Genomic DNA, 48,943 nt, shown 5'->3' with positions numbered 1-48,943 from the left:
AGGCGCGCGAGCCGCTCGCGGGCGCGGGCCAGGCGGTGCTTCAGCCCCTGCTGAAGCTCGCGCTCCCGCTGGCTGATCAGCGCCCGCAGCTCTGCCGCATGCGGCACCGCAAGCTCAGCGGCGGCCGTTGGCGTTGCGGCCCGAAGATCCGCCACAAAATCGGCAATCGTAAAATCCGTCTCGTGCCCGACGGCCGAGATGACCGGAATCGCCGATTCGTATATGGCGCGGGCCACCATTTCTTCATTGAAGGCCCACAGCTCCTCAAGTGAGCCGCCGCCCCGGCCGACAATGATGACGTCGGCCTCCCCCATGGCATTCAGCGTCCGGAGAGCCTTTACAATGGATGGGGCCGCCTGTTTGCCCTGCACGAGCACAGGGTGCAGTATAACCGGGACCTGCGGATAACGCCGCTGCAGCGTGATAATGATGTCCCGTACAGCCGCGCCCGTAGGAGATGTGATGACCCCGATCGTTTTGGGATAACGGGGCAGGGCTCTTTTGCGGGACGGGTCGAACAGCCCCTCCTCTTCCAGCTTCTTCTTAAGCTGCTCATAAGCCAAATACAAGCTGCCTATGCCATCCGGCTGCATATGTGTTGCATAGAACTGATATTGGCCATCCCGTTCGTATACAGACACATTACCTCTGGCGATGACCCGCGAACCTTCCTTCGGAATAAAAGGAAGGCGCTGGTTGTGAGAGGCGAACATGATACTCTTAATCCGGCTGTCCGCATCCTTCAGGGTAAAATACATGTGGCCGCTGGAGTGGTGGGTGAAATTCGAGATTTCTCCCCGAATCCATACCTCGGACAGCAGCGTGTCCGACTCCAGCTTCATCCGGATATACCGGTTCAATTCCTTTATGGAAAATACACGTTGGTTCACGGGGAGACCCCCTTAGAATTAGAAAAATTAATTAGGCGAGACCACTTAACCGCTTGGCCGCGATCATGGTGTTATTCATAAGCATTGTAATCGTCATCGGACCTACTCCGCCAGGTACCGGTGTAATCGGTCCGGAAACTTCCTTCGCGCTTTCAAAATCAACATCTCCAGCAAGCTTGCCGTTCTCCAGCCGGTTTACGCCCACATCAATCACAACCGCACCCGGCTTGATATAGGATGCGTCGATGAAGTTCGCCTTGCCGACGGCAACAACCAGAATATCCGCTTGAAGAGCCAGCTCTTTCATATTCGCCGTACGGGAATGGCACATCGTCACGGTCGCATTCTCCCGTTGAAGAAGAAGAGACACCGGCTTCCCGACAATGTTGCTTCGTCCGATAACGACCGCATGTTTGCCGGAGATTTCGACTCCTGTCCGTTTAATCAGCTCAATGACTCCGGCAGGAGTGCAAGGAAGCAGGCTGTCATCCCCGATAACCAGATTCCCGACATTCACCGGATGGAACCCGTCCACATCCTTGGCAACCGAGATGGCGTCGATCACAGCTTTCTCATCTATATGCTTAGGGAGAGGAAGCTGAACGAGAATGCCGTGGATATTGTCCTGATGGTTCAGCTTGTCAACAAGAGCAAGAAGCTCCTCCTGTGAAGTCGATTCCTCCAGTTTATGAACCTCCGAGTAGTATCCGAGTTCATGGCAAGCCTTATCCTTGGAGCGAACATATACATGAGAAGCCGGGTCCTCCCCAACGATCACGACCGCGAGCCCGGGTCTGAAGCCCGTAGGGGACAATCTGTCCATCTCCTCGCGCAGTCCTTGGCGAATCTCTTCAGCTATCTGTTTACCGCTAATGATTGTTGCTGTCATTATTCTCTCTCCCTCATCTATTGATTTTAGATTTGTTTGTTTTTCAACTGTTCAGTATCCTGAATCATTTTACCAAGTACCCCGTTTACGAACTTGCCCGATTCCGAGGTACCAAAGTGTTTGGCAAGCTCAATCGCTTCATTCACAACAACCTTAGCTGGTGTATCTTCACGATAAATCATTTCAAAAGCGGCAAGACGCAGGATTTGCCGGTCCACCCTGGACAGGCGGCTGATCTGCCATCCCTTAAGATATTCGCTCAAAAGGTTATCGATCTCGCTTTTTCTTGACCATACCCCGTTTACCAGCTCCAGGACAAACTCTGGAGTTCCCATGTCCTTAAGTTCCACTTCACTTTCATTCTCTCCGCCCGCTTCGGCCAGCAGCATGGTGACTGCCTCCTGAGCCTCTACTTCATTCATTTCCATCTGGTACAAGCTCTGTACCGCAATTTCTCTGGCCAGTCGTCTTTTCATGAACTTCCTCCTTGAGGTTAACCCCTCTGAACATCCCTATGCCTTTGGCAAAGGACGGAAATAATAATTAAGCGTATAGGTTTTCAAACACTAGTCTAATTAGGTAAATCTTAAGCTTAAAGCGCACAAGATTTAATACTGTCTCTTCCTATTGTGCATGACAATCGACAGAAAAAAACCCGTGAAATGCTCTCCACAACAAAAAAATGTGCAGAATTATACAGAATGAAATCTCCATTCCATATGAACAGCAGTTTTTTCGGAGCAGCATATCACAGGATTTATTTAAAAGGACGCCAGCGCGAACTCAGCCATTCACGAATTTGAACCCAAGGAATCAAAGGACCCTGTTCAAGGTCTTTGTATTTGCCAACGGTATACCCGATGTACAGCAAAAGCGCGCAAAAAAGCATGTTCCAAAACCCGAAAAACAGATAAATCGGACATAGTAACAGGGCTGTCGCAAGACCCAGCAAGCGTCCTCTGTGACTCTCCCATAATTGTTTCCAGAGCACCCTGAAATCCACCCCTATTCAACCCGGCTTTTGATCGTGGACGACTGAACAAGATTCGCAATATACACAGAGACATAAGCTACCGGGATGCCGGTAGTCTCTTCGACGTGATCATGCACCTGCTTTTGGACTTCCTCAGTCAGAGCGGGTATTGAGCTCTCCCCGTCAACGAGTGCCCGGATCATAATGTTCAGACCCGACTCGGAAATTTTAATTCTGGTCTTCACATCCTTGATTCCTCTAACTCTGGAAGCTGCTTTGAGGGACAGATTCTCGATCGTTTCTACGGAAATTTGAATGTCTCCAAATTCGGTGCGCTGATCAATGGACGGCAGCGATGCCCGATCGCGACGAATGGAAATATAAAAGAACCGGATGCTGAGCAGAAACAGCACAGCCGCCACCCCAATCAGAACATTCAACAGGATTTTCTCCTGACTGCTGTAAATTTCAAAAGTGACCGTTCCGGTGAAGAGAAGAATTGCAATAACGGATAGAATGCCAATGCTGAGACTGTAGATAAACAGCAGAAGTCTGTCCAAGATTTTTGCCACTGAACGTGCACCCACCTTAAATTATAGTAAACCCCTGACGCTGATCGTCAGGGGTTAATCGCTCATTCTTTATTTCACCCTGTGGTTCAGTTCCGACTCCTCGATCTTCTCAGCCGTCTTGAAGATAACGTCATGGATATGCACGTTGACCTCAACAACGTTAAGTCCGGTCATTGTCTCAATCGAGCGCTTCACGTTACGTTGAATTTCGGTCGCTACTTCAGGGAGACGATTACCGTATTCCACGATGACCGACACGTCTACTGCAGCTTCCAGCTGACCCACTTCAACCTTCACACCCTTGGACAGGTTCTTGCGTCCCAGAAGCTCGGCAATACCGCCGGCGAACCCGCCGCTCATGCCAGCAACCCCTTTGACTTCAACAGCCGCAAGGCCTGCGATCACTTCAATAACCTCAGGAGCAATCTGAATTTCACCAATCTCGGTTTTCTCATATTCTGTAGGAACTGTACTCATTGTCGTCTTCATCCACCTCTCAATAAGTTTGCGGATGTCTAAATTGTAGGCAAGCGCACTTATTATACATACTATATCATTTTGGGGTCATTATGACAAACAGAGTCCAAGTTATTAAATCTCATTTTCTTCCAGAAATTTAATATCAAAATCCCCGCGCACAAACGTTGGATGATCCAAAAGCTTCTGATGGAACGGGATCGTGGTATGGATCCCCTCAATAGCAAACTCCGACAAAGCCCGCTTCATCTTCGCAATCGCTTCATCCCGCGTTGGCGCCCAGACGATGAGCTTGGCAATCATCGAATCATAGAACGGCGTAATTGTATAACCCGGATAAGCGCCGCTGTCCACACGGACTCCAGGGCCGCCCGGGGCCAGATAAAAGCCGATCTTTCCTGCAGCCGGCATAAAGTTACGGGAAGGATCCTCCGCATTGATACGGCATTCAATAGACCAGCCGTTAATCACAACATCCTCTTGGGAGAACGACAATGGATTTCCTTCCGCAACGGAGATCATTTCCTTGATCAGATCGATTCCAGTAACCATTTCAGTGACTGGATGTTCAACCTGAATCCGGGTATTCATCTCCATGAAGTAGAACTGCCCATCCGGACCTAAGAGGAACTCGAGTGTTCCTGCTCCAGAGTAGTTCACAGCCAGGGCGGCACGAACCGCAGCTTCACCCATCTCCTGGCGCTTCTCCGGACTTAAGATCGGACAAGGCGCTTCTTCAACAAGTTTCTGGCGGCGGCGCTGCACGGAGCAGTCACGCTCACCCAAGTAGGCGACATTACCATGCTTATCGGCAATGATCTGGATTTCAACGTGTTTCATTCCCGTTAGAAACTTCTCAAGATAGACCCCGGCATTACCAAAAGCTTTCTGGGCCTCCTGCTGGGCAGTGGTAATCTGCTGGATCAAGGACTCCTCATCCTCGGCAATCCGGATTCCTTTACCTCCGCCGCCTGCAGTGGCTTTGATAATAACCGGATATCCGATATCGCGGGCGACCATAACGGCCTGGTCCATGTTCTCAATCAGACCGTCCGATCCCGGAATTACCGGAACGTTCGCATCCTTCATCGTTTGTTTGGCGACAGCCTTGTCCCCCATTCGGACAATCGCATCCGGGGAAGGACCGATGAAGGTGATATTGCATGAGTCGCAGATCTCCGCAAAGTCCGCATTCTCAGCCAGGAACCCGTAGCCTGGATGAATTGCATCACATTCCGTCAGGGTAGCCACACTCATCAAGTTGGTAAAATTCAAATAGCTGTCTTTGGACAACGTGGGTCCAATACAGTAGGCTTCATCGGCCAGACGTACATGAAGCGAGTCTTTATCCGCTTCGGAATATACGGCTACGGTCTGAATGCCAAGCTCGCGGCACGCGCGAATAATACGAACCGCAATTTCTCCGCGGTTAGCAATTAGTATTTTATGAAAGTTCATGTCTGCATCCTCCTTGGTAACCAAGATAGCGGCCATAAAGGCCGCCTTCTTACGCTAATCACTCCGGCTTCACCAGAAAGAGGGGCTGTCCATATTCAACCAGTTGGCCATTCTCAGCCAAAATCTCAACAATTTCCCCTTTGACCTCGGCTTCGAGTTCATTCATCAGCTTCATGGCTTCAATAATGCAGACGATTGATTTGTCTCCAACCTTGTCACCCACGTTGACATAAGGCCCCTTCTCCGGCGATGGAGAGCGGTAGAATGTGCCTACCATTGGGGAAGCAATCGTATGTAAATTAGCCTGATTCTCCTGTGCGCGGGATGTGGCATCCTGGGCAGCGGCAGGGGCAGAGGTCTCCACGGAAGACTGAATATGTACCTGAGCCGGCTGTACCGCTGCTTGCGGAACAGAAACGGCTGCAGACTGCACCTGTACAAGTTCCGTTTTACCCGGCTTGCGGATTGCCAGTCTTGTCCCCTCATTCTCAATTTCAAGTTCGTGGACCGAAGTCTGATCCACCAATTTAATCAGCTCTTTAATTTCGTTTAATTTGAACATTCGCAATTTCACTCCTTCAGCTTTGTAACACACAAGCCTTGGCCATCTTAGAACATAGCATTATGTATTATATCACAAAGGCGCGAAATAGAAAGAGCCCAAGATGTATTGGACTCTTCCTCCTTCACCAGCCTTCAAAATGCCCGAAAACCCGCGATATTTCTAGTTTTTTTTCAGCTTACTGCTTAATGTACTGCACCTTTACCTTATCTTGGCTAACGCCAAGTTCCTTGATGACCATATCCACAATACCTACCGCCTGTTTCGGCTCCAGCTTGTCGCTCAGCACGACAACCGTATACTGGCTGTCCTTCTCCGTGACAACCGCATTAGCGTACTGCTGCTGCAGCTTGGTCTCGATATCCGTAATCTTGGATTCTTTATCCTGCAGAGCCGCCAGCTCTTTCTGAGCTTTGGCGCTTTCATCAGCCGGCTTGCTCTGGTCTGCGATAATCTTCGTCAGCTTATCCGACAGCTTGGCATTCTCAGTAACCCGTTCATATTGATAATTCGTGATCGCATCATTACCGGAAGTGCCCTGGGCTTCAATCTTCTTGATGACCTCTTCATCCTTTTTAGCAGAATCATCGGCTGCGTTAGTCTTGCCAGTGGCGTCTGTTCCCCCGCTCTTCGGTTTGGTGTCCTCCCCGGCCGATTTTCCCGTATCGGCTCCTTCTTTGATTTTGTCTGATGGAGATGGAGTTGAAGCTGGCTCCTGCTTCGCAGAGCCCGTGTCGCCTGCCGGAGCTGCTGCATCCGTGTTTCCAGTTACTTCTGTGACTACCACATCATCCTTCGCCTGTGTGACCGGAGTATCCTTGGTGCCTGATTTATCCTTTGCGGTCACCTGCTGCCCTTCAGCGACTTTTGGAGTTTTGGTACCTGAATCCTCGGTGAACAGATAATACGCAGAGAGAATCACCATCAAGCTGAGCATAGATACAAGCCAAATTGTTTGTCTGTTGGTTTTCATTACATATTCCTCCTGATAATAATGATATAGACCTGCCTACTGAGACCCCTTTCGCGGCACAACCGAAATCTGGTAGGCCGCCACATTCAGCCCTTTTTCAACCGCATCCACAATCAGTTGTTTCACAACCTTGTTCTCGGCTCCCCGGGCAACCACAAGCACCCCCCGGATCTTCGGTTTGATCTTCTTGGAAATCAGCGGCTGTTTATCTCCAGAAGATTCATAGGTGACAATCTGGCCATCCCGGGTAATCTGGGTAACATGTCTCTTGCCGCCCCCGGCATCTGTCTCATCTGTCTGCTCCTGGGAGTCTTTCATATTACGCTGGACCACAACCTCCTCGGTGGAATCCACGGTAACCATCACGTCCACCGTGCCCACACCTACAATTTTCTCCAAAATCTCCTTGGTCCGGTTCTCCAGATTCCCCTCAATGCTGTCAAAGACGTTCCCGCTCTCCTCCTGCCCCGATGCAGTGGCAGCGGACTGGGTCTGGGGCTGAACCGGAGGCTCACGTACCGCTCCCCCAGTATCGATCTTTTTTATGTTGACAAAAGAACTAAACAGCATAATCGCCACACCGATGAGTCCTAGAATAATCAGCAATCTGAACGTGTTGATTCGCTTGCTGCCATCCTGCCCCCCGCCGATCCACTGCTCCAGTTTTTTGATCCACTTGGCCATGAGCTTCACCTCCTTGATCTATTTCTTGGTCTCCTCATGGATCTTCACCATGGTTCTTGATATGCCCCACTCCTTGGTTAGCTGTTCCATGATTAAGCCTGCTCGGTTACCCTGTTCCCCTTGAGCAGAAGCTGCAGCCGGAGATTCAGACGATGTGCCCTGATCTTCCCGGTTGGTCTTGGCTTCTCCGATCCGGACCTCAACTTTCTCCACTTGACTGATGGCCGGGACACTGACCGCTTTGCCTTTCTTCTCCTGCTGATCAGCCGAATTAGATGAGGATTTCTGTTCAGCACTCACATAGACATGCACCTCTTTGATCTCTGGTTTGGCCGCAACAGGCTCCCCGGTTGTCTCCTCCTGCTTGGTACCCTGGCTGTCCACTGCCAAAGCTACCTCGACCCTCTGGATCTGAATGCCTGTCTTGCTCTCAATCTGCTGTTTCATCTCTCTGCCTACTTCCTCGCCAGCCCGCTGGAGTGTCTCGGCTTCCTGCTTCTTGCGCAGTGCCAGCCCCTGCTGAATGATCTGCTGGGTTCCAGCCTGATTCATCTTGTCCGGGTCCAGCTCATCCAGGCTCTGCCCAAGCGCGGTCTGCAATTTGAGCACAGGATTGCCTCCAATCAGCTTAACCAGCGGAGACATCAGAGTCAGCAGGATCAGCAGACTGACCACCAGCTTGACGTATCGCTCAAAGGAACGGTTCGGCAGCAGCAGATCAATAAAGCCTGCCAGAAGCACCACAAATATAATTTCTTTAAGCCACGCGCCCAGCCAGCTCATCTGCTTCCTCCTCAGGTCATAAAAATCAGCGCATCATCACTGTAATATTTCCGGCGGTCAGCATAATGGTAATGGCCAGAAAGAACATCAATCCGACCGCGGCCATAGCAGCGAACACATAGATCATGCTTTTGCCAATCGTCTCCAGACACACCACAATGGGTGAGTCCCCCAGCGGCTGCATAACCGCGGCCGAGAGGTTGTAGATCAGGGCTAGGGTCAGAATCTTGATCGCAGGGAAAGCACACAGGAACAGAATGATGATGACGCCTACCAGACCTACGGCATTCTTGACCAGCAGCGAGGCGGATATCACGGTATCTGTGGCATCAGCGAACACTTTGCCTACGACGGGAACGAAATTTCCCGTCACATATTTCGCAGCCCGGAGTGTGACGCCGTCCGCGACCGATCCAGTGATGCCTTTTACCGAGATGATTCCAAGAAAGACGGTAAGCATAACCCCCAGCAGGCTCATGCTGATCGTCCGCAGCAGATTGGCGAGCTGGGTCAGCTTGTACTTGTCGGACAGAGAGCTGACGATATGCAGCAGCGCCGAGAAGAACAGAAGCGGAAACACCACTGTGCGGACCAGCGTGCCCACGGTATGAACCATGAACACCACAAGCGGATGTGTCACGGTTACCGTTACCACATTTCCCATGGAGGCCAGCATCGTGAACAGCAGCGGCACCATGGCCATCATAAAATCAATCATGTCTCTGATCGCATCGGACGCATAACCAATGGCCACATTAAAGCTGTTGATGGCCAGAATTAGGATGACCATATAACAAATGGAATAGGCCACTTTACTGACATTGCCCCGTTCAAAGGCGGTTTGGAGCGTCTCAAGAATCATGCTGAATACCGTAAGAATAACGATGGTAACCAGAATCTTGCCGTTGTAGAGCACTTCATGCCACATATATTTCAGCAGGGCTGACAAACCTGCCTTCATGTTGAACTCCTGCCCGCCGGGGAGAAGCATGTCCATGAAGGAAGGCACTTTCTCATCTGGAAAAAAACCGCCATAATCCTTCATCAGATGTTTCCAATAGGCTTCGACCTGGTCTGTCGGCAGCTCGGACGCCTGCTGTTTCATCCGTCCTTCGTCCTGTGACTCGGCGAACAACCGGGCCGGCCAGAAGATCAGAAATCCCAGGATGAAGAGGATCAGCGTTTTCTTTTGCCAATTCAGGTCGTATAGCTTCATGGTCTTGTCCCCGTTTCTTCTATACCGGCAGCAGCTTCATAACCGTTTCGATAATGATGCCTATAATCGGCAGGGCGAGCACCATAATCAAGACTTTGCCGGCGAGTTCAATTTTTGAGGCAATCCCGTCCTGGCCCGCGTCCCGGACAATTTGAGCGCCAAATTCGGCAATATAAGCAATCCCGATAATCTTCAAAATCGTTTTGAGATAGATGGTCTCAACTCCGGAGGCTTCAGCCAGATTTTCCAGCACACTGATGATTGAACTGATCTTACCGATAAGCAGAAGGAAAATGGTGATGCCTGTGCAAGCGGCAATCAAAAACGCAAATACAGGTTTTTGTTCCTTAAGAACCAGAATGAGTATGGCCGCCAGCAGACCCAGCCCAACGATCTGGATAATTTCCATTCCCGGGCCTCCCTACTGAAAGAGGAAGATCGATTTGATTTCCTGAAATAGGCTGTCCAGCATACGAATAACCATGAATAAAACAACAACGAACCCGATCAGGGTAACCCAATGTGCCATATCTTCCTTGCCCATCTGCTTCAGCACCGTATGGATCATGGCGATAATAATTCCGATGCCCGCGATCTGGAATATTGCATTGACTTCTAAGTTCATGAAAGGCACCTCACTATCAGGTTTAGCGGGAGGCTGCTGCGGTTCGGGAACGTGCTAATAGATCAGAATCACAATAAGTGCTGAGGTTAGCAGCCCGAGACTGCGGAACATCTTCTCATACCGGGATTGCTCTTCCCTCGCGACAGATTCTTCTGCTTCCAGCTGCCGTACCGCAGTTTCAATATGTTTCAGCTGATCCCTGCGGTCGCTTGTCCCAAGCGAATAGGCCAACTGATGCAGCACATCTCTCTCGGCGGGCCTCATCGCGGTGTGTTTCCACTCTTCCCGGATTGCCTGATGGACGCTTTCCTGGGCGCTCAGCGACTGGCTGCCATCCATACCGTCAGCTGCCCTTAGCAGAACAGCCTTGACCGGATGGCCACTCTGGCTTCCAATCCGGCGAAGTGCGTCCGGCAATGGGGTAAAGCCATAGCTGATCTCTGTCTCCAGTCTCTTGAGCGCCTGGATCAACCGTCTAATCTGTTCCGGTCTGTTGGCGAACTGCCTGGCCTTGAGCCAGCCTGCCAGCGTGCCTGCCGCAATGATCAGCACCGCCCCAAGCATCTTCAACATGAGAATCACCCCGCTTAAGCTTGATTAGGCCAGCAAGGACCGCTGTTTGTTATCCATCAGCTTGAAGGAGACTCCCTTGTCGGTCCTGGTAAGAACTACATACATTTGGAAAAAAGGCGGATCAACCAGCTTCGATAAGGAGGGACGATGCATCAGCTCGCCGACCTCGCTTCCGTGAGCTGTCGCAATCACCCTGACACCTGCATGAAGGGCCTCAGCGAGCGCCTCCACATCTTCCTGACGTCCAATCTCGTCCACAATGAGCACATCCGGAGACATGGACCGGATCATCATCATGATGCCTTCAGCCTTCGGGCAGGCGTCCATCACATCGGTACGTGGACCTACATCGAAGCTGGGTACTCCACGCTTGCTTCCGGCAATCTCTGACCGTTCATCGATAATGCCCACCTTGAGCCCAGGCCATTTGGCTTCCGGGTTTCCCCAGCTTCCGAGACTGATTTGTCTAGCCAGATCGCGAAGCAGGGTTGTCTTGCCCTGCTGGGGAGGAGACAGGATCAGGGTATGCTTTACACTGCGATGCTTGAAGTCAAGCAGCTGCGGGAGAACCGCATCACCAATTCCTCTTACCTCGCGGGCAATTCTCATGTTAAAGCCGCTGATATCCCGGATATGCTCTACTCTGCCGCCACTCAGCACCGTCCTGCCGGCAAGGCCGATTCTGTGACCACCCGAGACAGTGATGAATCCTCGTCGCAGCTCCTCTTCCATCGTATACAAGGAGTGGTTGGTAATTTGATCCAGGAGACGGTGAGTATCTTCCCGTCCGGGCTTGTAAGCCGTCCCCGGGTCCCGGCTCAGCTCGCCGCTCTCGGTGACGAAGTAGTAACGTCCCGATGCATTAACTTCAAGCGCCCGTCCTTCCCGGATACGGATTTCTTCAAGCTGGGAGAGAAGCTCGGCGGGAAGAAGCCGAAGCATCCGGGCAAGCTGCTCCGGGAATACAGATAACCAGGATAGATGCATACATACCCCCACAATGAACAGGTTTAGGTGTGTTAACTCTTTTCTTAAGACAAGTCTATGCCTGAGAAATTCCAGGTATGACGGGAATCTATCATTTTTTTAAAATACCTATTAAGAGACAGATCACACCGCAGGCTACCCATCCTATCTTTCCCCAAGAGAGTTTGTCCGCCATGCCTATTAGACCGATTGAAGTAGTTACAATCAGCACGGTAGGGCCTACGAAAGCCAGGGCTGAATTGACAGCTAGAGCTTTATCCACCCGTCCTAGCTTGATCATAAGAATGGCCGCAATAATCTCCAGCGTTCCGGAAATCACCCGAAGTGTTGCCATGCTGGCTACAAATTTATCAAGCATAAGCGCCTCCTTACTGAAATCCCTCTCTCTATCGTTATGCGCGCCTGTCCATTTTTAGAAAGAAAAATGATCCTCCTGTAAAACTAACCAAACAAAAAAAGACCCGCATCATCATGCGGATCTTCGTTAAAGCTATGATATTATCTACAATTTCCAGCAGCTTATCTGCGGTCCTGAGGGCCTCCAACAAAGACTTGCTCCTCGGTATCCAGCTTGTAAGCGGTGTGAAGTGCTTTGATAACCTCCTGCAGCTTGGCTCCGTCAATAACGCAAGAAACCTTGATTTCAGAGGTACTTACCATCTTGATGTTCACGCCCTGCTTGGAGATGACATCGAACATTTGAGCCGCAACCCCTGGATGGCTGACCATTCCAGCTCCAACAATCGAGATTTTAACCAGATTGTCTTCTGAGGTGACATCGCGGAAAGGCAGGCTTTCGCGGATATTTTCAATAACACCAAGCGCTCTCTCTCTATCAGAGAGGGCCACGGTAAATGAGAAGTCTGCTTTTCCTTCCAATACCCCGCTTTGAACAATAATATCAACGTCAATTTGTGCGGCTGCAAGAGAACCGAATACTTTAGCCAGAACACCAGGCTCATGGGATACTCCAAGAATACTAATCCGTGCCACATTCTTATCATAAGCGATACCGCTAACTACTACTCCCTGCTCCATGCTGACTTCCTCCTTCACAACTGTACCTTCGTTATGGTTAAAGCTAGAGCGCACGACCAGACATACATTATGGTGCTTCGCGTATTCCACCGCACGCGGATGCAGTACGGCTGCTCCCAGATTAGCCAGCTCCAGCATCTCGTCATAAGAAATTTCATTCAGCTTGCGCGCGCATTTCACGATTCGCGGGTCGGTTGAATAAATGCCGTCCACATCCGTATAAATTTCACACACATCCGCTTCAATCGCTGCGGCAAGCGCTACCGCCGTCGTATCGGAGCCTCCGCGGCCAAACGTTGTAATCTCGCCGTCTTCGGTCATGCCTTGGAAGCCGGCAACGACCACGATAGCCCCCTCTTCAAGCGACTTCCTTACCTTCTCAGGACGGATATCTGTAATCCGGGCCTTCCCAAAAACAGCCTCCGTCCGGAAGCCTGCCTGCCAACCTGTATAGGAGACAGCCTTTCGTCCAATTGCATGCAGTGCAATGGACAGCATGGCAATCGAAATTTGTTCACCATTGGTCATCAGCATATCCATCTCTCTGATTGGCGGCTGATCGTTCAGCAGCTTCGCCTGATCAATCAAGTCGTCAGTAGTATCTCCCATCGCGGAGACGACCACTACGCACTGATGCCCCTCATCTTGCTTCTCTGCGATACGTTTTGCTACGCGTTTCATGCGCTCTGTGTCGCCTACAGAGCTCCCTCCGAATTTCATGACGTATAAAGCCAAGTTGGTTCACTCCTCAATGATCATGATCCTGCAAGACCGGCGTCATGGGTTCATCTCTGTAACCGCCGTCTTTGGACACACCTAATAATCGGTAACGCTTTAACCCAGTATAATACGAAAGTCCTTGGGGAAGCCATTCTTTTTGTATATCTATGCAAAAATTCCTCCATCGGGGATGGAGGAATTGATAATAACACTACAATTCTCCATCCAGGGATGGGGGAATTGATGGAAACATTACAATTCTTCATCCAGGGATGGAGGAATTGATGATAGCACTGCGTTTAACAAATCCTATGCGCGGGAAATGTATTTACCTTCACGAGTGTCGATGAGCAGAACATCGCCTTCATTGATGAAGAGCGGTACTTGAACGTTCAGGCCAGTTTCCAGCTTGGCGTTCTTCGTTGCGCCCTGAGCGGTGTTGCCTTTAACGCCCGGCTCAGTCTCAACTACTTTAAGCTCAACGCTTGTAGGCAGGTTAATGCCGAGAAGCTCGCCTTGATAGCTGACAATCTTAACATTCATGTTTTCTTTCAGGAAGTTAAGCTCCCACTCCAGTTGATCGGCATCCAGGGAGAACTGGTCATAAGTCTCGTTATCCATGAAGGTATGCTCTTGACCGCTTGCATACAGATATTGAACCTCACGGTTCTCGATCATGGCACGTCCAATCGTTTCGCCTGCACGGAAGGTTTTCTCTACCGTGTTGCCGTTGCGAAGATTCTTCAGCTTGGAGCGTACAAAGGCAGCTCCTTTACCCGGTTTAACATGCTGAAACTCCAGAACCGTAAAGATATCGCCGTCCACTTCTACAGTGAGACCTGTTTTAAAATCGTTGACTGAAATCACAGAAAATCCTCCTCAAGTTAGACAAAATACTTCAATAATTATGCGTTAGTTTGTGCTAAATAACAATAAAATCTTTCGTGGATTCCGTCAACCGCCGCATGCCGTTCTCCGTAATCACCACATCGTCCTCAATCCGGACTCCTCCGAAGCCAGGCAGGTAAATTCCCGGCTCCACAGTAACAACCATGCCCGGCTTTAGAATCGTATCACTCAGCTTGGACAACCGCGGCGATTCATGTACTTCCATACCCAAACCATGTCCCGTGCTGTGTCCGAATTGATCGCCATAACCATAACGGGTGATAATGTCCCGGGCAAGGGCATCCGCTTCAGCTCCAGTCATCCCGGGACGAAGATGTTCGAGTGTATGAAGCTGGGCTTCAAGCACAATGTCATAGATTTCCCGGTGCTTGGCCGTTGGCGTGCCCAGCACAACCGTACGTGTAATATCGGAGCAGTAGCCGTTCAGGAGCGCTCCGAAATCCATTTTTACAAACTCATTATTCCCCAGAACCCGCTCGCTTGCAACCCCGTGAGGCAGCGCAGAACGTTCTCCTGAAGCCACGATCGTATCAAATGAGGAAGAGGTTGCACCGTTCTTGCGCATGAAGAACTCCATTTCCAATGCCATTTCAAGCTCGGTCACACCCGGCTTCAAAATTCCCAGCATATGCTCGAAAGTACGGTCCGCCAGGTCGGCGGCCTGCTTCATGATGGCGAGCTCCTCCTCATCCTTGAACACCCGAAGAAGCTCAACCAGGCCCGTTACCGGAACCAGCTTCACAGGCGCCAGCTCCTGCTCGTACTTGCGGTAAGCAGAGAATACGACATCATCCTGCTCAAAACCAACCTCATTAATCTGCTCTGCAGTGAGCAGACTCTTCAGCGTCTCACCAACCGAAACGCCGTGTTCAACCACCTCATACCCGGTTGCCTGCTGGGGAGCTTGGGTCATATAACGGAAATCGGTAAGCAGAAAGGCTTTGTTCTGTGTAATCAGCACGTAACCGGAAGACCCAGTGAAGCCGGACAAATATCTGCGGTTAATAGCGCTAGTAATAAATACCGCCTCTAGACCTCTTTGAAGCATTGCTTGTCTTAATTGAACTACCCGTTTGTTCGCCATATTCAAGTCTCCTTATTTTCCGCTTTCCAAGTGACGTCCCATTGCATCAAGGGCTAAATAATAGCTGCCATCGCCAAATCCTGCGATCTGACCAACTGCGATGGGGGCCACTACAGACTTATGTCTAAACTCCTCGCGGGCGTGGATATTGGACATATGTACTTCCACTACAGGGATCTTCACCGTAGTTAAGGCATCACGGATGGCATAGCTGTAATGCGTCAACGCTCCAGGGTTGATGATAATCCCGTCAGACTCCCCCATAGCGTCATGGATGCGGTCAATAATATGCCCTTCGTGATTGGATTGGAAGAATGAAATGTGAATTCCCAGGCTCTCCGCCTGCTTCTTGAGATTGTCTTCTATAGAAGCTAAGCTCAAAGAACCGTATATGCCAGGCTCCCGGACCCCGAGCAAATTCAGGTTCGGTCCGTTAATGACCAGAACACGTTTCATCGTCTCCCTCACCCCTTCTGATAAAATAACCAAAGCTTATTTTACCATAGGACAGTTATTCTTGAGAAGCACTTTCACGCCCCAGCAAGGGTTTACGCGGCTCCCTGTCCCTTTCGTCTGTATACTCCATAGCAGCGGTGTACCCAATAAATAAACCCCAAAGGAGGTAGAGGCAGAATTCACTGAAATGTGTATTAAAGTTCAGTTGTCTGAATGGGGGGGTCATATGAAGAACAGGCCCCGCCAATAAAAAGAGCACGGCCCACCATAAGGCCCCGTAAGCTAAACCGGGCCAAGGCCCTTTTAACTTCCGAAGTAACATCGTGTAAATTAACGCAGCCAGGATGGAGAATATGATAAAAAACAGCCAGCCTATAAAGTAACCTGGCATGGTTTTTAAATAAGCGTGCTTAAAAAAGGGCTCCGCTAGGAAACCGGGAATGATCTTCGTAAATCTCATAAAGTAAAAAACGCCATGAATCCCTCCCCAGATTAACCCCGCAAAAAAGCCGAGCTGAAGCGCAAACCACCAAGGATTTGTAACTTGCTTACCATCTCGCTGCCGCTGCTTTGCCATATTGTTTTCCTCATCCTTTCTAACGTGTAATCCTGCGCCACATCAGTTTTAATGTGTAGTATGCACCAAATAAACGGGATGAATCCGACAGCCTGAAGCGATCATGCCTTATAACTAGAATTTAGGACTGAAGTTAGATACAATAGACTTTATAGAGATACGGATTTGAGAACCATACAAATCTGAGAATAAATCTTAGGAAGGTGAAGTTGTTGCCTGATCAATCCAAACCAGCCGTTTATGGTGGCCAAGCTGTCATAGAAGGCGTTATGTTCGGCGGGAAACACGTGAATGTTACGGCGGTCCGCCGCAAGAACCAAGAGATTACCTTTTTGGAGGTCCCTAAGCACGATAAGAGATGGGTGAACCAGCTTCGCAGGATTCCCCTGATCCGTGGTGTGGTAAGTATTATTGATGCAAGCGCCAAAGGCTCCAAGCATCTGAATTACTCAGCTGAGGCTCTGGCTGATGACGAGGTTGAACCGGAAGAAAGAGAAAAGCAGAAGGAAAAACAGGAATCTGGCTGGTCACTGACTTTAATCCTAGGTGTGGCTATAGTAGGTATTCTTTCCTTTATCTTTGGTAAAGTAGTTCTCACGGTTGTTCCTGCGGTGATTGAGGATTTCCTGTTTAAAAACGCATTCAGCAGCACTTTTTTGCATACGTTGTTGGAAGGTGTTATCAAGATTGTATTCCTGCTTGCTTATTTGTGGGGAATCTCCCAGACCCCTATGATGAAACGTCTGTTTCAGTATCACGGGGCTGAGCATAAGGTGATTAGTGCTTTTGAAGCCGGGGAAGAACTTACGGTGAAGAATGTGCAGAAGTACAGCCGTCTACATTACCGCTGCGGAAGCAGCTTTATGGTCCTGACCGTTATCGTAGGCGTGGTTATATATTCGTTCTTCCACTGGGATAACCTGTGGGAACGCGTGTACATCCGTCTGCTGCTGCTTCCGCTGGTGATCGGAGTCTCCTTCGAACTTCTACGGATCACCAACTCCATGCGTGATATTCCGGTGCTGCGTTATCTTGGATACCCGGGGCTATGGCTGCAGCTGTTGACCACCAAGGAGCCGAATGATGATCAGGTTGAGGTATCCATCGCTTCCTTCAACCGGATGCGTGAACTTGATGCCGAAATGGAAAGCAAATCTTCTGCTGAGCTGTCAACGCTTGGCACCCATCTGGACCCTGTGAAAGGATGATTCAATGATGAGAAAACAAGGCATCATCTTCTGGGTCGTTCTCGGCCTGGCGGCCATCGGAATTGTGAACAGTATGCTTGCTGGCGGACTGTTGAACTGGCTGATTCCTGTTGTATTGGTCGGAATTGTGTTCCTTTTATACAAGTTTCCTCCGGCCAAGTACCGTTCCAAGTCTCCCAAAGTGAAGCCTTCTGCCAAAACGATGGCCAAAGTAGCAAAAACGGCGCCGCAGCGCCGTTCAGATTCAACTCCAAAGCGTAAATCGTATCCTTTCCAGGTCATCGAAGGCCATAAAGGAAAAAATGATGATGGTCAGCCCAAATACCACTGAACGTGTATAATAGTTATCACTGTAAGCTAGAAAGCCTGCTGAAAATACTTTGTGAATTCCTCTTCGTAATACTGGGTACTCCAGTCGCCGAAGAATTTGCTTCCTGCACGGAAGCCGGATTCATGAAGCAGCAGGCTTTCTTCATGTGTAATATTGAACTGCGTAACTCCGATGCCAAGGATGGGCACTTTTATCGTTCTATAACGGTTCGCCTGCTCAATATACCGCTCATCATGAGCGGACAGCATCGTATCGAACAGGGCCTGAAGCATGCTGAACGGCCCTCCGATCCGATGCGGCTTGCCCGAGTTCTTCCCTACCATTTGAAAACCTACCGTTGGAGTAATTTTGCCACGGCCTCCGTTTGGCTTCACACCATCCTGGTCAAACAGCCACAGGGGCATATTACTAAGCAGACCTCCATCCACAATGTGCAGGAACTGGTCCTTGAAGGCCTTAGACCTTGATAATTTGGGCGGAAGCCGAAGCAGTACGGGGTCGAAGAAATAAGGAATACTGCAGCTCATCCGCACGGCACGTGCCACCTCGAAATACTCCTCGTTAATCCCCAGCTTGTTCAAATCATTGGGAAGAATCAGGATTTTGCCACTGGTGATATCCGATGCGATGATCGACAGCTTGCCCGGTTCGATATCCTTGAAGGTTCGTATCCCCTTGGCTAACAGCACCTTTCTAAGCCAATCCTCCAAAGCCTCTCCTGCATACAGCCCTTTCTTAAGCATGATTCGTACTGCCGGACCTACTAAAGGTGTATTAAATATAAAAGCTCTCTTCAGAAACTTGGTAAAGTTCGTTTCAAGGATGAGCTCCTTCATTTCCTCAGCCTGGTATCCCGATGCCAGCAGGGAGGCGACGATGGAGCCCGAAGAGGTACCCGCCAATTTGTCAAAAGTAAACCCATGAATCTCAGCCGCCCGCACAGCACCAACCAGCGATATTCCCCGAACTCCGCCGCCCTGGAAGACTCCATTAATCCGCATCCAGCACACAGCCCCCATCCCGCATAAGTTGACCGGCCGCAGCAAGGGCGGTGGTCTACTGCTTATGTATGAGAATGGGGGCTGCCTTTATTCCTTATTATGCCTGCATTTTCTTAATTAGAAACTAAATATGATTTCAATAGCGGAAGCAGGCCGAGCGTGTTACTGAGCAAATTCTTTGCACTAAAAAATATACTTCCTTTAACTTCACTATACTGAGTATTGTATTTGAGCTGGTTTACAATTTCCTGGGCGGTCTGCCACCCTACCTCTGGTGTACCCAGCTTATACGCTGCGTGGCCGATATAGAGCTTCACGCTGGTGCCTCTGACCTCACTAGCCCACCAGTCCACCAATTTATCATAACGCGCTGTGTTAAAGGACATACTCCAATAAATCTGCGGCGCCACATAATCAATCCAGCCGTTCTTAATCCAGGTGCGCACATCCGCGTACATGCTGTCATAATCCGTGATACCTGCCTTCGTATCAGAACCGGTTACGTCAGTCGCTTTATTGCGCCATACTCCGAACGGGCTGATTCCAAAGCTCACGCTTGGCTTCACCTGATGGATGGACTGCCCTAAATCCCGCACTAAGCTGTTGATGTTGCTACGGCGCCAGTCACCCTTATTAGAGATACCATCCGGGTTATAAGTTTTGAATGTGCTGTCGTCATTAAATTTATCACTGGAGCTCTCGCCTGATGGATAAAAATAATCATCCAGATGCACGCCGTCAATGTTGTAGTTCTTCACTACTTCCATCACCGTATCGACGATCTGCTGCCTCGCCTCCGGTATGCCCGGATTAATGTAGAGCTTGCCTCCCTGCTTCACAATCCAATCCGGATGCTGAACCGCCACACTGTTCGCAGGCAGCTTCGTCACATCCGTAATCGTGCTGGCGCGGAACGGGTTGAACCAGGCGTGAAACTGCATTCCCCTCTTGTGTGTCTCGTCCACCAGGAAAGCGAGCGGATCATAACCTGGATCTTTGCCAGGTGTGCCTGTAAGATACTGTGACCATGGCACAAGGCTTGATGGGTAGATCGCATCAGCAGCTGGTCTAACCTGCACAAAGACCGCATTGATCCCGGTATCCTGCAGCTTGTCGAGCATATCCGTATACTCCGCTTTTTGCTTCACTTCATTTCCATAGGATTTACTGCTTGGCCAGTCAATGTTGTATACCGTGGAAATCCATGCGCCTTTTAATTCAGCAGCATCATGGCCTCCCGGCACCGTACCTGGGGTTGTGGGTTCCTCACTCGAATTATCACCAGGAAGTGTTGGGGTTGGAACGTCCACCTTATTCTTGGTTACCAGAATCACCTGCTGCTTGGATGCGTTCCAGTCCACGAGCAGTCCCAGGTTCTCCCCAACAAACCGAAGAGGAATCATGGTCCGCCCCTTAACCACCTGAACGGTAGCATCCAAAGATACCGTGTTTCCATTCACCTTAGCCGTTTTCTTGCCCGCTTGCAGGATAATGGTGTCCGAATCCTTGCTTATTGTGGCCGTGTTCGTGGATGGCTTCCAATCCACACTGGCGCCAAGCCCTTCGGTAATCACCCGGACTGGAACCATGGTGAAGCCCGATTTCAGGTAAGGAGGCACATCACTCGTAAGCGGCTGTCCATCAAGCAGCATGGTGATGGTTGATGATTTGGCTAGAGCCGAAGGGGACAAGGACGACAGACTCAGCACCAACAACAGCATCAGCATCAGCAAACTACGAAACTTCATAAACTAGCATCCTCCCAGAATCAATAGATTTGCAGGCGAAAAACAACAGTCTACTAAAAGACCATACACCGTTCTTCACCCTAAAAAAGAATAAGCACCTGTCTATAAGGACAGATGCCTCATTCAAGAATCACTGGTCACTTCACCGTGCATGGCGTGAAGCTGCTGTATTCTTTGTTTATCCTGACGTAAAAATTCGACTAATGTTTCAATTCTCGTGATCGAATCCCAACTTAAATGATGTTCGATCCCTTCCACGTCCTTGTAGATGTTCTCCTGCTGTACTCCAATCATCTCCAGGAACTCTTCAAGCAGCTGATGTCTATCCACGAGACGTTTGCCTACCTTCTTGCCTTTACTGGTCAGAACAAGACCTCTGTACTTCTCATAGATCAGATATTCGTCTTTGTCTAGCTTCTGGATCATCTTCGTGACGGATGAGGGGTGAACCTCCAAGCCTTCGGCAATATCCGATACTCGCGCATAACCTTTCTCATCAATGAGCTTGTAAATGCGCTCCAAATAATCCTCCATGCTGGGCGTTGGCAATGTAATTCCCTCTTTTCTTATTATCAACAAAATGGCCTGTGCGCCGGGTAAACCTGCTCTTGTAATGATACATGTTTCGCAGAGGACTTGGCAAGTCCTGGTGCCGTATCCTTCTAAGCTTCCTGCTCATTATTGCCATGACTTTAAGGGTCCCTGCGCACACACAATAACTACATTCCCTTTAAGAGTGGAGGTTGAAGCAATGTCTATCCGTGTTGCGGAGCCACCCGTAAAGCCGCGCGCACATACTAAACCTTTTATTCCCGACTTTGTCTATTTTGAACCGGGGGCACTGGAATATCCGAAGGGACTCAGAATTATGGACTGGGTAAAGTCCCAAGATATTCCTTACAAAATGACCGGCTCGCATAACCGCATAACAGGTCTTCCCGGCGATACCGAGCTCCAGCAATATAAAAATGCCAAACGGACTCTTGTCGTTGGTGTGCGAAAAACGCTGACCTTTGACCAGTCTAAGCCGTCCGCTGAGTATGCCATCCCCATTTCGACCGGCTGTATGGGCCACTGTCATTATTGTTACCTTCAAACCACACTTGGCGCCAAGCCGTACATCCGTGTATATGTGAATACAGATGATGTTATTGCCGCCGCCAAAAAGTATATTGATGAGCGGATTCCTGAAATCACACGCTTTGAAGCCGCCTGTACTTCTGATCCGGTCGGCCTGGAGCATATTACAGGCTCATTAACCGAGCTCATTGAATTTATGGCCAAGGAAGAATACGGCCGGCTTCGTTTTGTCACGAAGTTTCACCATGTCGAGCCCTTCTTAAAGCTCAAGCATAATGATCACACCCGCATCCGATTCAGCATTAACTCGGACTATGTTATCCGTCAATTCGAACCTGCCACCTCTTCGTTCGAGGAGCGGATTTCGGCTGCCGGGAAAGTTGCCGAAGCAGGCTATCCGCTTGGATTCATCATTGCCCCCATTATCTGGTATGAAGGCTGGGAGGAAGGGTATGGCGATCTGCTCAAGCGCTTGGCGGCTGCCATGCCAAAAGAACCGGTAAAAGACCTGACCTTCGAAATGATCCAGCACCGCTTCACCAAGACAGCTAAAGCGACCATCGAGAAGCGCTACCCGAAAACCAAACTTGAGATGGATATCGAGAAGCGCAAGAAGAAATGGGGCCGTTATGGCCAGTATAAATATGTTTATCCGGACGAACAGCAAACCGCCCTGCGCGAATATATCACAGAGCGGATTTTTGAGCATTTTCCTTATGCCTGTATTGATTATTTCACTTAAAATTTAAGCCAATCCGGGGTGATGCTCTGCAGCCAGATCGTAATGTAGGTCATCCGGTTCGTAAACAGCAGAAGCCCCATTAGCACCATAAGAGCACCGCCAATCTTCATCATCAGGCCGGAGTAGCGAAGAATCCACTTCGTTGAGCCGATGAAGAAGGCCAGTACAAAAAAAGGCAGGGCAAAGCCTACGGAGTAAGCGGTAATCAGCCCCAGCCACGTGCCGGGAGCGCTTGCGGACAAGGCAATGATAGACATTAGAATTGGCCCAACACACGGGGACCAGCCTGCAGAGAAGCCGATTCCGAGAATGAAGGAGCCTACGTACCCCGCCGGTTTGAATTTAAACTGCATCTTGCGTTCCTTCATCAAGAACTGGGGTTGGAACAGTCCTAACAGGAATAACCCCATCACGATTATGAGTATCGCTGATAATTGGCGGATCAGGTCCCGATATTCATTGAACAGCTGGCCAAACATCCCCGCCCCGAATCCAAGCGTGTAGAAAACGGCAGAGAAACCTAAAATAAAAGCGAGCGTATGGGTCATCGTCCGGAAGCGGACGTTTGGCCTATCCTGCTCACTTCGCAGTGTTTGAACGGACATTCCTGTTATGTAGGATAGATAAGATGGGTACAAAGGCAAACAGCAGGGTGAAATAAATGAAGCGATCCCTGCCGCGAAAGCCACCCAAATATTAAGATCCGGCATAAGTTCCTCCCTCTGATTGAAGAAATTACGCGGTAAAACCCCTTTTACCCAGAAGAGTCAGAATCAGCATGGCAATCAGCAGCAGAACAATCGTTGCGCCAGGAGCCAGGTTCCAGATTCCTGCAACCATGAGTCCCAGAACCACAGCAATCTCAGCAATCACAACCGAGAAGACAACCGAGCTTTTGAAGCTTCGTGCAATTAATAAACTGCAGGCTGCCGGGATCGTAATTAAGGCGGATACGAGAAGTGCCCCAACAATCTTGATTGCGGTGCTAATGACCAAGGCGGTCATGACGGTAATCAATAAATTCAGCCATTTCACGGGAAGTCCACTTACCGCGGCGGCATCCTCTTCAAAGGTAAGCAGGAAGAATTCTTTGAAGAACAGACCGATTCCAACTACAACGAGCACAGTGACCGCGCCGACCACGTACAAATCCGTTGTATCCAATGTATAAATACTGCCGAATAAATAACTCACAACATCGGTATTATATCCCATTCCTAGCGTGAAGAACAGGGAGGCCAAAGCGACACCACCAGACATGATGATGGCTATGGACAGCTCAGCATATCCCCGGTAGGCCTTACGCAGCTTCTCAATCGCAAATGAAGCCACAATCGCGAAGATCAGACCAATGGCAATCGGATAGATATTGATTAGAAAACCGAGCGCAACCCCAGCAATCGTGACATGTGCCAGCGTGTCCCCGATCATCGACAATCTGCGAAGTACGAGAAAGATGCCAATAAGCGGAGCCGTGATTCCGATAAGAATCCCACCGGCAAGCGCCCTCTGAAAAAAATCAACGGTTAAAATCTCCAAGTTTCATATCTCCTTCAAAATATATCTATCGAACCCTGGGGCAGATCATTACATCGTATTCAGGGAATGCTGAAGATCCGATATCCCGCAATCCTGATCATGGGAGTGTCTTACATAGAATTTAATCCCACCGCAGCGGTCACGCGGCTCCTTGCCCAGGTATCCTTCAATCATCTCAATATCATGAGAGACCATAAGGAAGGTCATGTGATGATGGGCATGCATGTGGAAAATCAGTTCAAAAAAATCAGCCTGCGTCTGAACGTCAATTCCGACTGTAGGCTCATCCAGGATCAACAAATCTGGATGATTAATAAGCGCACGGGCCAAGAACACTCGCTGCTGCTGTCCACCTGACAGCTGGCCGATCCGCTTGTCAGCGATATCCGTGATCCGCATGACCTCCATAGCGTCCGCACATTTCTGATGGTCGGACTTATTCATCCTGCGGAAGATCTTCGTGTTGCAGTACAGCCCGGAAAGCACAACTTCCCGCACAGTGGCGGGAAACAGCGGATTGAAGGCATTCTTCTGGGGAACATAACCGATACGTTCCCAGTCTTTGAATTTCTGTATCGGCTGACCGAACAGCCTAATGCTCCCTTGGGAAGGGGAGAGCAGCCCTACAATCATTTTCAGGAGCGTAGTCTTCCCCGTCCCATTCGAGCCAATGACACCGACGAAATCCCGTTCCTTGGCGGAGAAGCTGAGGTCTGTAATTACCTTCTGATCTCTATACGAGAAGGACACCCCTTCAATATCAAGTATATTCTGATGACAAAATGCTGCTTGCTGGTTGCTTTCTAAGCTCATAAGCGGCCGCCTTCCATTTCCTTGGAATAACTATCTTTATTGTAAAGCTAGAATCAGATTTTGCAAATTCTTCTCCATCAGGGTGAAGTAATTATCTTTGTTCTGCTCTTCCTGTTTGGTGAGACCCTCCACCGGATTTAGCACAAGGGTCTGCACCCCTGTCTCACTGGCCAGCGTGCGGGCCAGCTTATCCGAGACCAGCTCTTCGAAGAAGATATATTTAATCTTCTCCTCTTTGACAATCTTGGAAAGTTTAATGATGTCCTGTGCCCGTGGTTCGGCATCAGGTGATAAGCCCATAATGGCATGCTGTGTCAATCCATAATCCCGGCACAGATATCCAAATGCTTGATGAGAGACCACAATTTCTTTTTTGCTCATTTTAGATAATTCTGTGGTGAACTTCGTGTCCAGCTTTGCCAGCTGATCCGAGAGCTGCTGATAACGCGCCTCATATCCGCTCTTATGGGCGGGGTCTACCTGAATGTAGCTGTCTTTAATGTTCTTTGCAATCTGCATCGCTGATTTTGGGCTGACCCATGTATGCGGGTCCGTCAGATGAGCTTCTGGAGAAGCATTTGCACCGCCGTGATCATGTCCATCTTCGCTCTCTTCAGCCTCGATCAGCTTAATTCCCTTGCTTACCTCTACGGTTGTCACTTTGGAATCTTTGCTCAGTCCCTTTAGAAAATTAGGGACCCAGCCCTCAAGTCCAGCTCCATTGTAGAGAAACAGCTGTGCGTTGGAAGCCGTTATCATGTCATTACTGCGCGGGGTCCACTCATGCGGCTCCACACCGGCAGGCAGCAGATTAATGACGTTGGCATCCTCGCCTCCTATGGCGGAAGCGAATTCGTAGATCGGGTAGAAACTGGTTACCACATTGACTTTGCCTTCCACAAGCTGACCGTTCCCGCCTCGGCCGCAGCCAGCCAGTATACCTATAATTAAGAGTCCAATAAGAGCCCCGCCAAATCTAATTTTCATAATCTTTCGCCTTCCCTATTCGTAATAATTACAAAGAGAATTATAGGGTCACTATAAAATGAATGTCAACCCCGAGTTCCATTGTTCCCTGCCAAAAGAAAAAAAGACCTTTTCTAATGGAAAAGGTTCCACTAGAAAAGGTCTTTCTACATCTACATAAGCTGAGTTCAGCGATTATTTAACCACAGCACCATTCGGCATACTATCGGGTACCGTAGCCAGGGTCAATTGATCTCCTTGTGAAGCTGCCAGAATCATGCCTTGGGACAGCTCACCCCGCAGCTTAACCGGCTTAAGATTAGTTACCACAATCACTTTGCGCCCAACCAGCTCTTCAGGCTTATAGAACTTGGCGATTCCCGATACTACCTGTCTCTGCTCAAACCCAAGATCCAGCTGCAGCTTCAGCAGCTTATCCGCTTTTGGAATCGCCTCGGCTTTAATAACCTGCCCTACCCGGAGCTCCACCTTGGCAAATTCATCAATGCCAATCTCGTCTTTGAGCTCGGGTGCCGGTGCATGGGTATTAGCACTCTCACCTGATGCTGACTTGGCAGGTTCCTCCGCAGCTGCAAAAGCTGCTGCAGTGCCAGCCATAGCCTGCACAATGTAAGCGACCTCCTCGGCACTGTCCAGACGCGGGAAGATCGGCTCCCCTTTGCCAAGCTTAGTTCCAGCAGGAATCAGGCCAAATGATTTGGCGCTGTCCCAAGTGGTCAGCTCCCCTTGCCCGATTCCAAGCTGTGCCCAGATTTTGGCTGGTGCCTGGGTAAGGAATGGCTGAAGCAGAATCGAAGCAATCCGCAGAGACTCAACCAAGTGCACCATAACCGAGGCCAGCTCATCTTTCTTGGACTCATCTTTAGCAAGCGTCCACGGCTGCGTCTCATCAATATACTTGTTCGTACGGCTGACAAACTGGCTGATCGCGGTCAGGGCAACGGAGAATTCCAGATTCTCCATTACCTCTTCTACCTTGGTTATTGCAGCCTCAGCAGCACGTGTCAGCTCCTGGTCGTACGGGGTCACATTTGGCACATACGCCGGCAGAACGCCGTCGAAATACTTGTTAACCATCGCCACAGTCCGGTTAAGCAGGTTGCCGAGGTCGTTGGCCAGGTCGGAGTTGATCCGTTCCACGAAGCTCTCTGGTGTAAACTGCCCGTCGGAGCCAAATGGAACTTCACGAAGCAGATAGTAGCGTGTCGCATCGAGTCCATAGCGGTCGATCAGGGTGTTTGGGTCCACCACGTTACCTTTGGATTTGGACATTTTGCCGTCTTTCATCAACAGCCATCCATGTCCAAACACTTTCTTAGGCAGTGGAATATCGAGAGCCATCAGCATAATTGGCCAGTAAATGGAGTGGAACCGCACGATCTCTTTACCTACGAGGTGTACATCCGCAGGCCAATAGCGCTGATACAGCTCGTCATTATCCGTTCCATATCCGAGGGCGGTAATATAGTTCGACAGGGCATCGATCCATACGTAAACCACATGCTTCGGATCCCCTTTTACCTTCACGCCCCATTCGAAAGTCGTTCGGGACACCGCCAAATCCTCAAGCCCCGGCTTAATGAAGTTATTGATCATCTCATTCTTGCGGGACTCCGGCTGAATGAAATCCGGGTGCTCCTCGTAATACTGAAGCAGACGGTCTGCGTAGTGGCTCATTCTGAAGAAATAGGATTCTTCTTTCACCAATTCGACAGGATGCCCACTGTCGGGACTCTTGGCACTTTGGATGTTCCCCTTCTCATCCCTTACGATATCTACAAGCTGAGTCTCGGTATAAAACGTTTCGTCCGGGATACTGTACCAGCCTTCATATTCTCCTTTATAGATGTCACCCTTCTGTAACAAACGGTCGAAGATATCCTGCACTATTTTTTTATGATTCTCGTCTGTAGTGCGGATAAAGTCATCGTTGGAAATGTCAAGCTTCTTCCAGAGCTGCTTGATGCCAGCCACAATATCATCAACAAATTGCTGAGGGGTCTTGCCGCTTTGCTGGGCTTTCTGCTCAATCTTTTGTCCATGTTCATCCGTACCCGTCAGGAAGCGTACATCGTAGCCGCGCAGGCGCTTGTAGCGGCACATAGCGTCCCCCGCCACGGTTGTGTAGGCATGCCCTATATGCAGCTTGTCACTTGGGTAATAGATCGGTGTTGTCAGGTAAAACGTTTTTCGATCAGACATGAAATAGCCTCCTTCAAATTATCCGCATGAAAACCATACTTCCAAATCACTTCTGTAAAGCCCATCTTCTTCTGCGGCAAAACAAAAAAACTCCCGCCCGCAATGGGACGAGAGAGTTCTCACGTGGTACCACCCAAATTCCCCAGGATTCATCCATGCAATTCCCAGGCTCAATTTCCGTCTGAATGTAGACGCACCCTTAACGCTGGTTCTGCGCTGCCCCCTTACTCAGACCGTCCAGACCATGGCTGACAGCTCGAAAGCAGTTCCTCCCGGACCATCTTCCAAAGTCCCTCCAGACCGGCTCACAGCTTACCCCGGCTCTCTGTACTGGCGGATGCTTCGTACTTATCCGTTCACAGGAAATGGATATGCAAATCATTTATATAAAATATATGAAAAGTCATGAGGACTGTCAAGTCATCCCTCTGCCCTTTCCCGGTTAACCGTTTTGCGGGGAGGTACAGGATCGAGGCCGCCCGGATGAAACGGGTGGCACTTGGCAATTCTTTTCGCCGCTAACCAGGAGCCTTTCAGCGCCCCATGGACCTCAACCGCCTCCAAAGCATAAGCGGAACAGGTCGGATAGAACCGGCAGGTTGGCGGCTTCAAGGGAGAGATGAATTTGCGGTAAACATGAATGGGTCCCTGCACCATTTTGCGCCCTATTGACATGTGATCAACCCTCTTGTCCTACCGGCTTTGGCTGCTCCCGGTCCACACGGCAGTTCTTGCAGTAGCCGAACACCTCAAACTTGTGCTTAACCACCTGGAATTGTTCTGGCGCATCCGTAAGCGGCATTGGGCAGAAATGAATCGGATAGGTCTTCTCACACTGCAGGCATATCATATGGTGATGATGGTGATTCTCGCTGCATCCGCCTCTGAATTTAAGCCCATCTTCAAATACAACCTGTTCGATCGCCCCAAGCTCCTCCATGACCCTCAGGTTGCGGTAGACGGTATCAAAGCTGAGTCCGCTGTATTTTTTGCACATATAGTCATAAACATCTTTGGGGGTCAAATATCCTTCTGTTTCCGAAAACAACTTGGCCAGCGTCCTACGCTGATCCGTAATCCGGAGTCCTTGCGCGGACATGATACGGATGATCTGTTCTGTCGACAGCATATGCTTTTCCTCCTGCCCTGACAAATCTGTCTATTATTCATAATGCCGTAAATAAAAGATAGAGTCAATCTAGGCAAGCCTTTAGCACAAATGGCCCTGCTCCCACTGTGTTCAACACAAGAGAAGCAGGGCCATTCTTACATAATAGGTATAAGTCCGGTCGTTCTTAACTATATAAAATGAACTTATGAAGGTTACCCTTATGGGGCGCTACGATGCCGAGTGTTCTTTAAGGCCGCTGTTGTCTCCGAAATCCTTGAACTAGATATCCATTGGAGCATTTCGGAGACAAAGGAGAACGCTCCGCTTCTTCAGAATCACTCGGCCTCTCCGCTGAGAGAGGTTACTTTTTAAAGTTCGTTTTATATAGAGGCAACCTCCGCAGGGAACCTGCTGTTTAGGGTTACTGGCAGTTTTCCCTCAGCCTGAATCTGCCCAACCAATACCTTAGCAATGGCATCAACCGTTACAGGACGGTTCTCATAAGCGCATAAGTATGTGGTGACATCCGGTATTTCATTGATGTCATACGGATTTCTAACAGAAACAACAATGAGCTTGCCGCCCGTACGCTGATTTAAATCCTCAATCAACAGCTTCTGGCCTTCCGGTAGACGTCCCTCTGAGGTATAAGTAACCACAACGATCTGGCTGTATTCCGCACTCCGCTCAATTGCAGCCGAGATTTCAGAGCTCTTCGGATGCGAGCCAATCAGTATCTCATCTACTTGGAAGTATGGCGCTAAAGCCTCGCCAAGCGTATATCGGAAGTGAGCCGGCTCATCAACCTCAGTAAAGTGGCGGACCTCAGCCCAGATTACAAGTGTTCTGGCATCGGTTCGAAGGGGAAGGTTATTCCCGGCATCCGTCACCAAGGTGATGCTCTTCTCAGCAATCTGGCGAAGGATTCGCTCGGACTCCTCTGCGGGAGTTAGAGGAACCGTTACCTCTGGTGCTTTATCGCTGATTTGCCCGATTCTCTTCTCTTTCAATGCCAGAATCCGCTCCAAGGAAGCATCAATCCGTTCCTCAGTCAGACGTCCGCTGTCCACGGCTGCACGTACCGCCTTGATTGCGGCTACCTGGTCCTTCATAGTATGACTGACCAGAATCAGATCCGCCCCGGCTTCCAATGCTTTCACTGCCCCTTCGGGAATGCCAACCGATTTGGAAATCGCGTGCATTTCAAGACAATCGGTCACAATTAGTCCCTCATAACCAAGCTCCTGGCGGAGCAGCTTAGTCAGCACCCCATAAGACAAGGTTGCAGGGATCTCCTCGCTTTCAAAGGCCGGGAAGATCACGTGGGCCGTCATGATCATATCCACGCCTACTTCAATCGCCTTGCGGAAAGGCAGCAGTTCTACCTGTTCCAGACGCTCTTTATCATGGGGAACAACCGCCAGCCCGAGGTGGGTATCCACAGCTGTGTCCCCGTGCCCTGGGAAATGTTTGGCTGTTGCGCTTACGCCTTGGTTCTGATATCCCTTGATAGCGGCAGCGCCGTGAGCTGCGACCAGCTTAGGATCTTCTCCGAAGGAGCGAACCCCGATGACCGGATTAACCGGATTGTTATTCACATCAACAACCGGGGCAAAGTTAAGATTAATCCCAAGTTTGTATAGCTCCTCGCCGCCCAGAGCGGCAGCCGCTTCGGTTAACTTGAGATCACCTGCAGCTCCAAGGGACATATTGCCCGGAATCCGGCTGACCCCGTCGTGATCAATCCGGGAGACCATGCCGCCCTCCTGATCAATGGCAATGAACAGCGGGATTTCGCTGAGCGGCTTGGAAAGAACCTGCAGATTATGCGAAAGATCCGCGAGCTGTGAAGCCGAGCTTACATTACGGCGGAAATATATGACACCGCCAAGATGGTACTGCTCGATCAGCGTTTTGATTTGCTCGTCCGGTGTTTGGCTGTGAAACCCGCAAATAAACAGCTGCCCGATTTTTTCATCTAGGGTAAGTTTGCTTAATTGAACCAAATGAATGCACCTTCTTAATTAGGATGCGGGAGATTCCTTCAGGCGGTATTCTGATGGAGTCATCCCAATATATTTCTGGAATACTTTGGTGAAATATCGGCGCTCCTGATATCCTACGCCTATGCCAATTTGGGCAATGCTCTTGTCACTGCTGCGCAGCAGGCACTTGGCCATTTCCATCCGCTGCTTGGTCAGGTATTCGACAAAGGTCTCGCCAAAGTGGTTCTTGAACAGTAGACAGAAATAACTGCAGCTGATTCCTAGATACTCTGCAATATCTTCAATGCCAAAATCTTTCCCAAGCTTGTGCTGGATATAATCTTGGGCAGCCAGCATCAGCTGCTCGGAGGTTTTCTTGGACGATACGGATTCTCTGGATCGCTCGATCAAGGACACCAGCAAGGACAGCAGCTCTTTCAAGCTAAGGGATTGCTGCATCTGCTGCCACACGGCTTCTTCCTGATCAGCAGGAAGCATGTGAAGCTCTCTCATCTCACGAACTAAGTGAATCAGGAGATAATGGAGAAGTTTCTCCGCCCGCCCGATCGCATTCTCATTCAGATGACCCACATAATGTTTTAGCTCGCCTATCATCTGTTGAAGCGCTTGACTGTCACCGTTGCGAAGCCCTGTACCGATCTGCTCAATCCATTTCCACTGTGATGGAATATCTCCTTGCGGAGCTGCTTCATCCTTGGCCGTAGTTTTATCAGCGCTTACAAACCAGTCGTTGGATGAGTTCAGGATCAGTGCCTGCTGCATTCGTTGATACACGGTGGACATCTCATTAAGCGCCACAGGTCCATGCTCGAGACACATGCGCAGCTGCATAGAGTCTTTCTTTTCAATCAAAGACTGGAGAGCCAAGAACCCGGGATAAAGCTGGTCTTTCGTGATTTCACCGGAACCCGCGGAAGAGAACACAATGCACCACTCCCCCTCCCGGATTTGGAGAACAGTCTGTTCTTTGAGCATGGAAACAAATGTTTCCCGCAGCATCTCTTTAATATGAAGGTTCCACGCCTTGCGCTCATGAATCGACCATGTAATGGATTGATGGGCATATCCTTCGATGTCCACGACAAGAACGGCAAAATCCTTACGTTCAAGCAGACTTTCTTCATCCAATATCAGCTTGCCCTTATCCGCTTCCTGACCGAGCAGGGTATGAAGCAGAAAGTTCTCATTAGCCCAGTGGACCACCTGATCTATCTGCTGCTCCTTGAGCAATTTTCTTCTCTTCTCGCGAATCTCTTCACCGATCCTACGAACGGTTGACTCCAGCTCTGCATAATCAATAGGCTTGCAAATGTAGTCCTTCACGTTATATTGAATTGCTGCCCGTGCATATTCAAATTCCTGATAACCGGTTAATAGTAGAACTTCACAAAGATTGCCCTGGCTTCTAAGCTCTTTAATCAAGCTGATCCCATCCATAACGGGCATCCGGATATCACTCAAAATCAAATCGGGCTGGTGCTCACTCACCATTCGAAGGGCTTCTAATCCATTCTTGGCCATACCTACAATCTCATAATCCATGTCCTCCCAAGGAAGAACTTTGGTCAAATTCTTCAAGATAGGGGCTTCATCATCGACCAGTAAGGCTTTAAGCTTCAAATTTTATCACCCAATTCATTTTTAGGAATTACGCACTGTATGATTGTGCCATGCCCCGGCGCGGAGCAGATAAACAAACCGTATCGGTGCCCATACTTAAACCTTAGACGGTCTACAACACTTCGCAGCCCTAAGCCTCTTCTTTCATGGTTGGTGACATCCGTAGTCTCCTGTACCACTTCACTCTCATCAAAATATTTGAACTTCTGCAGCTGATCATTGGTCATTCCGATCCCGTTATCTTCAATACGAAGCAAAATCCGGTCTTCCTCGACCCGACCTGAGATTCTGAGCTGCCCCTTGTATTCAATCCCCTCGAACCCGTGCTGTATGCTATTCTCCACAATAGGCTGAATCGTGAGCTTGAGCACAAGACAATTCATCATTTCATCCGGAATGTCGATCGTATAATCGAACAGATCCTCAAACCTGAATTTCTGGATTTCCAAATAATTAGACACATGCTCCAGCTCCTGCCGAAGCATGATCTCTTCTTTTCCCTGGAAGCTGATTCTTAGTATGCTTGCCAGCCTCAGAACCATCTCGTTTACCTTTTTGCCTTGATTCTGAATCGCTAGAACATTAATAGATTCCAGTGTGTTGAACAGAAAATGTGGTTTGATCTGTGCCTGAAGCACCCTCAGCTCAGCATTAATCTTCTTCTCCTGCTCGTTCTTAACCTGGTCAAACAGCTGGGAGATTTTATCCATCTGATTATTAAAGCCCTTCTGAAGCAGCAACAGCTCATCGTCACCCTTTTCGTCAACCCTTGCCCCGAGTTCCCCAGCTTCTGCCTTACGCATGAACCGAACAATGACCCCAATTGTCCCTGTAATACGATTCATAAAAAACACATTAAACATAATAGCTGTAACAACGAAAATGCCCAAAATCCCCACGAACCACTTGGCAAATGTCATGACTTCATTGGACAAATAGCTCCATGAGGTCACCGACACGATACTCCATGGATGCTCTTTCAAATGATAGATAGAAATAACGCTCTCTTGACCGTTGAATTTACCTTTAAAGCTCTGATAATTTCTACCGTAAGAAAGCGGTTCGTTCACGTATTTATTAATGGATGTGCCGTCAAACGAGTGTTTATTGTCGTATAGGACAAGGCCGCTGTCATTCACCAGATAGAAACTGGTATCACGCTGATTGCCACCAACCTGCAAATTTTTAAAGATATCATCAATTTCCCAGTTTTTGATCTGCACAGCAAGAATCCCTATTTTGTGCATGTTGGAAAGCTTCTTAATAACTCTAATTTGCGTGAAAACAGGCTCCGAGCCTGTAATCTCCGGATATTCGTGCGGGGCAATCCACAGCGCCTTGCCATTGAGCTTCATAACTTCCTTGTATACCGGATGATTCTTCAATTGAAGATAAGTAAGAGGGGTAAAACCTTCCTTGTCGAATACCGGGAACGGCTTTTCCGTCTCATATTCTTTGTCGGCATCCAAATTGTTCATGACACTCATCTTATACAAGAAAGCATAATCGATTGCGGGATGATTATATAACAACGTCCTAAAGCTTGTTTGGTTAGCGTTAAATTCAATTTGTCCTTTAACCGTTAAAGCTAAGTTCTGATTCTTCGTTTTTTCTGGGTCCTTCACACTTAGAGCATTTTGAAAAAGCTCTCGGTCGCTTCCGCTCCGGGTCACATTATCGATTTCAGTGAACACGCTGTTAATACTGAATCCAATAGATTTCAATGCATATTCAGCCTGTTCACTGTATTTGCTCTGAATCGACTTAAAGGTAACCAGAAAAGTGATAATCCCCAAAACAAAAATAGGTATTATAATTAGCAGAATAAACGCGGTAAGAAGTTTAATTCTCAGATTCATAGGGATAACTCCAATCTGGCAATTATCCCTTAACGCTACCCGCTGTAACTCCCTCTATAATCTTCTCCTGCAGGAATGCATAGATGATAACAACCGGAACCACACTGTAGACAATACCGGCTGACATCTGCGCATAGTTCATTTGATATTGGTTGCGGAACTGAACCATACCGACCGGCAGGGTGCGAAGCGTGTCTTTCGACAAGAAATAGTTAGCAAGCAAGAATTCGTTCCAGTTGCTCAGGAAGTTAACGATAAATACGGTAATAATTGCGGGAACTGTTAAAGGTAACACTATTCTAGCAAAGATGCCTGAGGCGCTCAATCCATCCATAACCGCTGCTTCTTCGATCTCACTTGGAAGCGACCTCATGAACGCAGCCAAGATGATTACGGTAAATGGAATCGCATTACCAATGTAAGGAATGATTAATGCTAGGTGTGTATTCAAAATTCCCAATTTGCGGACTAGAGTATAAATTGGCAGCATCATTGCGTTGTTTGGAATCAGCATTCCAATCAGAACCAAACCGAACAAAGCCGCAGCCAGCTTACCAAACCGCATCCGTGTAACCGCATAAGAGAACATGGCGGCAATAAGAATCGTTACAATTGCTGCCAAGAGGGAAATGTACAGACTGTTAAGGAAATACGTACTAATCTTGGCATTTACCCATGCCTCATAGTAGTTGTTAAATACAAATTCCTTTGGCAGACCGAAAGGATGCAGAGCAATCGCGTTGTTATCCTTCTTGACTGAGGAGAACAGAACAAACAAGAACGGAAACAAAATGATCAACAGGTAGCCTAACAGAAATATATGAGGTATACCCTTCTTCAAGTTACGCACCATTAGTACTCAATCCTTTCATTACGCCGCGCAATCAGCAGTTGATAGATTAGGGTAACGATAAGCGTAAAGACAAAGATAAGTACAGCAATCGTGTTACCATAACCGTATTTAAAGCTCGTAATCGCATATCTAATCATGTACGTAGCCATAACCTCTGTAGAACCCGCCGGTCCTCCGTTTGTCATAACCAGAACAATATCAGCAGCCTTCATGGCACCCGCAATGGAGAGCATGATAACAACTGAGATGATCGGGGTAATTAGAGGAAGCGTGATACGGGTTGCTCGCTGGAATGCAGTGGCTCCATCAATCGCTGCCGCCTCTTCAAGTTCCTTGGGAATCGAGAGAATCGCGGCCAGTACCATAATGATGTAGTAACCGGTCCACTGCCAGGCGTTCGTGATCAGAATAGACAGCATGGCATAATTTTCATCGGAAAGCCAATAGATCTTGCCTACCCCAAAGAAGCTAAGAATTTTGTTGAGTAGACCGATATCAGGCTCGTAAATAAATCCCCATAGAATACCAATTACTGCAGTAGACATAATCGATGGAAGAAAAATTGAGGTCTTGTATAGCCCCTTCAGCTTCTTAACGTTGGCTATCAAGAGTGAGAAAATTACAATGATAGGTACTTGGAGTAAACAGGAAAACAAAATGAAGTACACATTGTTTGTTACAGAAACCCAAAAGCGTTCTTGGCCTAAGGCCTTTGTAAAATTATCAAAGCCAATAAATTTCATATGCGTGGAAACACCGTTCCAGCTTGTAAAACTCAAATAAATTGATGAAAAAATCGGGTAAATAAAAAACATACCAAACAATATTAATGCGGGTAATACGAACAATATGAATACAGTAGGGTTCTTCAACGCTTTGTTCATACCAAACCTCCGGTTCTTGGGACGTGAGCTGCTCTATTTCTATTGTCCAGCTTTCGTGTAGAAGGGAATGCACCCTTACCGTGGTGAAGGATACATTCCCTTTGTTACCTAATTACTCTTTGTTAGCCAGCACTTCATCGGTCACCTTTTGAAGATCTTGAGCCATCTTCTCAGGAGTCGTTTGGCCGCCAATCAGTTTTTGAATTTGTACTGCGCTGAACTCGGTGTTGATGTCAGCCGCAACTTGGGAATCCCATGCAGGGAAAGAACCTTTAGTGGAGCTCAGTACTTTAGTGATGTCTTTCATCAGATCATCGGTAACAGTTGCGTTAAGCTTGTCTTCTGAAACGGCCATCGAAGGAAGAACCCCGTCTTCAGCAAGCCCGCGAAGCTGCATGTCTTCATTGAACAGTTCTTTGATAAATTTCTTAACTGCATCCAATTTACGAGGATCATCTGCAACAGAAGCGGAGAAACCGTAACCATTGTTGGAATCGCGCATAAGAGCTGTTTGTTCTCCAACACCGCCATCAACAGGAGGCATATTAAAGAATCCTACTTTTCCGATCATAGCTTCACCGGATTGACCCTTCTTGAATACGGAGGATTTCCAAGTACCATCGAACCAGAGTGGTGCTTCACCAGAAGTGAATTGGCCAGTGATATCGCCATATGCGAAACCAAGCTCACCTTTCTTAAAGTAACCTTTCTTCTCCCAGTCCACATGTTTAGCAAACGCTTTCACCATGTTCGGATCTGTCCATTTTGCTTCGCCGGCAGCAATCTTCTTCACAATATCCGGTCCAGCGTAGCGAGCCCACAGTTGGTTTGTCAGCATCAGAGGTACCCAGCCCTCTTTGGAAGCTGCTGCAATAGGCGTTTTGCCATCAGCTTTGATCTTGGCAAGCAAGTCTTCAAGCTCCGGGAAAGTCGTAGGAACTTTCAGACCTTTTTTCTCAAAGTACTCTTTGTTATAAAAGAAACCTTCGGCGGAAGCACCGATCGGAAGACCGTATACTTTACCGTCAACAGTGTAAGGATCTAACACGTTCGGGAATTTGTCAGCGATTCCAAGTTCTGCGAGAATTGGAGTCAGGTCAAGCATTCTTCCCTCTTTAGCATACATTTGGGCATCCGGGCTGCCGAATACGTCAAAGATATCTGGTGGGTTGCCCGCAGCCATTTCTCCGCGAAGCTTTTCCTTACGGTTAACTTCAGAATCTACACCGTCAAGCTTAATGGTAAGACCTGGTGTTTCTTCTTGTACCTTCTTAACAACATCCTGAAGGATTGCCAGGCGGTTCTTCTTATCGGCCCCTACTTGGGTGTGACGTAGTGTCACTTCAAATGGTGAAGTATCCGCTTTCTCTACTTGCTTCGGTGTATCACCTGTCTTTGGTGGCTCTTCGGCTTTGGTACCGCCGCCGCACGCTGTCAGCATAGTAGTTGTCACGAGAAACAGTGACAGTAACAATACTAGACTCTTTTTCATTTATTTGACCCTCCCATAGAATGGTTTGCCTTACACTTTCATTATAGGAACCGCTTTCAATATTGGTAAGGAGGACATATTTCTTTTGAAGGGATAAAATCCTCTAATCATTAACTTTCCTCTAAAAATCTGTTGAAACAACGACAAATAGCGCGAGAAATCCGGTTTTCACCTTCATTTCTCACGCTATTTCTGGATAAACTTGCAATTATCTTATGATTCCAGGACTTTCTGCTTACTTCCAAGCCCGATTAAATCATAGGCCCTTTGGACCTCTTCATCTGTTGGAGACGGGACATTCTCTAACGGATACTTCCATTTCAGAGCTTCCCATTTATAGATTCCCATCTGATGGTAGGGAAGAATCTCAAACTTCTCTACCCCGTTCAATTTGCCTACGAATCTACCTAAACGGAGCAGGTCCTCTTCCTCGTCATTGATTCCTGGCACAAGCACGTGCCGGATCCACATCGCTCTATTATGATCTGACAGCCACTCCGCCATCTTCAGCATACGCTCATTAGGCTTGCCGGTCAGCTCGATGTGTTTCTCGTTATCAATATGCTTCAAGTCGAGGAGCACCAGATCTGTAACATCGAGCAGATCTTTAATTTTGTCACCTTCGTTATAACCATTCGTATCGAGTGTAGTATGAAGTCCCCACCGTTTCTTCACTTCCCGGAACAGTTCTGTTACAAAGTGCGCCTGTAGTGTCGCTTCACCACCAGAGACCGTAATTCCTCCACCCGAAGAACGATAGTAATTAACATAAGGCTCAATCTCTGCCAACACCTCTTCGAGGCTCATATCCTTCCCGCCAGTCAAGTCCCATGTATCCGGATTGTGGCAGTACTTGCATTTAAGTAGGCAGCCCTGCATAAAGAGGACGAACCGAATTCCCGGGCCATCTACGGTGCCGAATGTTTCCAATGAATGAATATGACCTGTAATCATGCTATTGTCACCCTTTCTGCAGGTCTGCAGCAATTTATTATAAGATTGTATCCCTCTATGGTCAGTTGATCTTACATAGAACCGTGGAAGGTACGGTTAATCACGTCGAGCTGCTGTTCACGGGTCAGTTTAATAAAGTTCACGGCATAACCCGATACACGAATGGTCAGCTGAGGATAGTTCTCTGGATGCTCCATAGCGTCCATAAGCTGTTCACGGTCAAATACGTTGACGTTCAGGTGATGGGCCCCACTGCCGAAATATCCGTCCATCATGGACACCAGATTGGACTTGCGTGCTTCCGGCTCTTTCCCCAGCGCTTTCGGAACAATGGAGAATGTATTGGAGATACCATCAAGACTGTGCTCATATGGCAGCTTTGCTACAGAGCTCAGGGAAGCGAGGGCACCCTTCTTGTCACGGCCATGCATAGGGTTAGCGCCTGGGGCAAATGGCTCGCCGGCCTTACGTCCGTCTGGTGTAGTACCTGTCTTCTTACCGTAAACCACGTTGGATGTGATGGTCAGCACGGATTGTGTAGGCATAGCGTTCCGGTAAGCTTTATGCTTGCGGATCATACTCATGAACTGCTCAACCAGCCCAACAGCGATTTGGTCGACCCGGTCGTCATTGTTACCATAGCAAGGGTATTCACCTTCAATTTTGAAGTCTACCGCAATTCCTTTTTCGTTGCGGATAGGGGTCACTTTCGCATATTTTATTGCGCTAAGTGAGTCCGCCGCTACCGATAAGCCGGCAATACCACAAGCCATTGTGCGGAGGATGTCGCGGTCATGAAGCGCCATCTCGATGCGTTCATAACTGTATTTATCATGCATGTAGTGGATGACATTCAGTGTATTCATATAAAGCTTAGCCAGCCACTCCATCATAGGTTTGAAGCGTTTCATAACCTCGTTGTAATCAAGCACCTCAGATGTGATTGCCGGATATTCAGGACCTACCTGAGCGCCGGATTTCTCATCTTTACCTCCGTTAATGGCGTACAGCAGGGCTTTGGCCAGGTTAGCACGGGCTCCAAAGAACTGCATCTGTTTACCGATCTCCATAGCGGATACGCAGCATGCGATACCGTAGTCATCGCCATAAATCGGGCGCATCAAATCGTCACTTTCATATTGAATGGAACTTGTTTCGATAGAGACTTTAGCACAATATTTCTTGAAGCCTTCAGGAAGCTGTTCCGACCACAATACAGTTAAGTTTGGCTCTGGTGCTGGACCCAGGTTGTACAGGGTATGCAGGAACCGGAAGCTGTTCTTGGTTACGCGGGTCTGACCGTTCACCGCCATGCCCCCGATGGATTCGGTTACCCAGGTTGGGTCTCCACTGAACAGTTCATTGTAGTCAGGAGTACGCAGGAATTTCACGATCCGAAGCTTCATGACAAAATGGTCAACCAATTCCTGTGCTTGTTCTTCTGTCAATGTGCCTTCAGCAAGGTCACGTTCAATGTAAATATCCAGGAAGGAAGATACGCGGCCCAGAGACATCGCGGCACCATTTTGTTCTTTAATGGCTGCAAGATAGCCGAAATACACCCATTGGAAGGCTTCTTTGGCTGTATTGGCGGGCTGTGAAATATCAAAGCCGTGCATCTCAGCAAGAACCTTAAGCTCGCCCAGAGCCCGGATTTGCTCGGATAATTCCTCACGAAGACGAATGACATCCTCATCAATCACATCAAGTTCAAGCTGCACCAGTTCATTCTTCTTCTGAGCGATCAGGAAATCAACACCATAGAGCGCAACCCGGCGATAGTCCCCGATAATCCGGCCACGGCCATAAGCATCTGGAAGACCGGTAATAATCCCCGCTTTACGGGCAGCTCTCATCTCGGAAGTATAAGCATCGAATACGCCCTGATTGTGTGTTTTGCGGATCGTTGTGAAGATGTTTACAACTTCTTCAGGCATTTTGAAGCCATAAGCCTCACAAGCATCAATCATCATCCGGATGCCGCCAAATGGTTGAATGGAGCGTTTGAATGGAGCGTCTGTCTGAACCCCGACGATTTGTTCTTTGTCCTTATCCAAATATCCAGGTTTATGAGAAATAATTGTCGAAGGAGTGTTCACATCCACATCCAGCACTCCACCATTTTCCCGTTCCTGTTTGGTCAAGTTGGATACAATCTCCCACAGTGCTTTCGTATTGGCTGTCGCACCTTGAAGGAAGTCCTCACGGCCATGGTAAGGGGTAATATTATGGTCGAGGAAGTCACGAACATTAACCTCTTTCTGCCATTTTCCTTTCTTAAAGCTTCTCCAACCCGATTGTGCGGCTTGTACTTCTCTCTCAATTACCGACATGATAATTCCCTCCATCTCTGAATTGTGTGAACAGACAAGATCCCCCAAGGCAATGCCAACTTAATGTTGTGATAGTTTTCACAATCCAATTTGCTCCTACCCTAACATCAATGCCGATACTCCCTATGACTTCTGTTTACCGGGACCTTTTATACTTTTATCATAGAGGATTTGCCTGAAAAAGGATGTGACAAATATCACATTTGCGGTGATATTTGTCACTCCATTTTTTACGTGCTATGAACCTGTAGTTTGTGCTTATTCAAATCTTCCGTAGAATGCGTCTCTATAGACTTCTGCAAGTTCCTTAACAAGCGGCAGCTTAGGATTCGCAGTTGTACATTGGTCTTCGAAGGCGCGGTCAGCCAGATAATCCACTCTGCTCTCGAAGTCTTTTGGATCGAAGCCCAGCTCCTGGAACGTTTCAGGAATACCCAGTTTGCGGTTCAGGTCGCGGATTGCGCCAATCAGACTCTTCACGCCTTCTTCGGTAGTGCGGGCTGGCAGTCCCAGAATGCGGGCAATCTCAGCATAACGTTGATCCGCAACAAAGTTGGTGTATTTAGGGAACGCTGCGAACTTAGTTGGTTTCTTCGCATTATAGCGGATGACATGCGGCATCAGGATTGCGTTAGTGCGTCCATGAGCGGTATGGTATTGTCCGCCCCATTTATGAGCCAAGCTGTGGTTGATGCCAAGGAAAGCATTTGCGAATGCCATACCGGCCAATGTTGATGCGTTATGCATTTTCTCGCGTGCAAGCTTGTCGCCAGTCAGCGCCGATTTCTCAAGCCATTCGAATACAAGCTGAATTGCTTTGATCGCCAGACCATCGGTGTAGTCATTAGCCATGACAGATACATAGGCTTCAATAGCATGGGTGAGTACGTCCATACCTGTGTCAGCTACGGCTACTTTAGGCAGACTGTACACAAATTCAGGATCAATAATGGCCACATCTGGTGTCAATTCATAGTCAGCAAGCGGGTACTTGGTGTTACCGTTAACCTTATCAGTGATTACTGCGAACGATGTTACTTCAGAACCCGTACCCGAAGTGGTTGGGATCGCAACAAACTGTGCTTTTTGACCAAGGCGTGGATATTTGTAGATCCGTTTGCGGATATCCATGAATTTCTGTTTCAGGTTGTTGAAATCTGTGTCTGGGTATTCATAGAACAACCACATGCCTTTTGCAGCATCCATTGGAGAACCGCCGCCGAGTGCGATGATGCAGTCCGGTTGGAATTGAGCCATAAGCTCTGTTCCCCGTTTCACGGTAGTAGTGGATGGGTCCGGTTCAACTTCCGAGAACACTTCAATGGCTACCGGAGTTTGTCTTTGACGCAGATAGTGTTCTACTCTTTCCACATAACCCAGTTTCACCATCATTGGGTCCGTTACGATCAGCACACGGCTGATATCCGGCATTTTGGCAAGATATTGAGTAGCCCCTTTTTCAAAATAAATCTTCGAAGGTACTTTGAACCATTGCATATTCACGGTACGGCGATTCACCCTTTTCACGTTAATGAGGTTAACTGCAGTTACGTTAGAAGATGTCGAATTGCGTCCATACGAGCCACAGCCCAGTGTCAGAGATGGCAGGTTCGTATTGTAGATATCACCGATACCGCCTTGCGAAGACGGCTGATTCACCAGAATCCGGCAGGTTGGCATACGGTCAGAGAATTTCTGGATAACTTCTTCGTTGTTCGAGTGAATAACCGAAGAGTGACCCATACCGCCGAAGGCAACGACTTCAGCCGCGCGATCAATACCTTGCTGAGCGTTGGATACTTTGTAGCAGGCCAGAACCGGGCTCAACTTCTCAGCCGACAGCGGGTATTTAGGACCTACGCCTTCTACTTCGGCAACAAGGATTTTGGTGCCTTCAGGTACTTGAATTCCGCACATTTCAGCAATTTTTACGGCTGGTTGGCCTACAATTGCCGGGTTAACTGCACATTTCTCAGCAACGATTGCGCCTGCGCTCAGCTTAGCAGCTTCTTCCTTATTCACGAAATAACATCCGTTGGCAATCATTTTCTTCTTCACTTGGTCGAAGATTGGCTCTTCAATAATTACAGCTTGCTCGGAAGCGCAAATCATACCGTTGTCAAAAGTTTTGGACAAGATCAGGTCGTTTACCGCTTGATCGATATCCGCGCTTTTCTCAATAAAGCATGGCACGTTACCAGGTCCCACGCCGAGTGCTGGCTTACCACAGCTGTAAGCTGCACGAACCATTGCCGAACCGCCAGTTGCCAGAATCAAGGCCACATCAGGATGATTCATCAAAGCGTTCGTTTTATCCATGGAAGGTGCTTCAATCCACTGAATGCAATCAGCCGGTGCGCCGTGCTCGACAGCTGCTTTCAGCAGGATCTGTGCAGTTGCGGTACAGCAGCTTTGTGCAGATGGATGGAAGCCGAAGATAATCGGGTTGCGTGTCTTAATCGCAATAAGTGCTTTGAAGATCGTAGTTGATGTCGGGTTGGTTACCGGAGTAATCCCCATGATAATACCTACTGGCTCTGCAATCTTCTGGAAGCTGTCATACGGGTTGTCTTCAATGACTCCTACGGTCTTGTCGTTCTTGATATTATGGTAGATATATTCTGTCGCGAACATATTCTTGATAATTTTATCTTCGTACACACCCCGACCTGTTTCTTCAATAGCCAGCTTCGCCAGGTGCATGTGCTTATCCATACCCGCAAGGGCCATGGCTTGGACAATTTCATCAATTTGCTCCTGGTTCATTTGCATGAAGGCGTCGGATGCTTTCTTTGCTTTGTTGATCAATGTCTGGATGTGTTCTTCAGCAGTTGGCTTTACAGTTTCGTTAACTTGAGCTTTGGTAGCCATAACTCTCATCCTCCTATTATTTAGGTGAGCGGATTGTTGAAATTCACACTTCGTGAATATTTTCACAAGTGTACTTAACTTCAATGTTGCCACTCGTCTTTCTTCTCTCTACGCATTGATCTTAGCATAGTGAAAAACCGCATACTGTGATATTTGTCACAGAAATAAAGTAAAGTGAAATAAATCACAAAGTTCGTTTATTCGACACTTTTAGGGCCTCTTTCGCCCCCTAAATTCCAAATTAAAGCTATATAATTGAGGCATAGAAAAAGAAATGGAACGAACTTCATGAGTTCATCCAAAGAGCTTGTATAATTGGAATACTAAGGAGTGATCGGTGATGATTGATTATTTAAGTACAACATTAACCCGCGGGAACACCGGCAGCTTTACGGAGCAGAACTTCAACCGTCTTCTCGTGATGATGAAAGACAAAGCGTATGCTAGCGGGTCCCACCTGTTCTGGGAGGGAGACCTTGCGGATAAGCTGTTCTATATTAAACGCGGACGCATTAAATTGACTAAGTCAACGGATGAAGGAAAAGAACTTATTTTATATATGTATCAAAGCGGTGATCTCGTTGGGCAGGCTGATCCCTTCTTCGGTTCTAAATACAGCTTCACGGCAGAGGTTATTGAGGATAGTGAGATCGGCATTATTGAGCAGCGTGACTTGGAGATTCTGATCTGCCAGCATGCGGATTTTGCAATCGACTTTATGAAATGGATGGGAATTCACCATCGGCTGACACAGACCAAGTTCCGCGACCTGATGATGTACGGCAAGCCCGGGGCCCTATGCTCGACTTTGATTCGTCTCAGTAATTCTTACGGTGAGAAGCATGGGGATTCGATCCGGATTAATAGGAAAATCACCCATACCGACTTGTCCAATATGATCGGAGCAACAAGAGAAAGTGTCAACCGCATGCTTAGTGATCTGCGGAGAAAAGAAGCGCTTGAGTACGAGAATGGCTATATCGTTATTAAAGACCTGGTTATGCTTCAGGATATCTGTCACTGCGAGCTGTGTCCGCATCAAATTTGCCGGATTTAAATTGTTAACCTTTATGATAATATGCTGTTTCAATCCCATTTATAGAAAAAAAAGAGCAGGAAGGCCGGAGTTAATCCAGCTTTCCTGCTTTTAAATTAGCTTGGAGGGTTAACCAGTGTGTAGAAGAATACAGCAGCTTCCTGTCTTTTTAGAGGCTGCTTGGATCGATAGTCAACTGACCCATCCTCATTCTTCTTGGCTTCAGGCCCATAAAGCCCGAGAGCGACAACGGTCTTGACGCTTTCAAGCGCCCAGGAATCCGTGCCTGGTGCGAGCTTTGCATCCTGCGGGGTAATTCCCCACATGCCTCTGACGACCTGGTAGAACAGATAAGCTGCCTCCTGTCTGGTTATCACCTGATCAGGATTCGCGTTTCCTTTGCTATCGGGCGTCAGCAGACCGCCTTCCGCCGCTGTCTGCAGATCTGCCTCAGCCCAGTGACCAGCCGTATCCTTAAAAGCCGGTTCAGAGCTACGGGGTGTCAGTCCAAACAGAGTGACCAGGAAATGGACAAATTCGGCCCGGGTGGTATAACCCTCAGGACTAAACTTACCGTCCGATCTCCCATTCAAGAATCCAAAGCTGTATAATGGATCAATGAACTTTGCATATGGACTCTTTGAACTAACGTCAGTGAACGGAGTTGGCAGCTTTATTTTTTCGAAATAATCGACGCCTAGATATTTAAAATATTTCGGAGTTCCAGCCGAATCGTTCACGAACGCAAGGGTTGCTCCGTTCTCATCTTTAAACACCTGTGGTCCTGTCTGCCGAAACTTAATCGCCTTACCGTTAAGACCACTCAGAGCAATCTCCCCATTACCCACAGCCTTAATCTGAACCACTGCGTTGAATGTCCGCAGCTTGCGGTAGCTTCCTTCTACAGCCTGCAAATCCTGAACTGGTGTATTCAGGAATTGTACCTGTACCGGTTTGGCAGGGAAGAAATGGTCCATAAATTCGCTGTAAAGCTGCTCTCTCAGCTGTGTAGAGGCTGTGAAGCTGACAAATACACCAATGCTCTGCTCGGGGATAAGCCACATATAGGAAGTAAAGCCTTGATAGTCCCCATCCTTACCTACAACCTTCTGTCCGTTATCCTTCCAAGGCACATTGGAGGGCTCGTACCCGTAAGCTGTATCCGGAACGCCTGGTGCGGCGTAGTGATGGAACGTCTGCATTTCTTTTACAGAGCTTTCCTTCAATATCCGGTTATTTCCCAATGCTCCGCCGTTCAACTGGGAGATCAGGAACTTGGCCATATCCTCCCCTGTCGAGAGCATGCTGCCCTGAGGCTGGACTGTAGGTGCCACTTCGTGCAGCGGCAGCGGGTTCCCGGCGCCATCATATGCTGTGGCCAATTGCTGTGCCAGCTTGCTCGTGAGCCTGAACGTAGAGTGATTCATCCCAAGCGGGGTAAATATTGCTTTGTTCACATAGTCCTCGAACGGAGTCTTTGCAATTTGCTGTACAATATACCCCTGAAGCATCCATCCGAAATTGTCATACATAACGGCTTCACCTGGTTCGTGCTTCACTGGCCGCAGCATCTGCTTGAGGAAATCCTCCAGCGGCAAATAGGCATCCAAATCTTTGTAGCTGTCGGTTTCCTGTGCATCTCTTGCTGTGAACCCGGCGGTATGGGTTAACAGATTTGCTGAGGTCACCGGCTTAGAGAAGGGATTTTGCAGCTTGGGCCCGCCCAGATAATCTTCAATATTCTGATCCAGCTTGAGCTTGCCTTGCTCTACAAGCTGCATGGATGCCGCGGCTGTAACTACCTTCGCAATGGAGGCTACGCGAAATAGTGTCGCCTGTGGATCTATCCGTTTCTTGCTCTCCACATCCGCATAACCATAACCCTGATTAAGCAGCACCTTGTCCCCTTGCACAACGGTGAATATCGCCCCCGGAACCGATTTATCATTCAAATTGCGCTTGAAGAAATCTTCGGCGAACTGTTTAACCTCCTCCACTGTCAACTGCCGCTTCCCCTCGGCGGACACCTTTCCACCCGGGAAGGCCGAGACCAAGACCAGCAGCGCCGACATGGTTAGTAAAATAATCCTTTGCATAAGCTCCTCCTTCGTATACCTTTAAGCGGCAACGTTGTCCCCAATTCCAACTTGTTCATTCGCCGCTTAGCACAAGCATACCGCCTCCTTCTTACGCCGATTTATCGACAATCTTAAATTAATCTTACAATGAGATCCCTGGTACAGGTTTTACAGTTCTTTCATAGAAATAGTGACTCAGAAATAATAGACTTATAGTAAAGAAGTGTTATGAACTGGAGGAGTCCTTGCATGAACCCAACCATACTGGTTGTTGATGATCAGCCTGACATCGCTGAGTTGCTCAAGCTGTTTCTCGAGCGGGAGCCCTACCGCGTGATTGAGGCATACGACGGTATCGAAGCCTGGAAGACCATCCAATCCGAGCAGGTGGATCTGGCTGTTATTGATATCATGATGCCTCATCAGGATGGTTATCAATTAGTTAAGCAAATTAGGGCGCACTATAATATGCCGATTATTTTTCTATCCGCGAAGGATCAGGACAGTGACAAAATACTTGGCCTGAGCCTTGGAGCCGATGATTTCATCGTAAAGCCCTTCAATCCGCTTGAGGTTGTTGCACGTATCCAGGCTCAGCTCAGAAGAGCTTATGATCTTAATATGCCTTCCCAGATGCAAGCAGCTCAAACCTGGGCATCCATAGGAGAGTTAACGCTAAATCTCGAGTCCTGCATACTCCTTCATGGAGAAGAAGAAATCACTTTGACTTCAACGGAATTCAAGCTGCTTGAAACCTTTATGATGGCACCCGGACGAGTATTCACCAAAAAACAACTGTTTGAAAAAGTATGGAGCGATACCTACTGGAAAGATGACAATACAGTGATGGTTCATATCTCAAGGCTAAGGGACAAAATAGAGAAGGACCCGCGTCAACCCGTTTATATCAAGACGATCCGCGGACTGGGGTATAAGTTCGCCAAGGAAGAAGACTTTCAATGAAAACAAAACGCCGGCTGCTCAACAGTCTAATCCGCTCTTATTTATTGTTCGCCTTTACGCTTGGCTTAATCTTTCTTCTGGTTCAGTTATTCTCAGGGGAGCTGTCTGATCAATATGTAACAAAACCTATCGAGCCTTCTCAAATCGCCAGACCCGATTATACGTCCATCGATTCCGAAGTCATTGAAGAATCGGGGGGATGGGTCGAAATTCTGGACGAAGAACGGAATGTCATCTATATTAAAGGCACCCAGAAAGTGCCCCACAAAGCCTATTCCGCTGCTGAGCTTACGTCCTTGCTGTATGACGGGAGCAGAACGCCTTATCTATATGCCTTAGCCCCGTTCAAGTCGGATAAGGGCGCCTCTTTGCTGTGCCTTGTAGTCATTCCCAGAGAGCGGGGGCAGACCAGCTTTAAACTGCTGACCCCGCCTGAGACAATATCAATTAATCTTAAGCTTTCATACGGCTTCTTCGGTGTTCTTCTGTTGTCAGTGATCAGTGTCTACCTGTATGGACGCTACACCTCAAAACAGTTGACCACCCCTCTTGAGCAGATCTCCACAGCTATGAGGCATATGAGGAACGGCCATTATGACCAGCGCCTGAACTATAATTCCAACAAAGAATTAACCACGATCCAGGAGTGCTTTAATGAAATGGCCGATCATCTGGAACAGACCGAGCGCGCCAATCAGCAGCTGATCGAGAGCAAACAGCGGATGCTTCTTGATATCTCCCACGATTTGAAGACACCCATCACCACGATCCAAGGTTATGCAAGCG

48 protein-coding genes (1 of these 48 running past the window's edge) are annotated in these 48,943 nt (G+C 48.4%); 6 read left to right on the top strand and 42 right to left on the bottom strand.

All coding sequences use genetic code 11. The annotated features are described in order from the left end of the window. The 22 genes from xseA to BN6628_RS09815 form a co-directional block, all read right to left on the bottom strand. On the bottom strand, window positions 1-842 hold an 842-nt coding region (gene xseA, locus BN6628_RS09915), incomplete at its 3' end, for an exodeoxyribonuclease VII large subunit (protein WP_068622158.1). A 79-nt stretch (window positions 843-921) separates the two neighbouring features. Beyond that, a complete protein-coding gene (gene folD, locus BN6628_RS09910; RefSeq protein ID WP_068616941.1) occupies window positions 922-1,779 on the bottom strand; it encodes a bifunctional methylenetetrahydrofolate dehydrogenase/methenyltetrahydrofolate cyclohydrolase FolD in 858 nt (285 codons plus the stop codon). Between the two features lie 26 nt (window positions 1,780-1,805). Beyond that, on the bottom strand, window positions 1,806-2,255 hold the full coding sequence (gene nusB / locus BN6628_RS09905) for a transcription antitermination factor NusB (protein WP_068616938.1): 450 nt from the start codon (window positions 2,253-2,255) through the stop codon (window positions 1,806-1,808). A gap of 281 nt (window positions 2,256-2,536) precedes the next feature. Next, the gene (locus tag BN6628_RS25600; protein ID WP_082926859.1) at window positions 2,537-2,770 is read right to left on the bottom strand and encodes a DUF2273 domain-containing protein; all 234 of its coding nucleotides are present in this window, start codon (window positions 2,768-2,770) and stop codon (window positions 2,537-2,539) included. A 14-nt stretch (window positions 2,771-2,784) separates the two neighbouring features. After that, window positions 2,785-3,324, bottom strand: a complete 540-nt coding sequence (gene amaP / locus BN6628_RS09900) for an alkaline shock response membrane anchor protein AmaP (RefSeq protein WP_068616936.1) — start codon at window positions 3,322-3,324, stop codon at window positions 2,785-2,787. A gap of 69 nt (window positions 3,325-3,393) precedes the next feature. Then, complete coding sequence (locus BN6628_RS09895) at window positions 3,394-3,801, bottom strand: Asp23/Gls24 family envelope stress response protein (protein ID WP_068616935.1); 408 nt, start codon at window positions 3,799-3,801, stop codon at window positions 3,394-3,396. Window positions 3,802-3,915: 114 nt separating this feature from the next. Further along, window positions 3,916-5,259: an acetyl-CoA carboxylase biotin carboxylase subunit gene (gene accC / locus BN6628_RS09890; RefSeq protein ID WP_068622156.1), complete on the bottom strand. Its 1,344-nt coding sequence runs from the start codon at window positions 5,257-5,259 to the stop codon at window positions 3,916-3,918. A 58-nt stretch (window positions 5,260-5,317) separates the two neighbouring features. After that, window positions 5,318-5,821, bottom strand: coding sequence for an acetyl-CoA carboxylase biotin carboxyl carrier protein (accB, locus tag BN6628_RS09885; protein ID WP_068616933.1), 504 nt, complete (start codon window positions 5,819-5,821; stop codon window positions 5,318-5,320). Window positions 5,822-5,999: 178 nt separating this feature from the next. Next, window positions 6,000-6,794, bottom strand: coding sequence for a SpoIIIAH-like family protein (locus BN6628_RS09880; protein ID WP_068616931.1), 795 nt, complete (start codon window positions 6,792-6,794; stop codon window positions 6,000-6,002). A gap of 36 nt (window positions 6,795-6,830) precedes the next feature. Next, window positions 6,831-7,478 carry a stage III sporulation protein AG gene (gene spoIIIAG / locus BN6628_RS09875; RefSeq protein ID WP_068616929.1) on the bottom strand — a complete coding sequence of 216 codons (648 nt, stop codon included), beginning with the start codon at window positions 7,476-7,478 and terminating at the stop codon, window positions 6,831-6,833. A gap of 18 nt (window positions 7,479-7,496) precedes the next feature. Further along, window positions 7,497-8,261 carry a stage III sporulation protein AF gene (gene spoIIIAF / locus BN6628_RS09870; protein WP_068616928.1) on the bottom strand — a complete coding sequence of 255 codons (765 nt, stop codon included), beginning with the start codon at window positions 8,259-8,261 and terminating at the stop codon, window positions 7,497-7,499. 25 nt (window positions 8,262-8,286) lie between these two features. Then, window positions 8,287-9,477, bottom strand: coding sequence for a stage III sporulation protein AE (gene spoIIIAE, locus BN6628_RS09865; RefSeq protein ID WP_068616926.1), 1,191 nt, complete (start codon window positions 9,475-9,477; stop codon window positions 8,287-8,289). A 19-nt stretch (window positions 9,478-9,496) separates the two neighbouring features. Further along, complete coding sequence (gene spoIIIAD / locus BN6628_RS09860; protein ID WP_068616924.1) at window positions 9,497-9,886, bottom strand: stage III sporulation protein AD; 390 nt, start codon at window positions 9,884-9,886, stop codon at window positions 9,497-9,499. A gap of 12 nt (window positions 9,887-9,898) precedes the next feature. Then, the gene (gene spoIIIAC, locus BN6628_RS09855; protein WP_068616922.1) at window positions 9,899-10,102 is read right to left on the bottom strand and encodes a stage III sporulation protein AC; all 204 of its coding nucleotides are present in this window, start codon (window positions 10,100-10,102) and stop codon (window positions 9,899-9,901) included. A 54-nt stretch (window positions 10,103-10,156) separates the two neighbouring features. Next, window positions 10,157-10,675, bottom strand: coding sequence for a stage III sporulation protein SpoIIIAB (gene spoIIIAB / locus BN6628_RS09850; protein ID WP_068616921.1), 519 nt, complete (start codon window positions 10,673-10,675; stop codon window positions 10,157-10,159). Between the two features lie 24 nt (window positions 10,676-10,699). Next, window positions 10,700-11,662: a stage III sporulation protein AA gene (gene spoIIIAA / locus BN6628_RS09845; RefSeq protein ID WP_068616920.1), complete on the bottom strand. Its 963-nt coding sequence runs from the start codon at window positions 11,660-11,662 to the stop codon at window positions 10,700-10,702. 91 nt (window positions 11,663-11,753) lie between these two features. Further along, a complete protein-coding gene (locus BN6628_RS09840; RefSeq protein ID WP_068616918.1) occupies window positions 11,754-12,020 on the bottom strand; it encodes a YqhV family protein in 267 nt (88 codons plus the stop codon). Window positions 12,021-12,181: 161 nt separating this feature from the next. Then, entirely contained in the window at window positions 12,182-13,435 is a 1,254-nt protein-coding gene (locus BN6628_RS09835; RefSeq protein ID WP_068616916.1) for an aspartate kinase, read from the bottom strand. A 294-nt stretch (window positions 13,436-13,729) separates the two neighbouring features. Next, entirely contained in the window at window positions 13,730-14,287 is a 558-nt protein-coding gene (efp, locus tag BN6628_RS09830; protein ID WP_068616915.1) for an elongation factor P, read from the bottom strand. Window positions 14,288-14,342: 55 nt separating this feature from the next. After that, on the bottom strand, window positions 14,343-15,413 hold the full coding sequence (locus BN6628_RS09825; RefSeq protein WP_068616913.1) for a M24 family metallopeptidase: 1,071 nt from the start codon (window positions 15,411-15,413) through the stop codon (window positions 14,343-14,345). A gap of 12 nt (window positions 15,414-15,425) precedes the next feature. After that, on the bottom strand, window positions 15,426-15,869 hold the full coding sequence (gene aroQ / locus BN6628_RS09820) for a type II 3-dehydroquinate dehydratase (protein WP_068616911.1): 444 nt from the start codon (window positions 15,867-15,869) through the stop codon (window positions 15,426-15,428). A 55-nt stretch (window positions 15,870-15,924) separates the two neighbouring features. Beyond that, entirely contained in the window at window positions 15,925-16,446 is a 522-nt protein-coding gene (locus BN6628_RS09815; RefSeq protein ID WP_068616909.1) for a YqhR family membrane protein, read from the bottom strand. Between the two features lie 212 nt (window positions 16,447-16,658). On the opposite strand from BN6628_RS09815, the gene BN6628_RS09810 reads away from it, so the two are divergent. Both BN6628_RS09810 and BN6628_RS09805 read left to right on the top strand, forming a co-directional pair. Continuing rightward, complete coding sequence (locus tag BN6628_RS09810; protein WP_068616907.1) at window positions 16,659-17,654, top strand: DUF1385 domain-containing protein; 996 nt, start codon at window positions 16,659-16,661, stop codon at window positions 17,652-17,654. A gap of 7 nt (window positions 17,655-17,661) precedes the next feature. Continuing rightward, window positions 17,662-17,985: a hypothetical protein gene (locus BN6628_RS09805; protein WP_068616905.1), complete on the top strand. Its 324-nt coding sequence runs from the start codon at window positions 17,662-17,664 to the stop codon at window positions 17,983-17,985. Between the two features lie 26 nt (window positions 17,986-18,011). On the opposite strand, the gene BN6628_RS09800 is transcribed toward BN6628_RS09805, so the two are convergent. From BN6628_RS09800 to mntR, 3 genes are all read right to left on the bottom strand, one after another. After that, window positions 18,012-18,986: a patatin-like phospholipase family protein gene (locus BN6628_RS09800; RefSeq protein ID WP_068616903.1), complete on the bottom strand. Its 975-nt coding sequence runs from the start codon at window positions 18,984-18,986 to the stop codon at window positions 18,012-18,014. Between the two features lie 113 nt (window positions 18,987-19,099). Further along, a complete protein-coding gene (locus tag BN6628_RS09795) occupies window positions 19,100-20,734 on the bottom strand; it encodes a family 10 glycosylhydrolase (RefSeq protein WP_068616901.1) in 1,635 nt (544 codons plus the stop codon). A 123-nt stretch (window positions 20,735-20,857) separates the two neighbouring features. Continuing rightward, window positions 20,858-21,283, bottom strand: a complete 426-nt coding sequence (gene mntR, locus BN6628_RS09790) for a transcriptional regulator MntR (RefSeq protein WP_068616900.1) — start codon at window positions 21,281-21,283, stop codon at window positions 20,858-20,860. Between the two features lie 202 nt (window positions 21,284-21,485). Between mntR and splB the strand changes: the two genes are divergently transcribed. Then, on the top strand, window positions 21,486-22,556 hold the full coding sequence (splB, locus tag BN6628_RS09785; protein WP_068616898.1) for a spore photoproduct lyase: 1,071 nt from the start codon (window positions 21,486-21,488) through the stop codon (window positions 22,554-22,556). Here splB and BN6628_RS09780 read toward each other — a convergent pair. From BN6628_RS09780 to adhE, 16 genes are all read right to left on the bottom strand, one after another. Beyond that, complete coding sequence (locus BN6628_RS09780; RefSeq protein ID WP_068616896.1) at window positions 22,553-23,266, bottom strand: cytochrome c biogenesis CcdA family protein; 714 nt, start codon at window positions 23,264-23,266, stop codon at window positions 22,553-22,555. The two genes, splB and BN6628_RS09780, sit on opposite strands and share 4 nt — an antisense overlap. 25 nt (window positions 23,267-23,291) lie before the next feature. Continuing rightward, entirely contained in the window at window positions 23,292-24,095 is an 804-nt protein-coding gene (locus BN6628_RS09775; protein ID WP_068616894.1) for a metal ABC transporter permease, read from the bottom strand. A 48-nt stretch (window positions 24,096-24,143) separates the two neighbouring features. Next, a complete protein-coding gene (locus BN6628_RS09770; RefSeq protein ID WP_068616892.1) occupies window positions 24,144-24,908 on the bottom strand; it encodes a metal ABC transporter ATP-binding protein in 765 nt (254 codons plus the stop codon). A 36-nt stretch (window positions 24,909-24,944) separates the two neighbouring features. Further along, window positions 24,945-25,895, bottom strand: a complete 951-nt coding sequence (locus tag BN6628_RS09765) for a metal ABC transporter substrate-binding protein (protein WP_068616890.1) — start codon at window positions 25,893-25,895, stop codon at window positions 24,945-24,947. Between the two features lie 174 nt (window positions 25,896-26,069). After that, window positions 26,070-28,097, bottom strand: coding sequence for a methionine--tRNA ligase (gene metG / locus BN6628_RS09760; protein ID WP_068616889.1), 2,028 nt, complete (start codon window positions 28,095-28,097; stop codon window positions 26,070-26,072). A 420-nt stretch (window positions 28,098-28,517) separates the two neighbouring features. Then, complete coding sequence (gene yidD, locus BN6628_RS09755; protein ID WP_068616887.1) at window positions 28,518-28,772, bottom strand: membrane protein insertion efficiency factor YidD; 255 nt, start codon at window positions 28,770-28,772, stop codon at window positions 28,518-28,520. A gap of 4 nt (window positions 28,773-28,776) precedes the next feature. Beyond that, the gene (locus BN6628_RS09750; protein WP_068616886.1) at window positions 28,777-29,226 is read right to left on the bottom strand and encodes a Fur family transcriptional regulator; all 450 of its coding nucleotides are present in this window, start codon (window positions 29,224-29,226) and stop codon (window positions 28,777-28,779) included. A 362-nt stretch (window positions 29,227-29,588) separates the two neighbouring features. Then, a complete protein-coding gene (gene nagZ, locus BN6628_RS09745) occupies window positions 29,589-31,214 on the bottom strand; it encodes a beta-N-acetylhexosaminidase (RefSeq protein ID WP_068616884.1) in 1,626 nt (541 codons plus the stop codon). Between the two features lie 18 nt (window positions 31,215-31,232). After that, entirely contained in the window at window positions 31,233-32,834 is a 1,602-nt protein-coding gene (locus BN6628_RS09740; protein ID WP_068616882.1) for a response regulator, read from the bottom strand. Continuing rightward, window positions 32,831-34,693, bottom strand: a complete 1,863-nt coding sequence (locus BN6628_RS09735; RefSeq protein ID WP_068616881.1) for a cache domain-containing sensor histidine kinase — start codon at window positions 34,691-34,693, stop codon at window positions 32,831-32,833. The genes BN6628_RS09740 and BN6628_RS09735 overlap by 4 nt, the downstream gene beginning before the upstream one ends. 22 nt (window positions 34,694-34,715) lie before the next feature. Beyond that, entirely contained in the window at window positions 34,716-35,546 is an 831-nt protein-coding gene (locus BN6628_RS09730; RefSeq protein ID WP_187386125.1) for a carbohydrate ABC transporter permease, read from the bottom strand. Continuing rightward, entirely contained in the window at window positions 35,546-36,430 is an 885-nt protein-coding gene (locus tag BN6628_RS09725) for a carbohydrate ABC transporter permease (protein ID WP_068616879.1), read from the bottom strand. The genes BN6628_RS09730 and BN6628_RS09725 overlap by 1 nt, the downstream gene beginning before the upstream one ends. Before the next feature lie 112 nt (window positions 36,431-36,542). Next, window positions 36,543-37,922, bottom strand: a complete 1,380-nt coding sequence (locus tag BN6628_RS09720; RefSeq protein WP_068616877.1) for an ABC transporter substrate-binding protein — start codon at window positions 37,920-37,922, stop codon at window positions 36,543-36,545. Between the two features lie 213 nt (window positions 37,923-38,135). Next, window positions 38,136-38,876, bottom strand: coding sequence for a pyruvate formate-lyase-activating protein (gene pflA, locus BN6628_RS09715; RefSeq protein WP_068616875.1), 741 nt, complete (start codon window positions 38,874-38,876; stop codon window positions 38,136-38,138). Window positions 38,877-38,947: 71 nt separating this feature from the next. Then, window positions 38,948-41,209 carry a formate C-acetyltransferase gene (gene pflB, locus BN6628_RS09710; RefSeq protein WP_068616874.1) on the bottom strand — a complete coding sequence of 754 codons (2,262 nt, stop codon included), beginning with the start codon at window positions 41,207-41,209 and terminating at the stop codon, window positions 38,948-38,950. A 258-nt stretch (window positions 41,210-41,467) separates the two neighbouring features. Then, entirely contained in the window at window positions 41,468-44,080 is a 2,613-nt protein-coding gene (gene adhE / locus BN6628_RS09705) for a bifunctional acetaldehyde-CoA/alcohol dehydrogenase (protein WP_068616872.1), read from the bottom strand. Window positions 44,081-44,420: 340 nt separating this feature from the next. Here adhE and BN6628_RS09700 point away from each other — a divergent pair, with 340 nt between their 5' ends. Then, on the top strand, window positions 44,421-45,137 hold the full coding sequence (locus tag BN6628_RS09700) for a Crp/Fnr family transcriptional regulator (RefSeq protein WP_068616870.1): 717 nt from the start codon (window positions 44,421-44,423) through the stop codon (window positions 45,135-45,137). A 95-nt stretch (window positions 45,138-45,232) separates the two neighbouring features. On the opposite strand, the gene BN6628_RS09695 is transcribed toward BN6628_RS09700, so the two are convergent. After that, window positions 45,233-47,212 (bottom strand): serine hydrolase domain-containing protein, encoded by a 1,980-nt coding sequence (locus BN6628_RS09695; protein WP_068616869.1) that lies wholly within the window; start codon window positions 47,210-47,212, stop codon window positions 45,233-45,235. A gap of 231 nt (window positions 47,213-47,443) precedes the next feature. Between BN6628_RS09695 and BN6628_RS09690 the strand changes: the two genes are divergently transcribed. Together BN6628_RS09690 and BN6628_RS09685 are read left to right on the top strand one after the other, a co-directional pair. Then, window positions 47,444-48,157, top strand: coding sequence for a response regulator transcription factor (locus tag BN6628_RS09690; RefSeq protein WP_068616867.1), 714 nt, complete (start codon window positions 47,444-47,446; stop codon window positions 48,155-48,157). Next, a protein-coding gene (locus BN6628_RS09685; RefSeq protein ID WP_068616865.1) for a HAMP domain-containing sensor histidine kinase crosses the window boundary here: on the top strand, window positions 48,154-48,943 show its 5' portion. Its footprint extends 605 nt past the window's final position; only the first 790 of its 1,395 coding nucleotides appear in the window; its start codon is at window positions 48,154-48,156; the stop codon falls past the right edge of the window. Before BN6628_RS09690 ends, BN6628_RS09685 begins: the two co-directional genes overlap by 4 nt.

This window comes from Paenibacillus tuaregi (genome assembly GCF_900086655.1).
Lineage (GTDB): Bacteria > Bacillota > Bacilli > Paenibacillales > Paenibacillaceae > Fontibacillus > Fontibacillus tuaregi.
This window is presented reverse-complemented; position numbering and strand designations above follow the sequence as displayed.

What these genes read in the sequence shown, in the direction of transcription:
- BN6628_RS09800 (WP_068616903.1), bottom strand. Translation starts at nt 18,986, where the DNA reads ATGCGGATTAATGGAGTCTTCCAGGGCGGCGGAGTTCGGGGAATATCG.
- accC (WP_068622156.1), bottom strand. Translation starts at nt 5,259, where the DNA reads ATGAACTTTCATAAAATACTAATTGCTAACCGCGGAGAAATTGCGGTT.
- splB (WP_068616898.1), top strand. Translation starts at nt 21,486, where the DNA reads ATGTCTATCCGTGTTGCGGAGCCACCCGTAAAGCCGCGCGCACATACT.
- aroQ (WP_068616911.1), bottom strand. Translation starts at nt 15,869, where the DNA reads ATGAAACGTGTTCTGGTCATTAACGGACCGAACCTGAATTTGCTCGGG.
- pflA (WP_068616875.1), bottom strand. Translation starts at nt 38,876, where the DNA reads ATGATTACAGGTCATATTCATTCATTGGAAACATTCGGCACCGTAGAT.
- BN6628_RS09780 (WP_068616896.1), bottom strand. Translation starts at nt 23,266, where the DNA reads ATGCCGGATCTTAATATTTGGGTGGCTTTCGCGGCAGGGATCGCTTCA.
- BN6628_RS09765 (WP_068616890.1), bottom strand. Translation starts at nt 25,895, where the DNA reads ATGAAAATTAGATTTGGCGGGGCTCTTATTGGACTCTTAATTATAGGT.
- BN6628_RS09840 (WP_068616918.1), bottom strand. Translation starts at nt 12,020, where the DNA reads ATGCTTGATAAATTTGTAGCCAGCATGGCAACACTTCGGGTGATTTCC.
- folD (WP_068616941.1), bottom strand. Translation starts at nt 1,779, where the DNA reads ATGACAGCAACAATCATTAGCGGTAAACAGATAGCTGAAGAGATTCGC.
- adhE (WP_068616872.1), bottom strand. Translation starts at nt 44,080, where the DNA reads ATGGCTACCAAAGCTCAAGTTAACGAAACTGTAAAGCCAACTGCTGAA.
- BN6628_RS09815 (WP_068616909.1), bottom strand. Translation starts at nt 16,446, where the DNA reads ATGGCAAAGCAGCGGCAGCGAGATGGTAAGCAAGTTACAAATCCTTGG.
- nusB (WP_068616938.1), bottom strand. Translation starts at nt 2,255, where the DNA reads ATGAAAAGACGACTGGCCAGAGAAATTGCGGTACAGAGCTTGTACCAG.
- spoIIIAG (WP_068616929.1), bottom strand. Translation starts at nt 7,478, where the DNA reads ATGGCCAAGTGGATCAAAAAACTGGAGCAGTGGATCGGCGGGGGGCAG.
- BN6628_RS09735 (WP_068616881.1), bottom strand. Translation starts at nt 34,693, where the DNA reads ATGAATCTGAGAATTAAACTTCTTACCGCGTTTATTCTGCTAATTATA.
- BN6628_RS09895 (WP_068616935.1), bottom strand. Translation starts at nt 3,801, where the DNA reads ATGAGTACAGTTCCTACAGAATATGAGAAAACCGAGATTGGTGAAATT.
- spoIIIAC (WP_068616922.1), bottom strand. Translation starts at nt 10,102, where the DNA reads ATGAACTTAGAAGTCAATGCAATATTCCAGATCGCGGGCATCGGAATT.
- BN6628_RS09730 (WP_187386125.1), bottom strand. Translation starts at nt 35,546, where the DNA reads ATGGTGCGTAACTTGAAGAAGGGTATACCTCATATATTTCTGTTAGGC.
- yidD (WP_068616887.1), bottom strand. Translation starts at nt 28,772, where the DNA reads ATGTCAATAGGGCGCAAAATGGTGCAGGGACCCATTCATGTTTACCGC.
- spoIIIAF (WP_068616928.1), bottom strand. Translation starts at nt 8,261, where the DNA reads ATGAGCTGGCTGGGCGCGTGGCTTAAAGAAATTATATTTGTGGTGCTT.
- metG (WP_068616889.1), bottom strand. Translation starts at nt 28,097, where the DNA reads ATGTCTGATCGAAAAACGTTTTACCTGACAACACCGATCTATTACCCA.
- BN6628_RS09880 (WP_068616931.1), bottom strand. Translation starts at nt 6,794, where the DNA reads ATGAAAACCAACAGACAAACAATTTGGCTTGTATCTATGCTCAGCTTG.
- spoIIIAA (WP_068616920.1), bottom strand. Translation starts at nt 11,662, where the DNA reads ATGCATCTATCCTGGTTATCTGTATTCCCGGAGCAGCTTGCCCGGATG.
- BN6628_RS09750 (WP_068616886.1), bottom strand. Translation starts at nt 29,226, where the DNA reads ATGCTGTCGACAGAACAGATCATCCGTATCATGTCCGCGCAAGGACTC.
- spoIIIAB (WP_068616921.1), bottom strand. Translation starts at nt 10,675, where the DNA reads ATGTTGAAGATGCTTGGGGCGGTGCTGATCATTGCGGCAGGCACGCTG.
- spoIIIAD (WP_068616924.1), bottom strand. Translation starts at nt 9,886, where the DNA reads ATGGAAATTATCCAGATCGTTGGGCTGGGTCTGCTGGCGGCCATACTC.
- BN6628_RS09700 (WP_068616870.1), top strand. Translation starts at nt 44,421, where the DNA reads ATGATTGATTATTTAAGTACAACATTAACCCGCGGGAACACCGGCAGC.
- spoIIIAE (WP_068616926.1), bottom strand. Translation starts at nt 9,477, where the DNA reads ATGAAGCTATACGACCTGAATTGGCAAAAGAAAACGCTGATCCTCTTC.
- BN6628_RS09720 (WP_068616877.1), bottom strand. Translation starts at nt 37,922, where the DNA reads ATGAAAAAGAGTCTAGTATTGTTACTGTCACTGTTTCTCGTGACAACT.
- BN6628_RS09695 (WP_068616869.1), bottom strand. Translation starts at nt 47,212, where the DNA reads ATGCAAAGGATTATTTTACTAACCATGTCGGCGCTGCTGGTCTTGGTC.
- BN6628_RS09690 (WP_068616867.1), top strand. Translation starts at nt 47,444, where the DNA reads ATGAACCCAACCATACTGGTTGTTGATGATCAGCCTGACATCGCTGAG.
- BN6628_RS09825 (WP_068616913.1), bottom strand. Translation starts at nt 15,413, where the DNA reads ATGGCGAACAAACGGGTAGTTCAATTAAGACAAGCAATGCTTCAAAGA.
- BN6628_RS09725 (WP_068616879.1), bottom strand. Translation starts at nt 36,430, where the DNA reads ATGAACAAAGCGTTGAAGAACCCTACTGTATTCATATTGTTCGTATTA.
- pflB (WP_068616874.1), bottom strand. Translation starts at nt 41,209, where the DNA reads ATGTCGGTAATTGAGAGAGAAGTACAAGCCGCACAATCGGGTTGGAGA.
- BN6628_RS09805 (WP_068616905.1), top strand. Translation starts at nt 17,662, where the DNA reads ATGAGAAAACAAGGCATCATCTTCTGGGTCGTTCTCGGCCTGGCGGCC.
- accB (WP_068616933.1), bottom strand. Translation starts at nt 5,821, where the DNA reads ATGTTCAAATTAAACGAAATTAAAGAGCTGATTAAATTGGTGGATCAG.
- BN6628_RS09795 (WP_068616901.1), bottom strand. Translation starts at nt 20,734, where the DNA reads ATGAAGTTTCGTAGTTTGCTGATGCTGATGCTGTTGTTGGTGCTGAGT.
- BN6628_RS09770 (WP_068616892.1), bottom strand. Translation starts at nt 24,908, where the DNA reads ATGAGCTTAGAAAGCAACCAGCAAGCAGCATTTTGTCATCAGAATATA.